Annotated in this window: 58 protein-coding genes and 1 tRNA gene (1 of these 59 cut by a window edge); 45 read left to right on the plus strand and 14 right to left on the minus strand. The window is 64.9% G+C overall.

Annotated elements, in window-relative coordinates; translation table 11 throughout:
- The 3 genes from QF777_03575 to QF777_03585 all read left to right on the plus strand — a co-directional run.
- A partial coding sequence (locus QF777_03575) for a hypothetical protein (GenBank protein ID MDP6910630.1) occupies positions 1-406 on the plus strand: 406 nt, incomplete at its 5' end.
- A 50-nt stretch (positions 407-456) separates the two neighbouring features.
- On the plus strand, positions 457-876 hold the full coding sequence (gene lspA, locus QF777_03580) for a signal peptidase II (GenBank protein MDP6910631.1): 420 nt from the start codon (positions 457-459) through the stop codon (positions 874-876).
- Positions 869-1,879 carry an RluA family pseudouridine synthase gene (locus QF777_03585; GenBank protein MDP6910632.1) on the plus strand — a complete coding sequence of 337 codons (1,011 nt, stop codon included), beginning with the start codon at positions 869-871 and terminating at the stop codon, positions 1,877-1,879. Before lspA ends, QF777_03585 begins: the two co-directional genes overlap by 8 nt.
- A 32-nt stretch (positions 1,880-1,911) precedes the next feature.
- Here the strand turns inward: QF777_03585 and QF777_03590 are convergent, their stop codons facing one another.
- Positions 1,912-2,352 carry an Rrf2 family transcriptional regulator gene (locus tag QF777_03590; protein MDP6910633.1) on the minus strand — a complete coding sequence of 147 codons (441 nt, stop codon included), beginning with the start codon at positions 2,350-2,352 and terminating at the stop codon, positions 1,912-1,914.
- 81 nt (positions 2,353-2,433) lie between these two features.
- On the opposite strand from QF777_03590, the gene QF777_03595 reads away from it, so the two are divergent.
- The 7 genes from QF777_03595 (at position 2,434) to QF777_03625 (ending at position 10,980) form a co-directional block, all read left to right on the plus strand.
- Positions 2,434-3,579, plus strand: a complete 1,146-nt coding sequence (locus QF777_03595; GenBank protein MDP6910634.1) for an alkaline phosphatase family protein — start codon at positions 2,434-2,436, stop codon at positions 3,577-3,579.
- A gap of 61 nt (positions 3,580-3,640) precedes the next feature.
- Positions 3,641-4,183 (plus strand): DUF2587 domain-containing protein, encoded by a 543-nt coding sequence (locus QF777_03600; protein ID MDP6910635.1) that lies wholly within the window; start codon positions 3,641-3,643, stop codon positions 4,181-4,183.
- A gap of 36 nt (positions 4,184-4,219) precedes the next feature.
- Complete coding sequence (gene dnaE, locus QF777_03605; protein MDP6910636.1) at positions 4,220-7,819, plus strand: DNA polymerase III subunit alpha; 3,600 nt, start codon at positions 4,220-4,222, stop codon at positions 7,817-7,819.
- Between the two features lie 115 nt (positions 7,820-7,934).
- Positions 7,935-8,603, plus strand: a complete 669-nt coding sequence (locus tag QF777_03610; GenBank protein ID MDP6910637.1) for a hypothetical protein — start codon at positions 7,935-7,937, stop codon at positions 8,601-8,603.
- Between the two features lie 28 nt (positions 8,604-8,631).
- Entirely contained in the window at positions 8,632-9,234 is a 603-nt protein-coding gene (locus QF777_03615) for a nitroreductase family protein (GenBank protein MDP6910638.1), read from the plus strand.
- Between the two features lie 73 nt (positions 9,235-9,307).
- Positions 9,308-9,733, plus strand: coding sequence for an OB-fold domain-containing protein (locus QF777_03620; protein MDP6910639.1), 426 nt, complete (start codon positions 9,308-9,310; stop codon positions 9,731-9,733).
- Positions 9,734-9,783: 50 nt separating this feature from the next.
- The gene (locus QF777_03625) at positions 9,784-10,980 is read left to right on the plus strand and encodes a thiolase family protein (GenBank protein ID MDP6910640.1); all 1,197 of its coding nucleotides are present in this window, start codon (positions 9,784-9,786) and stop codon (positions 10,978-10,980) included.
- A gap of 36 nt (positions 10,981-11,016) precedes the next feature.
- On the opposite strand, the gene QF777_03630 is transcribed toward QF777_03625, so the two are convergent.
- Entirely contained in the window at positions 11,017-13,023 is a 2,007-nt protein-coding gene (locus QF777_03630; protein MDP6910641.1) for a thioredoxin domain-containing protein, read from the minus strand.
- Between the two features lie 65 nt (positions 13,024-13,088).
- Here QF777_03630 and QF777_03635 point away from each other — a divergent pair, with 65 nt between their 5' ends.
- A complete protein-coding gene (locus tag QF777_03635; protein ID MDP6910642.1) occupies positions 13,089-13,952 on the plus strand; it encodes a 1,4-dihydroxy-2-naphthoate polyprenyltransferase in 864 nt (287 codons plus the stop codon).
- Between the two features lie 42 nt (positions 13,953-13,994).
- On the opposite strand, the gene QF777_03640 is transcribed toward QF777_03635, so the two are convergent.
- Genes QF777_03640 through mshD form a run of 4 tightly spaced genes read right to left on the minus strand, consistent with a single transcriptional unit; the run spans position 13,995 to position 17,095 of the window.
- The gene (locus tag QF777_03640; GenBank protein MDP6910643.1) at positions 13,995-14,726 is read right to left on the minus strand and encodes a ubiquinone/menaquinone biosynthesis methyltransferase; all 732 of its coding nucleotides are present in this window, start codon (positions 14,724-14,726) and stop codon (positions 13,995-13,997) included.
- A 57-nt stretch (positions 14,727-14,783) separates the two neighbouring features.
- Positions 14,784-15,119 (minus strand): hypothetical protein, encoded by a 336-nt coding sequence (locus tag QF777_03645; GenBank protein MDP6910644.1) that lies wholly within the window; start codon positions 15,117-15,119, stop codon positions 14,784-14,786.
- A gap of 12 nt (positions 15,120-15,131) precedes the next feature.
- The gene (gene rlmN, locus QF777_03650; GenBank protein ID MDP6910645.1) at positions 15,132-16,325 is read right to left on the minus strand and encodes a 23S rRNA (adenine(2503)-C(2))-methyltransferase RlmN; all 1,194 of its coding nucleotides are present in this window, start codon (positions 16,323-16,325) and stop codon (positions 15,132-15,134) included.
- Entirely contained in the window at positions 16,322-17,095 is a 774-nt protein-coding gene (mshD, locus tag QF777_03655; protein ID MDP6910646.1) for a mycothiol synthase, read from the minus strand. Before mshD ends, rlmN begins: the two co-directional genes overlap by 4 nt.
- 25 nt (positions 17,096-17,120) lie before the next feature.
- Between mshD and nth the strand changes: the two genes are divergently transcribed.
- Positions 17,121-17,762, plus strand: a complete 642-nt coding sequence (gene nth, locus QF777_03660) for an endonuclease III (protein ID MDP6910647.1) — start codon at positions 17,121-17,123, stop codon at positions 17,760-17,762.
- Positions 17,763-17,960: 198 nt separating this feature from the next.
- Here nth and QF777_03665 read toward each other — a convergent pair whose 3' ends face one another.
- Positions 17,961-18,173 (minus strand): hypothetical protein, encoded by a 213-nt coding sequence (locus tag QF777_03665; GenBank protein MDP6910648.1) that lies wholly within the window; start codon positions 18,171-18,173, stop codon positions 17,961-17,963.
- A 72-nt stretch (positions 18,174-18,245) separates the two neighbouring features.
- On the opposite strand from QF777_03665, the gene hisD reads away from it, so the two are divergent.
- The 10 genes from hisD (at position 18,246) to QF777_03715 (ending at position 26,843) form a co-directional block, all read left to right on the plus strand.
- The gene (hisD, locus tag QF777_03670) at positions 18,246-19,577 is read left to right on the plus strand and encodes a histidinol dehydrogenase (protein ID MDP6910649.1); all 1,332 of its coding nucleotides are present in this window, start codon (positions 18,246-18,248) and stop codon (positions 19,575-19,577) included.
- Complete coding sequence (gene hisC, locus QF777_03675; protein ID MDP6910650.1) at positions 19,570-20,694, plus strand: histidinol-phosphate transaminase; 1,125 nt, start codon at positions 19,570-19,572, stop codon at positions 20,692-20,694. Before hisD ends, hisC begins: the two co-directional genes overlap by 8 nt.
- Before the next feature lies 1 nt (position 20,695).
- Positions 20,696-21,292, plus strand: coding sequence for an imidazoleglycerol-phosphate dehydratase HisB (hisB, locus tag QF777_03680; GenBank protein ID MDP6910651.1), 597 nt, complete (start codon positions 20,696-20,698; stop codon positions 21,290-21,292).
- Positions 21,289-21,957, plus strand: a complete 669-nt coding sequence (gene hisH / locus QF777_03685; GenBank protein ID MDP6910652.1) for an imidazole glycerol phosphate synthase subunit HisH — start codon at positions 21,289-21,291, stop codon at positions 21,955-21,957. The genes hisB and hisH overlap by 4 nt, the downstream gene beginning before the upstream one ends.
- Positions 21,954-22,721, plus strand: a complete 768-nt coding sequence (hisA, locus tag QF777_03690) for a 1-(5-phosphoribosyl)-5-[(5-phosphoribosylamino)methylideneamino]imidazole-4-carboxamide isomerase (protein MDP6910653.1) — start codon at positions 21,954-21,956, stop codon at positions 22,719-22,721. The genes hisH and hisA overlap by 4 nt, the downstream gene beginning before the upstream one ends.
- A gap of 11 nt (positions 22,722-22,732) precedes the next feature.
- Positions 22,733-23,509: an imidazole glycerol phosphate synthase subunit HisF gene (hisF, locus tag QF777_03695; GenBank protein MDP6910654.1), complete on the plus strand. Its 777-nt coding sequence runs from the start codon at positions 22,733-22,735 to the stop codon at positions 23,507-23,509.
- Positions 23,510-23,531: 22 nt separating this feature from the next.
- Complete coding sequence (locus QF777_03700; protein MDP6910655.1) at positions 23,532-23,933, plus strand: co-chaperone GroES; 402 nt, start codon at positions 23,532-23,534, stop codon at positions 23,931-23,933.
- A gap of 91 nt (positions 23,934-24,024) precedes the next feature.
- Positions 24,025-24,432 carry a phosphoribosyl-AMP cyclohydrolase gene (gene hisI, locus QF777_03705; GenBank protein MDP6910656.1) on the plus strand — a complete coding sequence of 136 codons (408 nt, stop codon included), beginning with the start codon at positions 24,025-24,027 and terminating at the stop codon, positions 24,430-24,432.
- A 16-nt stretch (positions 24,433-24,448) separates the two neighbouring features.
- Positions 24,449-25,987, plus strand: a complete 1,539-nt coding sequence (gene trpE, locus QF777_03710) for an anthranilate synthase component I (protein MDP6910657.1) — start codon at positions 24,449-24,451, stop codon at positions 25,985-25,987.
- Positions 25,988-26,009: 22 nt separating this feature from the next.
- Positions 26,010-26,843, plus strand: coding sequence for a hypothetical protein (locus QF777_03715; protein ID MDP6910658.1), 834 nt, complete (start codon positions 26,010-26,012; stop codon positions 26,841-26,843).
- Here QF777_03715 and QF777_03720 read toward each other — a convergent pair.
- Positions 26,826-28,256 carry a HAMP domain-containing sensor histidine kinase gene (locus QF777_03720; GenBank protein ID MDP6910659.1) on the minus strand — a complete coding sequence of 477 codons (1,431 nt, stop codon included), beginning with the start codon at positions 28,254-28,256 and terminating at the stop codon, positions 26,826-26,828. The genes QF777_03715 and QF777_03720 overlap by 18 nt on opposite strands.
- A 13-nt stretch (positions 28,257-28,269) precedes the next feature.
- Positions 28,270-28,974, minus strand: a complete 705-nt coding sequence (locus QF777_03725) for a response regulator transcription factor (protein ID MDP6910660.1) — start codon at positions 28,972-28,974, stop codon at positions 28,270-28,272.
- A 105-nt stretch (positions 28,975-29,079) separates the two neighbouring features.
- On the opposite strand from QF777_03725, the gene QF777_03730 reads away from it, so the two are divergent.
- From QF777_03730 to fabZ, 7 genes are all read left to right on the plus strand, one after another.
- Entirely contained in the window at positions 29,080-29,886 is an 807-nt protein-coding gene (locus QF777_03730; GenBank protein MDP6910661.1) for an indole-3-glycerol phosphate synthase TrpC, read from the plus strand.
- Positions 29,876-30,604, plus strand: a complete 729-nt coding sequence (locus tag QF777_03735; protein MDP6910662.1) for a phosphoribosylanthranilate isomerase — start codon at positions 29,876-29,878, stop codon at positions 30,602-30,604. Before QF777_03730 ends, QF777_03735 begins: the two co-directional genes overlap by 11 nt.
- Positions 30,601-31,755: a tryptophan synthase subunit beta gene (gene trpB / locus QF777_03740; GenBank protein ID MDP6910663.1), complete on the plus strand. Its 1,155-nt coding sequence runs from the start codon at positions 30,601-30,603 to the stop codon at positions 31,753-31,755. Before QF777_03735 ends, trpB begins: the two co-directional genes overlap by 4 nt.
- Positions 31,752-32,564 carry a tryptophan synthase subunit alpha gene (gene trpA, locus QF777_03745; GenBank protein ID MDP6910664.1) on the plus strand — a complete coding sequence of 271 codons (813 nt, stop codon included), beginning with the start codon at positions 31,752-31,754 and terminating at the stop codon, positions 32,562-32,564. The genes trpB and trpA overlap by 4 nt, the downstream gene beginning before the upstream one ends.
- Positions 32,565-32,588: 24 nt before the next feature.
- Positions 32,589-33,032 carry a globin gene (locus QF777_03750; protein ID MDP6910665.1) on the plus strand — a complete coding sequence of 148 codons (444 nt, stop codon included), beginning with the start codon at positions 32,589-32,591 and terminating at the stop codon, positions 33,030-33,032.
- 201 nt (positions 33,033-33,233) lie between these two features.
- Positions 33,234-33,554, plus strand: a complete 321-nt coding sequence (locus QF777_03755) for an HU family DNA-binding protein (GenBank protein MDP6910666.1) — start codon at positions 33,234-33,236, stop codon at positions 33,552-33,554.
- 130 nt (positions 33,555-33,684) lie between these two features.
- Positions 33,685-34,119, plus strand: a complete 435-nt coding sequence (gene fabZ, locus QF777_03760) for a 3-hydroxyacyl-ACP dehydratase FabZ (GenBank protein ID MDP6910667.1) — start codon at positions 33,685-33,687, stop codon at positions 34,117-34,119.
- A 39-nt stretch (positions 34,120-34,158) separates the two neighbouring features.
- Here the strand turns inward: fabZ and QF777_03765 are convergent, their stop codons facing one another.
- From QF777_03765 to fabD, 4 genes are all read right to left on the minus strand, one after another.
- Positions 34,159-35,331 carry a beta-ketoacyl-ACP synthase II gene (locus QF777_03765; GenBank protein MDP6910668.1) on the minus strand — a complete coding sequence of 391 codons (1,173 nt, stop codon included), beginning with the start codon at positions 35,329-35,331 and terminating at the stop codon, positions 34,159-34,161.
- Positions 35,331-35,573: an acyl carrier protein gene (gene acpP, locus QF777_03770; protein ID MDP6910669.1), complete on the minus strand. Its 243-nt coding sequence runs from the start codon at positions 35,571-35,573 to the stop codon at positions 35,331-35,333. The genes QF777_03765 and acpP overlap by 1 nt, the downstream gene beginning before the upstream one ends.
- 124 nt (positions 35,574-35,697) lie before the next feature.
- Positions 35,698-36,423, minus strand: coding sequence for a 3-oxoacyl-ACP reductase FabG (gene fabG / locus QF777_03775; GenBank protein MDP6910670.1), 726 nt, complete (start codon positions 36,421-36,423; stop codon positions 35,698-35,700).
- A gap of 65 nt (positions 36,424-36,488) precedes the next feature.
- Positions 36,489-37,670: an ACP S-malonyltransferase gene (gene fabD / locus QF777_03780; protein ID MDP6910671.1), complete on the minus strand. Its 1,182-nt coding sequence runs from the start codon at positions 37,668-37,670 to the stop codon at positions 36,489-36,491.
- Between the two features lie 167 nt (positions 37,671-37,837).
- Between fabD and QF777_03785 the strand changes: the two genes are divergently transcribed.
- The 10 genes from QF777_03785 to uvrC all read left to right on the plus strand — a co-directional run bounded on the left by QF777_03785 (position 37,838) and on the right by uvrC (position 51,676).
- Positions 37,838-37,924, plus strand: a tRNA-Leu gene (locus QF777_03785).
- 27 nt (positions 37,925-37,951) lie between these two features.
- On the plus strand, positions 37,952-38,260 hold the full coding sequence (locus tag QF777_03790) for a hypothetical protein (protein MDP6910672.1): 309 nt from the start codon (positions 37,952-37,954) through the stop codon (positions 38,258-38,260).
- Positions 38,253-38,870: a response regulator gene (locus tag QF777_03795; protein ID MDP6910673.1), complete on the plus strand. Its 618-nt coding sequence runs from the start codon at positions 38,253-38,255 to the stop codon at positions 38,868-38,870. The genes QF777_03790 and QF777_03795 overlap by 8 nt, the downstream gene beginning before the upstream one ends.
- 52 nt (positions 38,871-38,922) lie before the next feature.
- Entirely contained in the window at positions 38,923-41,631 is a 2,709-nt protein-coding gene (polA, locus tag QF777_03800; protein ID MDP6910674.1) for a DNA polymerase I, read from the plus strand.
- Positions 41,632-41,650: 19 nt separating this feature from the next.
- Entirely contained in the window at positions 41,651-42,382 is a 732-nt protein-coding gene (locus tag QF777_03805) for a class I SAM-dependent methyltransferase (GenBank protein ID MDP6910675.1), read from the plus strand.
- Positions 42,383-42,531: 149 nt separating this feature from the next.
- On the plus strand, positions 42,532-44,016 hold the full coding sequence (gene rpsA, locus QF777_03810) for a 30S ribosomal protein S1 (GenBank protein ID MDP6910676.1): 1,485 nt from the start codon (positions 42,532-42,534) through the stop codon (positions 44,014-44,016).
- A gap of 57 nt (positions 44,017-44,073) precedes the next feature.
- Positions 44,074-44,721: a dephospho-CoA kinase gene (gene coaE, locus QF777_03815; GenBank protein MDP6910677.1), complete on the plus strand. Its 648-nt coding sequence runs from the start codon at positions 44,074-44,076 to the stop codon at positions 44,719-44,721.
- Between the two features lie 31 nt (positions 44,722-44,752).
- Positions 44,753-46,840: an excinuclease ABC subunit UvrB gene (uvrB, locus tag QF777_03820; GenBank protein MDP6910678.1), complete on the plus strand. Its 2,088-nt coding sequence runs from the start codon at positions 44,753-44,755 to the stop codon at positions 46,838-46,840.
- A 58-nt stretch (positions 46,841-46,898) separates the two neighbouring features.
- The gene (gene uvrA / locus QF777_03825) at positions 46,899-49,769 is read left to right on the plus strand and encodes an excinuclease ABC subunit UvrA (GenBank protein MDP6910679.1); all 2,871 of its coding nucleotides are present in this window, start codon (positions 46,899-46,901) and stop codon (positions 49,767-49,769) included.
- A gap of 44 nt (positions 49,770-49,813) precedes the next feature.
- Positions 49,814-51,676 carry an excinuclease ABC subunit UvrC gene (gene uvrC, locus QF777_03830; GenBank protein MDP6910680.1) on the plus strand — a complete coding sequence of 621 codons (1,863 nt, stop codon included), beginning with the start codon at positions 49,814-49,816 and terminating at the stop codon, positions 51,674-51,676.
- Positions 51,677-51,687: 11 nt separating this feature from the next.
- Here the strand turns inward: uvrC and QF777_03835 are convergent, their stop codons facing one another.
- Positions 51,688-52,530 carry a DMT family transporter gene (locus QF777_03835; GenBank protein MDP6910681.1) on the minus strand — a complete coding sequence of 281 codons (843 nt, stop codon included), beginning with the start codon at positions 52,528-52,530 and terminating at the stop codon, positions 51,688-51,690.
- 39 nt (positions 52,531-52,569) lie between these two features.
- Between QF777_03835 and QF777_03840 the strand changes: the two genes are divergently transcribed.
- The 6 genes from QF777_03840 to tpiA all read left to right on the plus strand — a co-directional run.
- A complete protein-coding gene (locus QF777_03840) occupies positions 52,570-53,328 on the plus strand; it encodes a class I SAM-dependent methyltransferase (protein ID MDP6910682.1) in 759 nt (252 codons plus the stop codon).
- Between the two features lie 70 nt (positions 53,329-53,398).
- Entirely contained in the window at positions 53,399-54,244 is an 846-nt protein-coding gene (gene rapZ, locus QF777_03845) for an RNase adapter RapZ (protein ID MDP6910683.1), read from the plus strand.
- On the plus strand, positions 54,241-55,110 hold the full coding sequence (locus QF777_03850; protein MDP6910684.1) for a YvcK family protein: 870 nt from the start codon (positions 54,241-54,243) through the stop codon (positions 55,108-55,110). The genes rapZ and QF777_03850 overlap by 4 nt, the downstream gene beginning before the upstream one ends.
- Positions 55,111-55,300: 190 nt before the next feature.
- On the plus strand, positions 55,301-56,359 hold the full coding sequence (gene gap, locus QF777_03855; protein MDP6910685.1) for a type I glyceraldehyde-3-phosphate dehydrogenase: 1,059 nt from the start codon (positions 55,301-55,303) through the stop codon (positions 56,357-56,359).
- Positions 56,360-56,395: 36 nt separating this feature from the next.
- Positions 56,396-57,511 carry a phosphoglycerate kinase gene (locus QF777_03860; GenBank protein ID MDP6910686.1) on the plus strand — a complete coding sequence of 372 codons (1,116 nt, stop codon included), beginning with the start codon at positions 56,396-56,398 and terminating at the stop codon, positions 57,509-57,511.
- A gap of 51 nt (positions 57,512-57,562) precedes the next feature.
- Positions 57,563-57,671 carry the start of a triose-phosphate isomerase gene (tpiA, locus tag QF777_03865; protein MDP6910687.1) on the plus strand. 671 nt of this gene lie beyond the right edge of the window, so only the first 109 of its 780 coding nucleotides appear in the window; it begins with the start codon at positions 57,563-57,565; the stop codon falls past the right edge of the window.

Consider the following 57,671-nt stretch of genomic DNA (forward strand, 5'->3'; position numbering starts at 1 on the left):
GAAGGCTGCGGCCGCGAATAGGCCGAAGACCCCGTTTGGTAAGAAGTTCCTGGACGAGCAAAAGGCCGCACTTATTGCGGAGCGGGCCCGGTACGTCCTGAGCGCTGACAACCTCCAAGCCGAGGCGGATGCGCTTCTCGAGGACCGTGACCCGGGCGACGTCCAGTTCGATGGTGAGTCTGGCGAGGGCGACACACTGGCTGTAGAGCGTGACCTCGATCTGGCCCTTAGTGCCCAGGCCCGAGAGGCTGTCGATGAGATCGACGCCGCTCTGGACCGGATCCGCAAGGGCGTCTACGGCGTCTGCGTGAAGTCCGGGAAGAACATTCCAAGAGAACGCCTCGAGATCATCCCGTGGGCATCCCAGCGGGTCGAGTTCAAGGCCGGGGGACTGGGCCGCCGGTGATTTCCGGCGCCGGCCTTCCTGGCCGGTGGACGGCGCCCGCATGTGTCGGGTTGGCTGTCGTCGGCCTCGATCAGCTCACCAAGTGGTGGGCGCTCCATGCGCTCGACGATCGGTCCATTGATCTCGTCTGGACGCTGCGGCTGCATCTAGTCCACAACACCGGCGCGGCGTTCAGCCGAGGAGAGGGCTTCGGGCCGCTTCTGGCAGGTCTGGTCGTCGTCGTAATGCTCTTGCTGGTCCGATATGCGGTGAGGACCGACGATCCAGTCATCCACATCACGGTGGGCGCTATCGCAGGCGGAGCGTTGGCCAACCTGCTCGACCGCGTGTTCCGTGCCCATGACGGCCTGTTGTCCGGGGCCGTCGTCGACTTCGTTGACCTGCAGTGGTGGCCAGTGTTCAACTTGGCTGACGCGGTGATCGTGGTCGGTGGAATCCTGATGGTCTTGCGAGGATGGATCCGTGGCTGATGTGCCGAGTGAATCGATAGATGACGGGGAAGATGAACCGCTCCTAAACGAGACCATCCCAGTAGCACTGGACGGGGAACGGATTGATCGGGTGGTCGCACTGCTGGCTGACGTCAGTCGCAACCGGGCCGGCATCGCCATCGCCGCCGGCTCGGTTCGTCTGGACGGCGCGGTAGTCACCCAGCGCTCCCGGAAGGTCCGTGCCGACGAGGAACTAGTGGTCGACGGCCTGGAGCGTGAGGCGGTGCACGTACCCGAGGGTGATGCCACGGTGGTCGTGTCGGTGCTGTACGACGACGACGACGTCATCGTGGTCGACAAGCCGTCCGGTCTGGTGGTCCATCCGGGCGCCGGCAATATGGAAGGGACGCTCGTCAACGGCCTGCTGGCCCGTTATCCGGAGATGGCCGGGGTGGGCTCTACTGTCCGACCGGGCATCGTCCACCGGCTGGACCTCGGTACGTCCGGCGCACTCGCCGTAGCCCGGACCCAGGTGGCCTACGACTCCTTGGTGGGCCAGTTGGCCGAACGCACCGTAGGGCGTCGCTACCTTGCCCTGGTCTGGGGTCGACCCGAAGCCCCTACCGGCGTGGTCGACGCCCCGATTGGCCGTTCCACCAAGGACAGGACTCGCATGGCCGTAATCGGTTCCGGTCGTCCTGCCCGCACCCACTACGACGTGGAGGAGACAAGGGTTGAACCGGTGACCAGTCTTCTGAGGTGCCGACTGGAGACCGGCCGGACCCACCAGATACGGGTCCATCTGTCGGCCATTGGCCATCCACTGGTCGGTGACCGGGCCTACGGTGGCGAACGGGAGGGCCTCCCCGAGGGGTCGCCGCTGGATCGACCGTTCTTGCACGCCGCACATCTGGCATTCGACCACCCGGTAACTGGAGAGCGGATGGCCTTCGATGCACCGTTGCCTGTCGATTTGCTCGGGCTTCTCGAGCGTCTGGGCCCGCCTGAACCTAATGAAGCGGATCCTGAAGCCAGAGACTGAACTCGGCTTCAGGGCCAGTTTCTGAAGCCGATTTAGCCGTCCGGCCAGGAAGATTCACCCCGAGACATTCCGGCGATGTCCTCCAAAGTGAACGAGTCCAGATACTGCTGCATGTGGCTTCCGGCGCTAGCCCAGATGGATAGCAGAACACACTGACCCTCGTGGTCGCATGCCCCGCCAGTATGCGGGTCGGCGAAGTCGCCAACCACGATCGGACCGTCCACGGCTGCCACGATCTGGGACAGGAGGATCGTTTTGGGCTCTCGGGCTAGCACGTAGCCACCACCCACCCCGCGCTTTGAGCGGACTAGTCCGGCCCCTTTGAGGGCCAGGAGGATCTGTTCCAAGTACGGCTGGGGGAGGCTGGTGATGTCGGCCACCTCGCGCACCGACCGGGGCGTCTGGCCGTCGCCGTGGAGGGCGAGCGACAGGAGGGCGCGGCTGGCGTAGTCGCCACGCGTCGAGACCTTCACGGCGGCTGATCCTAGGCGGCTTCCATGTACACGGGCCCCGTCGACCGGTGTGGGTCGCCCCCCGGTTTAGGTTGCAGGACCATGGCCGAAGAGCACCCCACCCCCGATCCCGTGGTGCCCGATTACGGCGACGCCTGTGTGACCCGTCTGGTGCCCGCCCTGTCGGAGGGTCCCGAGGGTCCGGACGGCTGGCCGGACTGGTTGCCCCCCGAAGTGGGCGAAGCGTCGCGGGTGCTCCTGCTCGTCCTCGACGGCCTGGGTTGGCGGCAACTACAGGCCCGCTCCGACCGGGCGCCCGTTATGACGTCGCTGCTCGGCGGTCCGATCACGACGGTGGCGCCGTCCACCACGGCCGCCGCCCTGACGTCGATCTCCACCGGGGTACCGCCTGGTGAACACGGCATCGTTGGCTACCGGATGGCCGTCGGTGACGCCGAGGTGGGCACCCACGACGAGGTTCTCAACTCTCTCCGCTGGACGACAGCCCGTGGCGACGCCCGTCGCCGACACGACCCGAGGGCCTTCCAGCCGTGCGCCCTATTCGGCAACCAGTGGCCTCTGGTGGTGACCCGCGGGGCCTTCCTCGAATCGGGCTTCACTGCCGCGCACCTCTCCGATACTCGGCTGGTGGGCTACGGCGACCGTTTGGGCCTCGTCGACTCGGTGCTGGATGCCTTCGCTGGGGGAGAGGCCTTCGTCTACGCCTACTGGGATGACATTGACCGCACGGCCCACGAGTTCGGACTTGTCGAGCACTACGACGACGAACTCATGGCCTGTGACGCCATGGTTGCCGAACTGTTGGATCGTCTCCCGGCCGATACCGCTGTGGTGGTGACCGCCGATCACGGTCAAATCCACGTTGGTGACCGGATCTTGGAGTTGCCGGTGGAGGTGAGCGGCCTCATCGATGGTCAGAGCGGGGAGCCCCGCTTCCGGTGGTTGCATGCCCGGGCAGGCGCGGCCGCTGATCTGGCGGCCGCGGCTGCCGAGGCGTTCGGAGAGGTGGCGTGGGTTCGCAGCGTGGACCAGGTGGTGGCCGACGGTTGGTTAGGGCCGGTGGTTACCAACCCGGCGCGTCGACGTCTGGGCGACGTCGCCGTAGTTCCCCACGAGCCGGTGGCCATTATGGATCCGGCCGAGCACACCTCTATCCATCTCATTGGCCGCCACGGCTCGTTGACCTCTGATGAGGTGTTCGTCCCCGCGCTCTGCGCGGTCACCTAAGGCATTTCGCCCGTTGACGGCCACTGTCAGTAGTGGGCGATGCGGCCTAGAGTCCGGAGCGATGGACGGCGGCCACGAGGAGATGAGCGAGAGAGACGGCGAAGATTCGCTGGGGTCCGTCGAGCCCGAGGTCATGAGCGACCCGTCCGATGGTTCGGCTGCCGAGGGTGCGCTCGACGACGAGATCGACGAGTCGATCGAGCATCCGGCCAAGGTGATGCGAGTGGGCACGATGATGCGCCAGCTGCTCGAAGAGGTCCGCCTAGCCACGCTCGACGAGCCCAGCCGGGATCGTCTCCGGGAGATCTACGCCACGTCGGTGGCCGAGTTGGGAACCGCCCTGTCGCCAGACTTGCGTGAGGAACTGGGCCGTCTAGCTCTGCCGTTTGCCGAGGATGCAGCCCCCAGCGTCGACGAGCTTCGGATCGCGCAGGCCCAGTTGGTGGGTTGGCTCGAAGGCCTCATTCAGGGCATTCAAGCCACGCTGTTCGCCCAGCAGATGGCCGCCCAGCAGCAGTTGGCTGGGATGCGCCGCGGCGAGTTGGAACCCGGTGCGCCGGACGAGAAACCGGGCCCCGACGTGCGTCCGGGGACCTACCTGTGAGCCTCATGGGGGAGCCACGCGCGGAGTGCGCGCCCAGTGGGTAGCGGCTTTACCCATCTCCATGTCCACACCGAGTTTTCGATGTTGGACGGGGCGGCTCGGGTCGGCGACCTGGTTGACGCCGCGGTGGCTGACGGTCAGACGGCCCTCGGGATCACTGACCACGGCAACATGTACGGGATCCTGGACTTCTATCGGGCCTGTCGCGACCGCGGGGTCAAACCGATCCTGGGTACCGAGGCCTACATGGCCCACGACACACGGTTCGAGCGCCCGTCCCGTCGTGGTCGGGTCGACGACTCCGGTGGTCAGACGGATGGCGGGCGCAAGCTCATGTACCACCTCACGCTCCTGGCTGAGAGCGACACCGGGTACCGCAACCTGATCCAAGTGGCCAGCCGGGCGTTTCTGGAGGGCTACTACTACAAGCCCCGGGTCGACTGGGACGTCCTCTCGGATCATGCCGAGGGCCTGATCGCCACGACCGGCTGCCTTGGTGGGCACGTACTCCAGGCCCTCATGCGCGATGACTACGACGACGCACGGGTCAAGGCCGCCCGCCTCCAGGAGATCTTCGGGAAGGACAACCTGTTCGTTGAACTTCAGGACCAGGGCATCCCCGAGCAGCACCGGACCAACCCACTTCTCGAGAAGTTGGCCACCGACCTGGGAGCCCCGCTGCTGGCCACCAACGACAGCCACTACACCCATCGTGACGACGCCCGGGCCCATGACGCGCTGCTGTGTGTGCAGACCGGCTCGTTGATGAGCGACCCGGACCGCTTCCGATTCTCTGGCGAGGAGCACTACCTGAAGTCGGCCGTCGAGATGCGCGACCTATTCCGTGATGTGCCCTCGGCGTGCGACAACACACTGTGGATCGCTGAGCGGTGCGAGGTAGAGATCGAGTTCGGAAACCCGCAACTACCCGACTTTCCTATCCCCGAGGGGTTCGACGGGGCCGACTCCTACCTCGAGCACCTGACCTTCGAGGGTGCACGCAAGCGGTGGGGTGACCAGTTGGAGGACAAGGTCGTCGAGCGTTTGGCCTACGAACTCACCACGATTCGCGAAATGGGCTTCTCGTCGTACTTCCTGATCACGTGGGACCTCATCAGCCACGCCCGTGGCCGGGACATCCGGGTCGGCCCGGGCCGGGGGAGCGCGGCGGGCTGTGCGGTGGCCTACTGCCTTTGGATTACTGACATGGATCCCATTGAGTACGACTTGCTGTTTGAGCGGTTCCTGAATCCAAGCCGTATCTCCATGCCCGATATCGACATGGACTTCGACTCGCGATACCGCGACGAGATGATCCGCTACGCATCCGAAAAGTACGGCCGTGATCACGTTGCCCAGATCGTAACGTTTTCCCAGATCAAGGCCCGGGCCGCCGTACGCGACGCGGCCCGCGTGCTTGGCTACCCGTACGGAATGGGCGACCGGATCGCCAAGGCCATACCGCCGCTCATTATGGGCCGCGATACCCCGCTGGCGGCCTGCCTGGAGGAAACCGAGAAGCACGCCGACGGGTTCAAGATGGCGTCCGACCTCCGGGACATGTACACCGTCGACGACGACGTGAAGGCCGTGGTCGATGTGGCCAAAGGTCTTGAGGGCCTGCGCCGCCAGGACGGGATCCACGCGGCGGCCGTGGTCATCACCCGTGAACCGCTGACCGACTACCTGCCCATCCAGCGAAAGCCCGAGTCCGGACAGGACCCCGAGGACGCCCCGGTGGTCACCCAGTACGAGATGCATGGCGTGGAGGACCTTGGGCTACTCAAGATGGACTTCCTGGGCCTTCGCAATCTGGATGTCATCACTGACACTCTGGCCCTCATCGAACGCACCACCGGTCAGGTGGTCGACATCGATGAGGTGGACTTGGAGGACGCCCCCACCTACGAGATGCTGACTCGGGGCGACTCCATTGGGGTATTCCAGTTGGAGTCGGGCCCCATGCGATCCCTCATGCGGTCGCTGGCGCCGACGGCATTCGAGGACGTGGCCGCCCTTGTGGCGTTGTACCGGCCGGGTCCGATGGCAGCGAACATGCACAACGACTACGCCGATCGGAAGAACGGCCGTAAGGAGGTCGAGTTCTTCCACGCCGATGCTGAGGAACTACTGGCGGACACTTATGGGCTCATGATCTATCAGGAGTCGGTAATGCGGGTGGCCCAGAAGTTTGCCGGTTACTCGTTGGCCGACGCCGACAACCTTCGCAAGGCGTGCGGCAAGAAGGACCGCGAACTCATGGCAAAGGAGCGGACCTCCTTCGTGGAGGGCTGTACGGCCACGGGGTACGGCAGGCAGCTGGGCGACGAACTCTTCGACACCGTGGAGCAGTTTGCCGATTACGCCTTCAACAAGAGCCACTCCTACGGGTACGGCTACATCGCCTACCAGATCGCCTACCTGAAAGCGCACTTCCCGGTCCAATACCTTGCGGCCCTGCTGACGAGCGTGAAATCGAATCTAGACAAGGCGGCTGTCTACCTGAACGAGTGTCGGGTGCTGGGCATCGAGGTGACGGTGCCAGATGTGAACGTGGCGCGATCCGACTTCGAGCCGGTGCCCGTGCTCGAAGTCGGTGACAATGCAAAGAACGGTGCTGCGAACGGGGTCGCAACCGGGTCCGCGTCGAAGGGGTCGGCTGGCCGCATTGTGTTCGGTCTCTCAGCGGTCCGAAACGTGGGTGAGGGTTTGGTTGAGCGTTTGGTGGCCGAGAGGGACGCCAATGGTCCGTTCATGGATTTCAACGACTTCTGCGAGCGGTGTGACACCACGGTGCTCAACAAGCGCACGATCGAGTCGCTTATCAAGGCCGGGGCGTTCGACGCCATGGGCCACACTCGGCAGGGCCTCCTGCACGCCCACGAGCAGATCATCGACCACACAGTGGCCCGCCGGAAGGAGCACGACATGGGCGTCATGTCGCTCTTCGGTGAGGTCGAGGGTGATGGGCCGACCTTCGATGAGCGGATCGCCATTGCCGACGTCGAGTTCGACAAGATGACCCGTCTGGCCTTTGAGAAGGAAATGCTGGGCCTGTACGTTTCGGACCATCCCCTCCTGGGCTACGAGGCTGCCCTGAGGCGTCGGTGTGACGCCTCGATCACCGAACTGGAGGATGCCGAGGAGGGCGTGTTCCGAACTGTCGGCGGCGTGGTCACCAACCTGGATAAGAAGTGGACGCGCAAGGGCGACCTTATGGCCGTATTCGCGCTGGAGGACCTGGGCGCCTCCATGGAGGTGATGGTCTTCCCCAAGACCATGGCCGACCACGGACACAAGTTGGCCGACGACGTGATCGTGCTGGTCAAGGGACGGATCGACCGGCGAGACGATCTCTCCAAGATCATCTGTCATGAGATCGAGGTGTTCCGTACATCTGACTTGGAGGAGGTCAGGCCGGTGCATGTGCACCTGCCGATCGAGCGGGTGCGACCGGAAACTGTCGCTGAACTGAAGGGCCTCTTGGCGTCCCATCCCGGCGATTCTGAAGTGTTTCTCCATCTGGGGGACCGGCAGGTTCTCCGTCTGCCGCCTGACTATTGCGTCGACCCGGCCAGTGGTCTGGTGGCCGAGATCCGGGTACTCCTGGGGGCCGACGCGGTTCTCGCCGGCTGAGCGCTTTTCGACCGGGTTGGGAAACCGCCCGAGCACCGGGCAAAATGGAGGAGCCCATAGGCGGGATTCTCGGGGGGATCTCGGAACCACACGGGCCCAACCGGAGGTATCGAGCATGGCGATCGAGGTCGAGACCAAGGACTGCACGATGCTCGGTGATGCCGAGATCGAGGAGATGGCAGATCTGTGCGCTGACGGGCCGAACCCATTCGGCATCGGACTGATCTCCAAGCAGACCGAGGAGTGGGTCCTTATCAGCACCGCCCGAGAGGGTGGTCGGCTGAAGGGCTTTGCCTTCTTCACCCTTGAACGGATCGGCGGCACCCCGGCGGTCATTGTCGGTTTGGCTTCCATCCATCGGACCTCTAAGCGCGACACGGTGCTGCGGGCGCTCACCACCGAACAGCTCCGTCGGGCCGTGATGGCTTTCCCCGATGAGGACGTGGTGGTTGGCACCCGCTTCAACGAGGTCTCAGGCTTCGAGGCCCTTAAGGGCCTAACCGGCATCGTTCCTCGTCCCGGCCACAAGGCCTCAGGCGAGGAGCGTGCATGGGGTCGACGCTTCGTTAAGCGCTTCGGCCTGTCGACGTTGGCCTACCAGGAGAAGCGGTTCACCTCGCCCGGTAAGAGCTTTCCGGCGTGCGTGTTCGATCACACCAGTCTCAAGGCCGACAAGGTCGATGCCAGTGTGGTGGCCTTCTTCGACGACCTGGATCCAACGGCTGGTGACGTGCTCATCGGCACCGGTTGGGCGCTGGCCGAGGACCTCGAGAAATACGCCTGAGCCGGGACGGTCTGAGCCGGGTTGCCCCATGACCGTCGCCGACGCACTTCGCGACCGGCGGTCCTGTCGATCGTTTGCCGACCGGCCGTTGGCGCCAGGCCGGGTGGACGGTCTCGTCGACCGGGCCCGACGAACCCCGACGGCCGGAAACTGTCAGGGCGTCGAGTTCCTGGTGCTCGAGAGTGGTGAGGTCGCGGCCTATTGGGACACCACGCTGTCTGCCGATCGTCGAGCTGACTTCCCGTGGCCCGGGCTGCTGGTCGCTCCGGCCCTCGTGGTGCCCTGGGGCATTCCTGATCGCTATGTGGCCCGCTATGCCGAAGCCGACAAGGCCCGGACCGGACTCGGGGACTCGGCCGGAGACTGGTCAGTGCCCTATTGGTTGACTGATGCTGCCTTTGCCGCCATGGCTCTCCAGATGCTCGCTGTTGAAGAGGGGTTGGGGTGCTGCTTCTTCGGCCTGTTCGACCACGAGGCAGCGGTGGCCGCACGATTCGGAGTGCCCGATGGGGCACGGGCCGTAGGCACTATCGCCATCGGGCATCCGGATCCGTTGGCTGACCGGCAAAGTGGCTCGGTCGACCGTCGGCGTCGGCCCCTGGGCGAGGTGCTGCATCGCGGCACGTGGTGACTCTTGATTCCCCTGAACGGCTCCCGAGGAGCCCGGTAGCGACCGCTGATGGGCTGACCGGTACCGTCCGGTTATGAGCGATGACACCGCCGGGGAGACCCCGGTCATTCCTGAGCGTCTACCCATAGTCGACTACCTCCAGTTGGGTAACGACCCTCACCTTCTGGCCAACGAGTGCACCAACTGCGGTGCCCGATTCTTTGACAGGCGAAACGCTTGCGCGAAGTGCGGCAAGGCCGAGTTTGCCTCCGCCCGAGTGGCTGATGACGCTGTTCTGAAGTCCTTCAGCATCGTGCACCGAGCGGCGCCGGGCATTCCGGTGCCCTACGTCTCGGCGATCGTCGAGACTCGTGACGGCACGTCCGTGCGGGCGAACGTGGTTGGTCTCGACGACCCGATGACCGCCGAACTGGGGATGAGCCTGGTGTTCACCACCTACGGGTGTGGAACCGACGACAACGGGACCGAGTGCGTGGCCTTCGGCTACGCAGCGGTCTGACCGGCCTTCGGGCCACACGAACGAGCCATACGAGCGAGCAGGAGTACACGATGAACGATGCAGTTTGGGTGCTGGGAACAAGCATGACCCGATTCGGGCGGTATCCCGAACTCGATGCAGTGGATCTAGCGTCAAGAGCGTGTCTAGACGCGCTGGCTGATGGCGGGGTGACCATCCACGACATGGACGTGATGGGCGCTGGCACGCTGTTTCAGGCCCAGGCGGGTATGGGGCAACGGATCCAGAAGCAGATTGGACAGACCGGGATTCCCGTGTTCAACGTGACTAACGCGTGCGCCACCGGTGCTACGGCTATTCGGACCGTCTATCTGGCCATCAAGGCCGGAGAGGCCCAGATGGGCCTGGCTGTTGGCGTGGAGCAGATGGGGAAGATGGGCCTGTTGCGGGGCGGCGCTAAGGACGAAGCCAAGGTCTACGAGCCTGCGGGTCGCTACGGCGCTGTGGCGCCTATCGACGGCATTCTCGGCACCGAGACCATGCCGGGCGTGTTCGCTCAGGCTGGCATGGGGTACGCCTATGAGAACGACGGGGTGGGCTTCGAGCAGTTCGCCAAGGTGGCCTACAAGAACCACCTGCACTCCACGCTGAACCCGCTAGCTCAGTACCGCAAGGAGTTCTCCATGGAGGAGATTATGGGCTCCCCGGTACAGAGTTACCCCAACACCCTGCTCATGTGCTGCCCGACCGGCGATGGTGCAGCCGCCGCCGTACTGGTATCCGAGGAGCGGCTGCGTTCCCTGCCGACCGAGGTCCAGAAGCGGGCCGTGAAGATCTCAGCTTCGGTGCTGACCAGCGATCCGTGGGTGGAGAGCGGCCAAGTGCAGCCCGACGTCAACACGCTGACCCGTAACGCTGCCGCTCAGGCCTACGAGGCGGCCGGCATTGGCCCAGAGGATCTCGACCTGGTCGAGCTCCACGACTGCTTCGCCACCGCCGAGCTCATTCACTACGACAACCTGGGCCTATGCGAGCGGGGCGGGGCTGGCGACTTCATCGACTCCGGTGCGCCGTTTCGCGACGGTCGGATTCCAGTGAACGTGTCGGGGGGCTTGATCTCCAAGGGGCACCCCATTGGGGCAACCGGGGTGGCCAACGTCTATGAGGTCACTACACACCTGCGCGGAGAGGCCGGCGACCGTCAGGTCGAAGGAGCGACGGTGGGTCTGGCCCATGTCATCGGGCTTGGCTCAGCGTGCGGCATCCACATCCTCGAGAAGGCCGCCTGACCAGTCGGTCGAGTTCGAGGGTCCGACCCGCCCCGGTCAGGACTGCTCGGCCAACGCAGCCCGTAAAGCGTCGGGAGTATCGACGGGGGCCTTGCAGGTGAAGTTTCGGCACACCCAGGCCCGGTCGCCATTTCGCCCCGCCCACAACGGTCCACCGAACGGCTCGCCCCATGCAAGGACGACATTGGGTCGCCACGTATTGGCCGCCGCGACCACCAGGTCGGGTCGGTCACCGGTCACCACGATCTCGGTGATCCCGGCGTGGAACAGGTCGGCGGCTCCCAGGAGGTGGCCGAACGCCGTGGGGTGCGCGCCCGTTTGCTCGCCCAGCAGTCTCAGTACGCCTTCAGCAGCCTCGGTGTAGCGGGCGTCGCCCACCAGGGCCCCGAGGCGCAGGAGGGCCACAGCGGCGAGGCTGTTGGCTGATGGTTGGGCGTTATCCATCAGGTCCTTGGGACGCCGAACCAGAGCCTCGGCGTCGTGTCCGGTGGAGTGGAACCCACCGTGGTCGACGTCCAGAAAACGGTCCAACAGCACGTCTGCAGTTGACACGGCTGTTTCGGTCCAGCGCGCTTCTCCCGAGGCCTCGCCGAGACGGGTCAGGCCGTCGACCATGGCAGCGTGGTCCGCCGCGTAACCGAGCGTGTGAGCGCCAGCGTTCGCTTGCCACGATCGCAGCCAGCGTCCGTCGTCACGACGTAGCGTCCGACACAGGAAGTCGGCATTGGACCGTGCGGCATCGAGCCAGTCCTCTTGGCCCACAGTCATGGCCGCCTCTGAGAGCGTGGCCAGCATCAGACCGTTCCATTCGGTGAGGACCTTGTCGTCCAGCCCGGGACGGATCCGCTGCTCCCGGCGGTCCAGCAGTGCCCGGCGGGCTCGTTCGACAGGTTCGGGTCGAATCAGGTCACCCCTGACGGGACGGTGGAGAATGTTCGCCCCCTCAAAGTTTCCATTCCCGGTGACGCCGTACCACTCGATGGCCGACTTGGCCACACCTTGCCCCAGGTTCTCGCAAACCTCTCGTATCTCGTCCTCAGACCAGACGTAGAAGGTCCCTTCGGCGCCCTCTGAATCGGCATCCTCAGCTGAGAAGAACCCACCGTCCGGATGGCGCAGATCAGCCAACACGTAGTCGATGGTCTCGGTGGCTACCTGCAGCCACCGTTGGTGACCCAGAACCCGCCACCCGTGGAGGTAGGTCCGGGCCAGTAGGGCGTTGTCGTACAGCATCTTCTCGAAGTGGGGAACGAGCCACCACGGGTCAACCGAGTAGCGGGCAAAACCGCCGGCCAACTGGTCATACATGCCGCCTGAGGCCATGGCATCCAGCGTGGTGGTGGCTACCTCGACGGCCCGTCGATCCGCCTTCCCGGCGGCATGACGGGCCGACAAGTGTCGAAGCAGGGCTTCGAGGCTCATGGCCTGCGGGAACTTAGGAGCGCCCCCGAACCCTCCCCATTCATCGTCGTGCTGGTCGCTCAGGTGGCCGACAGCGGTGGTCATGACGTCGGGTGGGGGGGGAGCCTCAGCTGCGGGAAGATCGCCGTGACGGGCCATCGAGGCGGTGAGCCGGTCACCTAGACCGTCCAGATCGTCGCGCCGGGTCGTCCATGCCGTAGTCACAGCATCCAGAACTTGGGGGAAGGACGGCATGCCGCCCCGGGGCTGGTCCGGCCAGTAGGTGCCACCGTGGAACGGGCGGCCGTCAGGATGGCAGAACACCGTCATAGGCCAGCCACCCCGTCCGGTTAGAGCGGTTACGGCATCCATGTAGATCGAATCGATGTCCGGACGTTCCTCGCGGTCAACTTTCACGTTCACGAAGCCGGCGTTCATCGTCGCAGCGATCTCGGCGTTCTCGAAGCACTCGTGGGCCATGACATGGCACCAGTGGCAGGCCGAGTACCCCACGCTCAACAGGATGGGGACGTCACGTTCGACGGCTGCAGCTATGGCCTCCGGACCCCACGGATACCAATCCACCGGATTGTCGGCGTGCTGGCGGAGGTAGGGACTGGACTGGCTGGCCAGGAGGTTCACCCGGACGACGCTACCCACGGGGTGGGGTGGAGGTTGCCGGAGTCCGGTCCCGGCAGACTGGTCCCATGAACCGGTGGATCCTCGGGGCGCGACCTCGCACCCTGCCTGCAGCGGTAGTGCCCGTGTTGGTTGGAACCGCCGTGGCCGCCGGGTCGGGGATCATCTGGTGGAGAGCTGCTGCCGCACTGGTGGTAGCCCTCGCCCTGCAGGTGGCCACGAACTACGCCAACGACCTGTCCGACGGCGTACGAGGTACCGACGGACCCCAACGCGTCGGTCCGACTCGGCTGGTCGGTTCAGGTCTCGCCGACGCCGCTGAGGTACGTCTGGCCATGCTGATCGCCTTCGGGGTGGCTGCGGTGGCCGGTCTGGCCCTGGCCGTTGCCGTGACGCCGTGGTTGCTGTTAGTCGGTGCAGCATCTATTGCCGCCGGCTGGCTCTACACCGGTGGCCCCCAGCCGTACGGCTACCTCGGATTGGGAGAGGTGTTCGTCTTCGTGTTCTTCGGACTGGTGGCCACCGTGGGCAGCGTCTACGTCCACCAGCAGGAGGTTCCGGTCCTGGTCTGGCCAGCAGCGGTATCCGTGGGCTTTTTGGCCTGTTCGCTGCTGGTAGTCAACAACCTGCGCGATCGACCGACTGACGCCGAATCCGGGAAGCGGACCCTCGCCGTCCGGATGGGGGACCGGCCGACCCGGATCCTCTATGTGGTGTTGATCGACGGGGCGCTCATCGCGGGTTCGCTGTGCGCCATCTCGAGGCCGTGGGCCGTACTGGTGCTCGGGGCCGGCGTGGTGGCCGGTCCGGCGGTGCGGCGGGTGCTGGCCGATGCCGAAGGGTCCGACCTGATAGACGTGCTGGGTCGTACGGGCCGCACCCAGCTGGTGGCCGGTGCACTCCTGACCTTGGGACTCGTTCTGTCGGTCTGACTAGATCAATCGCTTCCGGTCGGCGACGAACGGACTTACCGGTCAGGTTCGCGTGGCGGTTAGTAGCTGGGCGATACCGCCACTGCACCGGTCTTTGGCTAACTCGGTAAATCCCGCCGCCTCGATGGTGGCCAGAAGCGTGCCTTCGGAAGGCAGGTAGGCCACGGATCGAGGCAGGTAGCGGTAGGCATCCCGATTGGAAAACACCCCGCCCACCAATGGCACGACCCGGCCGAAGTACACGCCGTGGCCGATTCGCAGCACGGGGTTTCGGGGTCGGTCAACCTCGAGCAGGGCGATCCGGCCGCCCGGGCGCAGCACTCTGGCCAGTTCGGCCAGGAACGGTTCGAGGCTGGTGAAGTTCCGCAGAGCGAATCCGCATGTCACCCCATCAATAGATCCGTCGGCGGCCGGTAGGCGCAGCGCGTCGGCGTGGACGAGGGGCGCCTCGGTCCGGGCGGCGGCCAGCATCCCCCACGACAAGTCCATTCCAATGGGGCGATGGCCTGCGTTGGACAGGTCACGGCATAGGTCGCCGGTCCCGCAGGCCAGGTCGAGGACGGTCGAGCAGTCCGGGAGAGAGAGGCGTCGTACTGTCCGTTTCCGCCAACGGACGTCCAGGCGAAACGTCATGATCCGGTTAACCAGGTCGTACCGAGGGGCAATGGCGTCGAACATGGAGCGCACCGCGGCGGCCTTCTCCTCCCCGGTGGGGAGGGGTGCGCCGGGGTTTGGAATGCGCCTGGTCTCAGGGAAGCGGCTTGGGTCGCTCATGTCGGTTGGGGGAGGGGTCCTTGGTGGCGAGCTCGACGCGGAACCGGTCAGCTGTGCTCAGTTGAACCAGATCTTCTGGTGCTCCCGGCTCTGCGGATGGATTAGGAGAGCCAGAAGTACAACAGGAAACAGCAGGGCGAAGGCCAGGGCCATCGGATTGCCGAACCCGTACCAGGTGAGGCGAATAAACACGGCCACTCCGGCAGTACCCACACCGAGGCGCCAACCCCAGCGCCTGTCATTGGCGATGGCCCATGCCGCTGGGAACATGGCGATACCGACCAGGAAGAGCGTCTGCCCTCGGACGAGGTTGAAGATTCCCTCGATGTACAGAAGCATTGTTGCTGACGCCAGCGTTTGCGGGTGCATGCGGTTGATCCAGCGACGTTCCACGTAGCCAGTCTGTCAGCGGCTCGACCCGTTACCTCCAGGGGTCGGGTTGCCTCGGCGTCCGGGTGCTGCGACTGGTACCGACCGGTCGGCGTTCACGCTGTCGGCGTTAGCCCGCTCGGCACGTAACTGGCCGCAGGCAGCGTCGATCTCGGTGCCGCGGGTTCGGCGGATGGTGGCGTTGCCGCCCCGGGCGTTCACCTCGTCGGCGAACTCGCGAACACGGGAAGGTGGGGATCCGCGTGTCGGCCATCCGGGCGTGGGATTCAGTGGGATGAGGTTCACATGGGCGCCCAGTGGACGGGCGTAGTCGGCCAGTCGGGCAGCGTCCTCCAGCCGGTCGTTGACGTTGTGAATGAGGGCCCACTCGAAGGAGAGGCGCCGACCGGTGGCGGTGACGTGTGCTTGGCAGGCATCGGCCAGTTCGGCCAACGGGTAGCGCCGGTTTAACGGGACCAACTCGTCGCGAAGGCCGTCGTCCGCCGCATGCAACGACACTGCCAGGTTCACCGGCAGCCCCTCGGTGGCCATCCGACGGATGCCGGGCACCACGCCGACCGTCGAGATTGTGAGGTGGCGCGCTGACAGCCCGAGGTCCCCGTGGAGGCGTCGGACGGCGGCCCACGTCCGGTCGTAGTTGGCCAGCGGTTCACCCATGCCCATGAAGACCACGTTGGAGACCCGGCGGTCGCCGGCCTCGACTTGGGCTCGCACAACCTGTTCCACGATCTCGCCGGTCGAGAGGTGGCGGTCGAAGCCCATCTGGCCGGTCGCGCAGAAGCCGCACGCCATGGCGCATCCGGCCTGAGTGCTGACACACACGGTGGAACGGTCCTTGTAGTGCATGAGCACCGTCTCGATGAGTGATCCGTCGGCCAGACGCCACAGCCACTTGATGGTGTCGCCGCCGTCGCCCACCGACCGGGTGGCCTCGGTGAGAGCGGGGGGAAGGAGATTGGCCAGGGGGCCGCGTAGAGCCTTGGGGAGGGTGGAGACGTCCTCGGGGCCGATGAGATCGCGATACAGGCCCTGCCAGAGTTGGTCGACGCGGTAGGCGGGGAGCGCGGTCCCGGCGGTTTCGCCTACTTCGGCGACGAGTCGGCCAAGCTCGGCACGGTCGGGGTCGTAGCGGCTAGGGGAGAGCCCTCTCGGGGGGCCGACTGCTGAAGAACCGGTTTCTACGTCGTCGGCTGCCGGGGAATGGTTCACCGGACGATGCGTTGGTAGGCCCGACTGGTGAATTCGCGATCGAAGCCGAGAGCCCCGTACATCTTGCGGGCCGGCTTGTTGTCGGACTCCACGTAGAGGATGGCCTGACGTAGGCCTTGATTCGTCAGGTAGGCCAGACCGGCCAACGAGAGTTCGCGACCAAGACCCCGACCGTGATGCTCTGGGTCCACGGCAATGGCGTAGATCTCTCCGAGCGCCGGTTTCTCGTCGGTGTGGATCTTGGTCCAGCAGAATCCGATAACTGAATCGTTCCCGTCGGCATCTGCTTCCTCGAGGATCAGGAAGCCCTCGGGGTCATACCAGGGCTCAGCCTGTTTGGCGGCGAGGTCTTCGGGGGTCATCTCGCCCTGTTCGGGGTGCCAGTCAAAGGCCTTGTTGTTGCACTCGATGAATGCCTCGGCGTCCTCGGGGCGAAAGGCCCGCACGATTAGGTCGGTGGGCAGCGCCGGTAGCTGTCTTCGCAGGCGCAGGAGGTCGCGGTAGGGCACGAAGCCGGCTCGAGTGGGGACCTCGTCGCTGCGCTCGTCGACTCGTTCGATCCAGTATTCGAGTCGTCCGCCACCCTCGATCACCACGGCCTGGGTGGCGGCTTCCAGCAGGCGACGCCCACGGTCGTCGTTGGTGCCCCGCTCGTCGGACGGGTCGCCGGGAGCGGCGGGTTCGGAGATGTTCAGTTCGACGAGCCAGCGTTCCGGATCACCGGAGAGGCTGGCGGTATCGGTTCCGTCCGTGACGGTCCACCGGTCCATGGCGCTGAGGCTACCGTCGCCCTTCGTGGGACGACCAAGGTCAATCAAGGGGCGGGCCGCCGAGGCACATCGACGGCTGGGTGATGAGTACCCGGGTGCCGAATGTGAGCTCGATCATGAGAATCCGTTCCAGCTTCTGGCCGCCACCATCCTTTCTGCCCAGTGCACCGACAAGAGGGTGAACATGGTGACGCCTGCCTTGTTCGCCGCATACCCAGAGCCGGTTGACCTAGCTGGGGCGGTGCCCCACGAACTGCAGGAGATCGTCCGCTCCACCGGCTTTTACGCCAACAAGGCGAAGAGCCTGCTGGGTATGGCCCAGCGCCTCGTAGAGGTATTCGATTCGGAGGTGCCGTCGTCGATGGCCGACCTGACGTCGCTGCCCGGGGTGGGGCGTAAGACGGCCAACGTGGTCCGCAGCGTGGCCCTCGACCTGCCGGGCCTGCCGGTGGATACTCATGTTGGACGACTCTCGCGGCGGCTGGGATTGACGACGGAGACGGATCCGGTGAAGGTCGAGATGGAGCTGAATCCGATGGTGCCCGCGGCTCAGCGGGGAGAGTTCAGCCTCCGTCTGATTCTGCATGGTCGCCGGGTCTGTCCGAGTCGCAAGCCCCGGTGCGGGGAGTGTGTGCTTCAGGACTTCTGTCCCGCCGCCCATCTCTGACTTCGCTCGAAACAGGCATGATAGACGTCACTCGAAAATAGGGATCAGAAGCCGTTCGAACCATCCTTGCGGTGGTGTACGTTCATTCCGCCGGGTCCCACCACCCGGCCCAGCGAGGAGAGGGTTCCCGCCACCCGCCTTGCCCGTTCGGCGCCCCTCGGGGCGTCGAACGACATTTTGGGGCCGGTTTCGAATTCCTCAGACTCGTCGAGCCCGGGCCAGTTCCCTTAGGGCGCCACGAAGGTGGCGTTCCACCTCGTGGAGGCCCGACCGGCCCCTGGCCTCTTCATCAGCTGAGGTGACGCTGAAGGCCGCCAGCTCCTCGATCCGTCGAGTGAGAGCTTCGAGCTGGCTGGCCAACGACGAGAGTTCCGCGTCCACCCGGGCTTCGTTCGATTCGGATCCGTCCATACACGCGAGTCTGGCCGACTCCGGTTTGAAACCCCAGCCGAGGCCCCGTGCGGTGGCCGGTAGCGTGACAGCGTGCTTCGACGACTCGATCTCCGAGGGGATCTGCCTAGTTCTCCAGCGGTCCTGCGGGCCGCCCTGCCTCGTCCTGATCTGGGAGGTCCGGGTTCCGAAGATGCCGTCCTGAACGCCGTACGGGCCATTCTGAACGATGTTCAGACCCGCGGTGACGAGGCCGTACGCGAGTTGACATCCCGGTTTGATGACGCTGAACCGCCGACCATCCAGGTCGACCCGGTCGAGGTAGCCGCCGCCCTGGACCGCATCGACCCTGTTGTTCGCACGGCGTTGGAGGTGGCCGCAGAAGCTATCCGGCGTCATCACGTGGGTCAGGTCCGTTCCGAGCACCGGACCGAGGATGCCGGTCTCGTGGTGCGCTCAGTTAGTCGCCCCGTGGAACGCGCGGGTTGCTATGTCCCTGGAGGACGGGCCGCGTACCCCTCGACCGTTCTCATGACCGCCGTTCCGGCCCGGGCGGCCGGTGTCGACGAGGTCGTGGTGTGCGTACCGCCGGATCCTGATGGCCGCGTCGCAGAGGTGACCCTCGCTGCAGCCGCGGTGGCTGGGGTGGATGCCGTCTACGCGGTGGGTGGCGCTCAAGCCGTGGCTGCCATGGCCTTTGGTACCGAGTCGATTCCCCCGGTCGATGTCATCGTTGGTCCGGGAAATGTCTACGTCGCCTTGGCTAAGCGCGAGGTTGCCGGTCTGGTCGGCGTGCCTTCGGCATTCGCCGGCCCGTCGGAGGTCGTGGTGGTGGCCGATGCGACCGTTCCTGCCGGCTTCGTAGCCATCGACATCGTCGTACAGGCCGAACATGGGCCAGACGGGCTGGCCTGGTTAATCACCTGGGACGAGGCGGTGGCCGATGCCGTGGATGTGGAGGTGTCTCGCATCGTCGAAGTCTCACCGCGATGCGACGACGTGACGGCCACGTTGACCTCGGCCGGCTGGGTGGTCCTGGTCGACGGCCCAGACGAGGCGCTGGCAGTGTCGGATGCCATTGCTCCCGAGCACCTTCAGTTGATGGTAGACGACGCCGAGTCGTTGGCCGACCGGGTCCGCCACGCTGGCGCGGTCTTCTGCGGTCCGTGGTCTCCGGCCTCGCTCGGCGACTATGTGGCTGGTCCTAGTCACGTCCTACCAACCGCCGGCACCGCACGCTTCTCGGGCGCCCTCAGAGTTGCCGACTTCACCAAAGAGGTTCACGTCGTGTCCGCCGATCGGGAAGCCCTCGAGCGACTGGCGCCTCACGTGGCGGCGCTGGCTGGCGCCGAGGGCCTCGATGCTCACGCCGCATCCGTCCGGACCCGGGTCTGTCACCCTCTCGACAGGAGCCACGATGCCTGAGTTCGTGCAGCCCCAGGCTCGCGTCGGTGTGGTGAGCATGGAGGGTTACCACTCGCCTCAGGTTGACGTTGCCGTCCGCCTGAACACCAACGAGTCGCCGGTACCTCCGCCCGCGGGATTCCGAGCGGCAGTAGCTGCAGCGGTCACTGAACTGTCCTGGAACCGCTACCCGGACCGTCACGCCACGGCGCTACGGTCCGCGCTGGCCGAAACCCATGGGGTAAACCCGATGCAGGTTTTCGCTGCCAACGGGTCCAACGAAGTCCTACAGAGCCTCCAGCTGGCCTACGGCGGCCCGGGTCGCTCTGTTGCGGTGTTCGAGCCGACGTACGCCATGTACGCCCAGATCGCACGCACTACAGGGACCGGGGTTCTTCGAGGTACCCGCGACGCCGATCACCGACTGGTCGCCGATGACGTCATGGCGCTGGTAGCCGACAAACAACCGGCGCTGGTCTTCCTGTGTTCCCCCAACAACCCGACGGGGACCGTGGACCCGGTTGGGCTGGTGGCCGACCTGGTGGACGTAGCAGCGGGCTATGGGGGTCTGGTGGTTGTCGACGAGGCCTACGGACAGTTCGCCTCGACGAGCGCCGTGGATCTGTTGGCCGAGGACCGTCCCCTGGTTGTGAGCCGGACCTTCTCTAAGACATGGGCCATGGCCGGGGCGAGGCTGGGCTATCTCCTGGCCCCGACCTGGTGTGTGGCTGAACTCGACAAGGTGGTGCTCCCGTACCACCTAGATGCCTTTAAGCAGGCCGTCGGGATCCTGGCTCTCCAGTACCGGACGGCTATGGACGATCGGATTGCCCAACTGGTGGCTGAACGGAACAGGATGACCGCCGCCCTCGACGTCCTGCCCGTGACTGCCTGGCCATCGGAGGCAAACTTCATCCTGTTCCGACCGGACACCCGCTCGGGCCGTGACGTCTGGCAAGCCCTGGTCGAGTGCTCAGTGCTCGTCCGGGATTTCACGACCATGGCTGGAATCGAGGGGTGCCTCCGGGTCACCATCGGGACGGCCGACGAAAACGACCGTTTCATCGAGGCCCTGGGGCAGATCCTGGGTGGGTCCCTCGCTGAAGCACCTCACGAACCAGACACCGAAGGGGCCTGACATGGCACGCACCGGAAGCCGCCAACGTACGACGAAGGAGACGGCCATCGCCGTGGAAATCGATTTGGACCGGACGGTGGTGGCCGACGTGTCGGCGTCGACTGGCATCCCTTTCTTTGATCACATGCTCGACCAGCTGGGCCGTCACGGGGGCTTTGGCCTGCAGGTCTCCTGTGACGGCGATCTGAACATCGACGCCCACCACACCGTGGAAGACGTTGGCATCGCCCTTGGTGAAGCCTTTGCTGATGCGTTGGGCGACAAGGCGGGTGTGAGGCGCTTCGCCTCGATCCGGGTGCCGCTCGATGAGGCGTTGGTCGACGTGGCCCTCGACCTGTCGGGGCGTCCGTACCTACACCACGATGTCGAGTTTCCCGGTGAGAAGATCCTCGGCGACCCGCCGTTCGACCCACAGCTCATGGAGGAGTTCTGGCGGGCATTCACGGTGGCGGCCCGCATCACTCTGCACCTCACGGTGGTGCGCGGAAAGAACACCCACCACATCGTGGAGGCCTCCTTTAAGGGCGTGGCCCGAGCCCTGCGCGATGCCGTGCGGATCGATGGTGGCGACGTGCCGTCCACCAAGGGCAGCCTGTGACCCGACCCGACGGGGACGGCTCCCCGGCACGGACGGGCCCGCTACTGGCCGTCCTGGACTACGGAATCGGCAACCTGCGGTCAGCCCAGAAGGCTCTCCAAAAGGTGGGTGCCGACGCCCGCCTGACCAGCGACCCCGACGAGGTCGCGGCGGCTGACGGACTAGTTCTTCCTGGCGTAGGGGCGTTTGGACGTTGCATTGAGGCACTGCGGACTGCGGGTCTCTGGGAGACGGCGATGCAAGCGGCCAGCGAGGCAGCGACAGGGGACGGACGACCATTCCTAGGAGTCTGTGTGGGGCTCCAGATGCTCCACGAGGCGAGTGTCGAGTCACCCGGCGTGGCCGGTCTCGGCGTGCTGCCCGGCGAGGTGACACTGCTATCCGATGCCGTCAAGCGGCCGCAGATGCAGTGGAACCGTCTGGACCAGAAGGGTATCGACAAGCATCCGATGCTGGCCGGCCTGGGTGACGACCCGTGGACCTACTTTGTACACAGTTATGCCGCACCGGTCGGACCCGACACGGTGGCCACGTGCACCTACGGCGATCAGGTCTGTGCGGCCGAAGCTCGGAACCTGCTCTGGGCGTGCCAGTTCCACCCGGAGAAGTCCTCGGTCACAGGCCTGCGAGTACTGGAGAACTTTGTGAGCCTGGTTGCCAGATGAGGACACCCGCGCTGTTCCCAGCCATCGACCTACGTGCTGGTCGCTGTGTGCGCCTCATGCAGGGCGACTACGACCGGGAGACCGTGTACGGCGATGATCCCGTCGCCCAGGCCCTGGCCTTCCAGGAGGCGGGCGCCGACTGGGTCCACGTGGTGGACCTCGACGCCGCCCGGACCGGCGACCCGGTGAACCGTCCGGCAGTCGCCGCGGTGGCCGCCGCTCTTGACGTGCCCGTACAGGCCGGCGGGGGAGTCCGTTCGGTCGCTGACGCTCGGGAGCTGTTCGATGCGGGGGTGTCTCGGGTGGTCCTGGGCACCGCCGCGGTCGAGAACCCGGACCTTGTGACAGCGGTGGCTGATCGCGGCCCGGTGGCCGTGGGGCTCGACGTGTGGGGCGACGAGGTGGCCGTCCGGGGCTGGACCGAGAGCAGTGGTGTGAAGCTCAGCGACGCGTTGATCCGATATTCCGACTTGGGCACCGCCGCCTTCGTCATCACCCGGATCGAACGTGACGGGACGCTGGAAGGCCCTGATGTCGACGGACTGGCCGGCGCATTAGCTGCCACGAGCGTCGATGTGGTGGCCTCCGGTGGTGTGGGCCGCCCTCGCGATCTAACTGACCTGGCGGCTCTGGACGTGGACGGCCGCCGCATTGCGGGGATCATCCTCGGACGGGCGCTCTACGAGGGCACTGTCGACCTCGCCGAGGCCATCCGACAACTTTCGGAGGACCCGTCGGACGGGCCGGTAGGGAATCGGGCCTAATCGTGGAGACCGTGCGGATCGTCCCCTGTCTGGACGTCGACAACGGCCGGGTGGTCAAGGGCGTGAACTTCGTGGGTCTCCGCGATGCCGGCGACCCAGTAGAGCTGGCTGCCCGCTACGACAGCGAAGGTGCCGACGAACTCGTGTTCCTAGACATCACAGCGTCGTCCGATGCCCGGGAGATCACCTTGGACATGGTTCGCCACGTGGCCGAGGAGGTGTTTATCCCGTTCACCGTCGGTGGGGGTATCCGGACGGTCGAGGACGCCCGGGGGATCCTGCGGGCCGGCGCTGACAAGGTCTCGGTCAACACGGCTGCTGTGGACCGCCCTGAGCTCATCGGCGAGTTGGCCGCGGAGTTCGGAAGCCAGTGCGTGGTGGTGGCGGTGGATGCCCGACGCTCCGAAGCGGACGTTGGACCTCCGTCCAGCGGCTTCGAGGTCTTTACCCATGGCGGTCGGATGCCGACCGGACGGGACCTCGTGGCCTGGATTGACGAGGTCGTCGAGCGGGGAGCCGGCGAGATCCTGCTGACGTCCATGGACCGTGACGGCACCCGTGACGGCTTCGATGTCGAAATGCTCCGAACCGTGGGCGACGTGGCCAGCGTGCCACTGATCGCTAGCGGTGGCGTCGGAAACCTCGATCATCTGGTGGCCGGAGCGGTGGACGGTGGCGCCGATGCTGTGCTGGCCGCCTCGATCTTCCACTTCGGGGAATACACGGTGGCCGAGGCAAAGGCCCACCTGGCAGCGGCCGGTGTGACCGTTCGGCCCGTGACCCGCTGACCGCGCCGTTACCGTGCACCTTGTGAACACGCAGAAGAGCTCGTCAGGCCAGTCTCTGGAGAGCGGCTCCTTAGACGGCAACGGTGTAATGCCCGGCCCATCGGATCACGAGGGCCTTCCTATCAAGATGCTCAACGACCGGATCCTCGTGCGAACCGACTCTGAGGAAGGTGAGCGTCGCTCCACCGGCGGCATCCTCATCCCGGCCACTGCCCAGGTGGGAAAGCGTTTAGCCTGGGCCCAGGTGGTGGCCGCCGGTCCCAACGTGCGCGCGATGGAAGTCGGCGACCAGGTGCTGTTTAACCCGGAAGACCGTTACGAAGTTGAGGTCCGGGGACACGACTACATCATTCTCCGGGAGCGCGATGTCCACGCGGTGGCAGCCCAGCGCCTCGAAGAGGGAAGCACGGGTCTGTATCTGTAGTGGGGATGGGCAACCGGGTCCGGCGGTTGGCCCCGGCTGCGAATCGAAACACTGACCGTCAGCGCAAGGGGGTGACCGTAGGCTGACCTCCATGTCTCCCGCCCCCTCCACCATCGAGTCCACCCCCATCGCCGCGACGGCTGAGCAGTTGGAAGGCGTGACCTTCAACGAGGACGGCCTGGTGCCGGCCATTATTCAGGAGGAGCACACTGGGCGGATCCTGATGATGGCGTGGATGAACGCCGACTCCCTACGCGAGACCATGGCTACTGGGAGGACCTGGTTCTGGAGCCGTAGCCGCCGGGAATACTGGTGCAAGGGCGAGACCTCAGGCGATCGCCAGTACGTGCGTGAGGCGTATTACGACTGCGATGCCGACACCCTGCTCTTCGTGGTCGAACAGGAGGGGAAGGGCGCCTGCCACACGGGCGAGTACAGCTGTTTCTTCCGTCCGTTCGGACCGGGGGCCGCGTCCGACGCGGTAGTCGACGCTGGCTGATCCAGCGACTCTTCCTGTGGTCAGCCCTGATCGCGAGGAGTTCCGAGCGCTGGCGCGCGGCCACGCCGTCGTGCCGGTCTGGCGCGAGTTGCTTGCCGATCTCACCACCCCGGTCTCTCTGTACGCCCGTTGCGTGGGTGACGGAGAGGGCTTTCTGCTCGAAAGCGTCGACCGGGGCGAGACCTGGGGCCGGTGGTCGTTCATCGGTCGTAACCCGTCGCTCACCCTTACCTCCCACGGCGCCGGTGGCGACCTTGACGTCAGCGGTGACCTTCCGGCGGGGATCCGTACCGACGCCGGGATGCTGGCCGCTCTCGAAGACCTCCTGGAACACTTCCGGTCGCCGACCATCGAAGATCTTCCTCCGTTACACGGGGGCCTCATGGGCTACCTGGGCTATGACGTCGTGCGCGAAGTGGAACATCTCCCAGATGTGCCGCCCGACGACCGGGGTTTTCCCGACGGGATCATGTCGGTCATCGGCGAGATGGTGGCTATCGACCATTGGCGCCAACGGGCCGTTTTGTTGGTCAACGTGGTGGTGCCCGAGCTCACCGGCGACGAGGTGGCCGACAACGCAGTACTGGATGCCGCCTACGACGAGGCGGCATCCAGGCTCGACCAGTTGGCATCAGACGGAGCCCGACCACTCGACGAACCCTTGATGGCGCCGCCTGATCCCACTGATGAGCCGCCTGAGGTGACCTCCACCATGGGCGCTGACCTGTACAAGGTCGCCGTGGAGGTCGCACGGGAGCACATCTTGGCTGGCGACGTGTTCCAGGTTGTCTTGTCACAACGTTTCGACGTGGAGCTCGATGCCGAGCCCTACGATGTGTACCGGGTGCTCCGACAGGTCAATCCGAGTCCCTATATGTACTTTCTGCGTTACGAGGACCTCACCGTGGTGGGAGCCTCGCCCGAGCCCATGGTTCAGTTGCTCGACGGTCGGGTCGTATCACGGCCCATTGCCGGCACCCGTCGTCGGGGCCGTAATGACGTCGACGATCGCCGGATGGCCGCCGAATTGGCCGAGGACCCCAAGGAGGTGGCCGAGCATGTGATGCTCGTCGACTTGGCCCGAAACGACGTGGGTCGGGTCGTGGCGTTCGGCTCCGAAGAGGTCGAGGAGATGATGACGCTGGAGCGTTACAGCCACGTCATGCACCTCACCAGTCAGGTTGCCGGCGAGTTGGCCGAAGGCTGCACCCCCATCGACGTCCTTCGGGCAACCTTGCCTGCCGGTACGGTTTCCGGTGCCCCCAAGGTGAGGGCCATGGAGATCATCGACGCCCTCGAGCCGGTCAAGCGTGGCCCATATGCGGGCGTCGTTGGTTACTTCGATTTCACCGGCAACATCGACACGGCCATTGCCATTCGCACCATGTTCGTCCGTGACGGAATCGCCTCAGTCCAGGCCGGAGCGGGCATCGTGGCTGACAGTGTTCCGGAGCTAGAGCACCTGGAATGCCAGAACAAGGCTCGGGCGCTGCTATCGACCATTCCGGCTGCCCGCCGGATGACAGCGGCCCGTCGGACTGCTAGCAGCGATTGACCTTTCTTATGAAGCCACCGTTATGACCATCGTTCGTCGGCAGCGCGATGTCCTACGGGTTACCGGGCCCGATGCCCAGACATACCTCCAGGGCCAGCTCAGTCAGGACGTTGACGCTCTGGGCGTCGGCGACGCAGCGGAGACCTTCGTGTTGCAGCCCACTGGCAAGGTCGAGGCGTGGATGCGGGTTTCGAGGATGGCCGACGACGTGTTCATGTTGGATGTGGACGCTGGTTGGGGAATGGTCGTAGTGGCCCGTCTGACCCGCTTCCTGCTGCGGACCGACTGCACGGTGGAACCCGTCGACTGGGGTCTGGTCACGGTGCTAGATGCTGAGATGGGGTCGGTGGATGCCCCGCCAGGCGGGTTGGCGTTGCCTGTGACCTGGCCCGGCCTGCAAGCCGTCGACCTGCTCGGTCCGTCGGTTGATCTGCCTAAAGGCCCCACCAATGGTGACGGTTCGATGTGGGAGCACCGTCGGATCGCTGCCGGCATCCCGATGATGGGCGCCGAGATGGATGAGACGACCATTCCTGGTGCCACCGGAGTGGTTGACCGGTCAGCCAGCTTCACCAAGGGGTGCTACACCGGTCAGGAGTTGGTGGCACGGGTCGACAGTCGGAGTGCCGGAACCCCGACACGAATCGTGCGGGCGACCGGACAGGGTCCGTTGCCGTCGGCCGAGACGGAAATCACCCTTGATGGTGTTGTGGCCGGTCGGCTGACCAGCGTGGCCGCCCGACCCGGGGCTGGACCCAACGACGGGTTTGTGGCCCTTGCTGAGGTAAAGCGGGCCATTGTGGTGCCGGTGACGGTCGATGCCGACGGCACGTCGGTCTCACTCCTCGCTGACTGAGGGGATCCGTACCAACATTTCGGTGCCGCCGTCGGGAGGTGCCACGGCTTCCACCTCGCCATCCATGGCTTCCACCAGTTCACGGACGATGGCCAAACCCAGGCCGGAACCCGACTCCCGGCCGGTCGGGTGGTGCTGGGCCACGTAGAGACGTTCGAATACGTGGGGGAGATCGTCGGCTGCGATTCCCGGACCATCGTCGATGATCCGGACCTGAATCGACGGTCCTGTCGACTGAATCTCCACTGTCAGAGTGGTTGCCGCGTACCGCAGACCGTTTTCAATCAGATTGCCGACTATCTGAGCCCACCGGTCGTGGTCGACCATTGCCACGACGTCGTCTCCAATCCCGGCAGCGTTTGTTGCCGAGGTTTTGACGGTGACCTGGATGCCGGATTCAGCGGCCGCCGGGCCGAACGCCTCGACCACCTCGGCGGTCGACGCGGCAATGTCCACTGGGTGCAGGTGTAGGGCGAACTGTCGGGCATCCAGATGGGCCAACTCGAGCAGGTCACGAACGAGGCGTTCCAGACGGGCGGCCTCGGCCAGGATCACCCTGCCGGCCTGGATCGGTTCGGAGATGGTCCCGTCGACCAGAGCCTCGGCGTAGCCGCGGATGGAGGTCATTGGTGTCCGAAGATCGTGAGAGACCGAAAGCAGGAACTGGCGTTCCAGACCCCGGGATCGCTCCAGTCCCTCAGCCATGGTGTTTACCGCCGCCACCAGTTCGGAGACCTCATCTGGCCGCCGGGACTTTGAACCGGCCGGATCCGAATCCAGTCGGGTATCCAGGTGGCCGTCCGCGATTTTGTGGGCGGCTGCGGCCATCTCGATCACCGGGTGGGCCAGAGAGCGGCTAAGGCGGAGGGCTACGAGCACGGAGACGACGATGGACACCAACGCGCCCAGCAGCATCCACTGGTAGGTGCCGGCCAGCGGGTCTACGGATCGACGGCTGGCTACCACGACGATGGCCGGACCGGTGGCGGTGGACCGTAACGGAACCACGGCGGCCGCCCAGGCCACAGCGTCTCGGACCCCCGATGTGTGGGCCGCTTCGTCGGGCCTAGCAGCATCCTCGGCCAATGGACGCAGGTCGTCGTAGGTGACAACGCGTGGAAGTTCGTTGAGGACGACTAGGGGACTGCCATCACGTGGGACCACGGCAAGGCCAATCTGCTCGAGGTCCATTGACTGTCGGAGTCGTTCGCGGACACCCTGTCCGAGTCTGGGGCGGTTCAGAACCGTCATGCCATCTTCTAACGCCGCGGCCAGGGCGAGGGTCTGGCCGACCACATGGCGCTCGGTGGTCGACGCCGAGCGGGTCGAAGCGACCACCGTGGTTCCTGCGCCGACCAGGACGAGGGCCAGGACGACCAGTCCGACCATGGTGGTGAGCAGTCGGGTCCTCATGGAGTGTGCCCCATCAGTCCAGCCGGTAACCGACACCGCGGACCGTGGCTAGGGGGAGGTCGTCACCTAACTTCCGACGGACCTGCCTCACATGAACGTCGACCGTCCGCTCGTCACCGATCCAACCGGCGCCCCATGCGCCGTCCAGAATTTGGCGCCGGGTCAGGGCTCGACCGGTGTGTTCGACGAGGAACCACAGCAGAGCGAACTCGCGGGTGGCCAGTAAAGCCACGACACCATCCACCGTGGCCTCGAGGCGTTCGCCGTCGATGCGGACACCACCGAATTCGACCACCGGTCCGGTCGTCGTCTGGGTGTTCGCTGAGCGGCGGAGCACTGCGCGGACGCGGCCCATGAGTTCGCGGGGGCTGAACGGCTTGACCACGTAGTCGTCGGCGCCTAACTCGAAGCCGACTATCCGGTCGACTTCGTCATCGCGGGCCGTGATCATGATGATGGGAACGTCCGATGTGGCACGGATGCGTCGGCAGACCTCCAGGCCGTCGATGTCGCCCGGCAGGCCGAGGTCAAGGAGTACCAGTGCCGGCGATCGTTCGGCGAACAGGACCAACGCCCGCTCGCCGCTGTCCGCCAAGTAGGGGCGATGGCCGTCTTGACGGAGGTAGAGGTCCAGCAGGTCAGCGATGTGGGGCTCGTCCTCGATGACCAGGATCACGGCACCGTCGGTACGCGTCGGGTGACCCGGGTCTCCAGTCATGACCCCATCGTCGCACGATGGGTCCACCAAACCGCATCGTGGAGATGAGGGTTGTGTGAGGGAATCGGCTCTGGGGCACCACGGGGGTGTCGGTAGCCTCCGGTCGTGGCTACCTATCTTGATCGGATTCTCGACGTTCATCGCACGGTCGCCGCCGCCGATCGCCGGCGGGTTGGTGCACTGGTCGACGCGGCGCGCGGGTTGCCCGAAGCACGGCGCTTTACTGACGCTCTGATTGAAGTCCCTGCCGGAGAGCCGGCGGTAATCGCTGAGGTGAAGCGCCGTTCGCCCTCACGGGGAGATCTGGCCGTCGATCTAGACCCGGCGGGCACCGCCACGGAATACGTTGCCGGTGGAGCGGCTTGCCTTTCGGTTCTGACCGACGTCGACCACTTCGGAGGATCACCAGACGACCTAGCCGCTGCCCGAGGCGCCGTGGGGGTCCCAGTACTCCGAAAGGATTTCACCGTCGACACCCGCGACATCTGCGACGCCCGTCTCATGGGGGCCGATGCGGTGCTCCTGATTGCTGCGGCGCTTGACGATGCCGAGTTGACCGACTTCCACGCCCTGGCCGTCGAAGTGGGCCTCGACGCCCTCGTGGAGATCCACGACGAGGTCGAACTGGAGCGAGCCCTGACGGTGGGTGCGCGACTCATAGGGGTCAATCAACGGGATCTGGTCACCTTTGAGGTCGACACGAACAGGGCCATCCGGATGGCCCCACTCATGCCCGACTGGGTCGTTCGGGTAGCCGAGTCGGGCATCCGGGGGCCCGCTGACGCCCGGACACTGGTGGATGCCGGCTACCACGCACTCTTGGTGGGCGAGTCGCTGGTGACCTCGGGCGACCGGACGGGCGCCGTGCGAGCCCTCCGGGGAGCGCCCGAGGGACCCCAAAATGAGGGATGATTCAACCGTGTTCATAAAGATCTGTGGCATCACCTGCGCTGAGGACGCGTTGCTTGCCACGGCACTGGGCGCCGATGCCCTTGGCTTCATCTTCGCCCCGTCGCGGCGTCAGGTGAGCGAACGGGTGGTGCGCGACATCGTGGGACAGCTCCCACCCGATGTGATGACAGTAGGGGTGTTTCGCAACACCGGGAAGGCCCGGGTGGTCGAGATGGTGAACCGGATCGGTCTGCGGGCCGCCCAGCTCCATGGCGATGAGTCACCTACGACCACCCGCTGGGTAGCTGATCGGGTGCCGGTGACCATCCGGGCACTGCCAGCCGGTTCGCCCGACCTGGACCGCTTCGACGAGTTCGGTGCTGACCTGCTCCTGCTGGATGCTCCGACGCCTGGTTCGGGTCAGGTGTTCGACTGGGCCATGGCCGACGGCCCATCGGCGGCCAGACCGATGCTGCTGGCTGGCGGTCTCACACCAGAGAATGTGGGCGAGGCCATCGAGCGAGTCGACCCTTACGGCGTCGACGTGGCGAGCGGCGTGGAAGCCGGGCCTGGGCGCAAGGATCCCCGCCTGTTGCGAGCGTTCATGATCAATGCGCGAGCGGCCCGACCGACCCGAATTGAGGGCTATCGGGGCGACATGGAGAATCGCCCGTTCGATTGGCAGCAGGACGAAGTCGAATCTCCCGATGGAGCAGATCGAGGAATGGACCGACCATGACACTGCAGGAGCCCACACCGGACGGGAGGTTCGGTGAGTTCGGTGGCCGATTCGTGCCCGAGACGCTGATTCCGGCCGTCCTCGAGCTCGAAGTGGAGTTTCGTAAGGCCTGGGCCGACCCGACCTTCCGGACTGAACTGGATGCCCTATTGGCTGACTACGCCGGTCGGCCGTCCCCAATGACCGAGTGTCACAACCTGTCCTCGGAACTGGGCTGCCGCTTGTTCCTGAAGCGGGAAGACCTGAATCACACGGGTTCCCACAAGATCAATAACGTGCTGGGTCAGGCCCTGCTGGCCAAGAGAATGGGCAAGACCCGCCTGCTGGCCGAGACCGGGGCTGGCCAGCACGGTGTCGCCTCGGCCACCGCAGCCGCCCTCCTGGGCATGGAGTGCTGCGTTTACATGGGCGAGGTCGACGTTAAGCGACAGGAACTCAATGTTTTCCGGATGCACCTTCTGGGCGCTGAGGTCCGGACGGCCATGTCGGGTAGCCGTACTCTCAAGGACGCGGTGAACGAGGCCATGAGGGATTGGGTGGCCACGGTGGAAGAGTCGCACTACTGCCTCGGATCGGTCATGGGCCCCCACCCGTACCCGTGGATGGTCCGGACGTTCCATGAGGTACTGGGTCGTGAGGCCCGCGAGCAGAGTGAGGCCCTGTTGGGTGGTCCGCCCGACATGGTTGTGGCCTGTGTGGGTGGTGGGTCCAATGCAATTGGCATCTTCTCGGGCTTTTCCGACGCGGCAACCGAACTAGTCGGTGTGGAGCCGGCGGGTGGAGCCGCGGTGGGGCGTGGAGTACCAGGGGTGGTCCACGGGATGGACTCCTACCTGATGCAGGACGAGTTCGGTCAGGTGCTGGAGGCCGAGTCGATTAGTGCCGGCCTGGATTACCCAGGGGTCGGCCCCGAGCACAGCCATCTAGCCTCCGTCGGCCGGGCCCGGTACGAGGCGGTCACCGATGACGAGGTGGTCGAGGCCTTCCAACTGCTAAGCCGGTCCGAGGGGATCATTCCGGCACTGGAGCCGGCCCATGCCCTGGCCTGGGTATCGCGGGAACGGGCTGCTCTGGCCGGAAAATCAGTGGTGGTGAATCTGTCGGGACGTGGCGACAAAGACGTGGCCCAGATGATGGGCATCCTGGCGTGAGTGTCCGAAACGAAGATGGGGGCTCAAGGGTGACCGGTCCGGTCGAAGCGGCACTGCGTGCTCGACGTGATGGTGGCGGAAAATGCCTCGTCGTGTACGTCACCGGCGGCCTTGGCGACGACTGGCTAGACACGGCACGGGCGGTGGCCGCCGCTGGTGCCGACGTGATCGAAATCGGGGTGCCGTTCTCGGATCCGGTAATGGATGGTCCGACGATCCAGGCCGCCAATGATGTGGCTCTGGCTGGTGGTGCTACGCCGGTGAGCATTCTCGACGCCCTTCGGGATGCCGATGTGGGCGTACCGCTGGCTGTGATGACCTACTACAACATCGCCTTTCGCATGGGTCTGGAACGGTTTGCCAAATCGCTGATCGTTTCGGGGGTGTCGGGCTGCATCCTGCCCGACCTTCCTTTGGAGGAGGCTGGTCCGTGGTTGGAGGTGGCGGATGGCGCTGGCGTCGAACCGATCCTGCTTGCTGCCCCCACGGCCCCTGACGATCGCCTGCCCCGCATCTGCGAGAGGACCCGCGGTTTCGTATATGGCGTCGGGCTTGTGGGGGTGACCGGGGTGCGGTCCGAGTTGGCGGCTAGCGCCGTCGAGATCGCCTCGCGTCTCAAACCCATCACCGATGTGCCGGTACTGGTCGGCGTGGGCATCGGCACCCCAGCACAGGCGGTAGAGGCATCGTGTCACGGTGACGGGGTGGTAGTCGGTTCGGCCGTCGTACAACGCATGGTCGATCGGGCCGGCCCGGAGGGTGTCGCCGAGTTGGTGGCGGACTTCCGAGCCGCCCTCGACGCCGGTTGACTCCTTGTTAGCGACCAACTGAACATGACCAGTCAGAGCGTTCCCATGGGGCGACAAAAGCCTTGGGTGCGGATCGGAGCCGACAGCACAGAGATCGTGGCCGACACACTCTTCGAACTGGTGGGGCCAGCGTGGTTCGACGACCTAGCCGGCCGATTTTATGATGGAGTGGCGGCGGACCCCGTACTACGACCCCTGTATCCCGACGACCTGGCCGGCCCGGCTGCTCGGCTCGCCGGCTTCCTGCGCCAGTATTGGGGTGGCCCCGCCGACTACAGCGTCGAGCGGGGACACCCTCGACTGCGGATGCGTCACGCTCCCTTTGTCATCGCCTCGGTCCAACGGGACGCCTGGCTGGCCTGCATGTCGACCGCGGTCGCCGGCGGAGGTCTCACCCGGTCCGCTGAATCGGCAGTGATGGAGTACTTCCTGAACGCGGCCCAGCACTTGGTGAACGCTCCAGATTGACTTTGTCGCGTCTCTACAGAGGCCGGAGGACCGTCTGAAAAGGCTCGTTGTCATTCCCGACGGACCCACAGCTCGGAGGCAGATCCTTGGAACGAAAGGCCTTCAGGATCGGAAATGCTTGACATTGGGTGCTGAAAGTAGTCGGATGTCATTTGACCACGAGGTGGGCAGACCCATCCCGAGACCCAAAGGAGATGGTCGATGAATAAGAGCGATGTAATCGCAGCAATGGCGGACCGGGCTGGGACGTCCAACAAGGACGCAGGTGCGTGTCTGGATGCCTTCTTCGATGTGGTGGCTGATGCGGTGGCTGCCGGTGGTGACAAGGTGTCGATTCCCGGCTGGATTTCGTTTGAGCAGGTCCATCGGGCGGCTCGGATGGCCCGCAACCCGCAGACCGGCGAGCCTGTTCACGTGGCGGCCCGTAACGCCTGCAAGGTGTCTGTCGGCTCGAAGTTGAAGGCTGCTGCCAACAGCGGTGGTGGAGCGGCCGAGGCGGCGCCCGAACCTTCCTCCTGGTGAGCACTGCGGGTCGCCTAATGCGACTCGACATCATCTGAGAAGTTGGCCGAGGCCGGGGTGGCGACACCCCGGCCTCGTGCATTTCGGCCCACTGACAGATTCTCGACCATGTCCGGAAGGAACCTCCAACGTGTCCGACATCTTGCTGCCACCTGAGGCGGTCATCCCACACCGTGATCCGTTCCTCTTGTTGACCGAGGTCACCGAGGTGACCTCGGGGGAGCGGGCCGTCGGTTACTGGGACCTGACCGGTGATGAGCCTTTCTTTGCTGGACATTTCCCTGATCGGCCGACGCTTCCCGGCGTTTTGATGTGTGAATCGATCGCACAGTTGGGGGCTTATGCCCTACTAAGCCGCCCGGACTTTGTCGGTCGTCTGGCTCTTTTCGGTGGTCTTGACGGGGTTCGGTTCCGGCGGCAGGTGGTACCGGGAGAGCGATTGGACCTGGAGGTGGAGCTGGGTCGGGTGTCAGCCAGGGCCGGCAAGGGCACAGGACGGGCGTCTGTGGACGGTGAGGAGGCGTGCCGGTGTGAGCTGATGTTCGTCTTCGTGGGTACTGACTGACCAACGCATGGGTCTCTGGCTGGCTGACCGGGGCCGGGATTAAGCGGGGCCGATAACCAGACTGCCATTGTGGCCGCCGAACCCAAACGAGTTGGACATGGAGATGCCGGGTGTCCAAGGTGCGGGTTCACCGGCGACGATGTTGATCGCCGGCATTTCTGGATCGGGCGTGGCGTAGCCCGATGTTGGTGGGATCAGGCCCTTCTGCAGGGCCAGGATCACCGCAACGGCCTCAATGGCGCCGGCGGCCCCTAGAGCGTGACCGGTGATCCCCTTGGTGGAGGTGATCTGCGGGCCGTTATCGCCGAACACCTCTTGCATGGCGAAGGCCTCGGCCATGTCGTTCAGCGGGGTCGACGTGCCGTGGGCATTGATGTGGACCACATCGGCGGCATCCACTCCGGCCTCTTCGAGGGCCAGACGCATGCAGTTGATGGCTCCCACACCGCCAGGTGACGGGGCGGTGATGTGGTGGGCGTCGGCCGTGCTAGCGCCGCCCAGGATCTCGGCCAGAATGGTCGCCCCGCGAGCCTCGGCGGTCTCCCAGTCTTCCAGCACGACCACGCCAGCGCCTTCGCCCATGACGAAGCCGTCGCGCTCCGCGTCGAACGGTCGGGAAATCCCGACCGACGAGAAGGCCGTCATATTGGTGAAGCCGGCCACGGCTGCATCCACGAATGGGGCCTCGCTTCCACCGGCTAGGACCACGTCACAACGTCCGTAGGCGATTAGACGGGCGGCATTGGCCAAGGCGTGTGTACCGGCGGCGCACGCCGTGCAGGTGTTCTCGGCGGGGCCCTGAAAGCCGTGCTTCATCGACACGGCGGCCGGGGCGGCATTGGGCATCATCATGGGGATGAGGAACGGAGATACCCGTCGAGAGCCCTTTTCGTTCATCACGAGGATCTGGTCCTCGAGGGTTTGGATGCCACCGATGCCGGTACCGATGAACACACCACGACGGGTCGGATCGGCGGTCAGTTCACCGGCTTGCTCTAGGGCCATGTCAGACGCAGCGATGGCGAACTGCGTACAGCGGTCACTGCGACGGACCTCCTTAGGGTTCTCGAACCACGGGGAGGGATCGAAGTCGGGGACCAGGCGGTCGCCTTCCGGGGCCGGACCACACAGGCCGTTCCAGAACGCGTCTGTGCCGACGCCGCACGTGGAGACCACGCCCAGGCCGGTGACGGCCACCCGACGACGGGTCATCAGAGCTTGCCGGTGATGAGCTGGTAGGCGCCCCCGATGGTGGTGATGTCCTCCAGTTCCTCCTCCTCGACGTTGACGCCAAACTCCTCCTCAAGGGCCATGACCAACTCGACGAGGTCGAGGCTGTCGGCATCGAGGTCCTCGGCGAACGAAGCCTCCATGGTGACCTGGTCGGCTTCTACCGACAGGACCTCGACCGCACACTTCCGGAACTTCTCGAAGTTTTCTTCGCTCACCGTCATTCTCCGTTCTGATTGGTGATCGTGAACTGCCTCACCCTAGAGCGGAGCGATCCGCAGGGGAATGGATTGTGGCCTACGACACTCTGGGCCGTTTCGCTTGTCGCCATTTACAGGCCAGGGGTACTCACCCCATGAACAGGCCGCCATCCACGGGGAGGACGGCCCCGGTCACGTAGCCGGCATCCTCCGACGTCAGAAAGGTCACTGCCGCGGCGATCTCAGAGGCTTCGCCCAGACGACCCAGCGGCACGGCTTCGGCGTAGGCAGCCTGCTGGTCGTCGGGGAGGGCAGCCAGCATCTCGGTCAGAATGGGCCCCGGTGCCACCACGTTGACGGTCACGTTTCGGCTGGCGAACTCCTTGGCCAGGGAGCGTCCCAGACCGACTAGGCCGGCCTTGGACGCCGAGTAGTTGGCCTGACCGGTCTGTCCGACTCGACCGACGACCGACGAGACCAGGACGATTCGACCCCAACGCCCCTTTATCATCCGTTTGACAGCCCGACGGCAGACCCGGAATGCACCGATCAGATTGGCGTCCAGCACGTCGATGAAGTCGTCATCGGACATCCGCAGCACGAGGCCGTCCCGGGTGATGCCGGCGTTGGCCACCAGGATCTCGACGGGTCCCAACTGTTCCTCGATAGCGGTAAACGCCGCGTCGACCTGTTCGGTGTCGGTCACGTCACACTGCACGGCGAGGATGCCCGCCTCGGAAACCTCGGCCGGTGCCTCTCCCCGGCAGGTCACGGCTACTCGGTGTCCGGCAGCGACGAACGCCTTGGCGCAGGCAAGGCCGATGCCGCGGTTTCCACCGGTGACCAGTACGACTCGACTGATTGGGTCACTCATGATTGCTCTTGGTTCCTGACTGGGTTTCTTGGGCGGACTTGGCTCGGGCGTTCGCGCGGTGGAAATTACTGAGCGCGAAGCCACGCAATGGGCTTGGATGCGGTGACCCGTTCAGTGTCGACAGCGAGCCAACCCATGAACTCGCCGGCGAACGACGAATAAACCTCGGTCGTACCGATGTGACCCAGTAGGGCCCCGGCGGCTACCACCTGGCCGGGACCGATGTCGGCCACCGGAGTGAAGATGCCGGTAGCTGGACTCACCACCATGCGGTCGGTGGCGAAGAGGTGTTCGCCCTCAGCGTCCTCACCAGCAGCCTCCGCCATAGCGGGGGCGGCTAGCGCGTCGAGGAGCGAGTCGAGGTGGTCCGGGGTGTTAACGGTTAGTCGGGTCGCCCCCTTGATGGTCCGCTTAACCAGTCCGGTCAGGACACTGCCCGGACCCAGTTCGACGAACGTGGTGAAGCCGGCGAGGCTCAGCGTCTCAAGGCTCTGCGCCCACCGGACGGGGCTGCAGAGTTGAGCGTTCATCAGAGCCCGCCACGTTGCCGGGTTCTGGTGGGCGGTGGCATCCACGTTGGCCACCACGATTCCCTCCGGCATTCGGATGTCGGTGCTGTTGATGGCTTCGCTGAGTCGATCCCGGGCCGAAGACATGAACGGGGTATGGAAGGCACCGGAGACTTCCAGGGTGGTGACTCGTTTGGCGCCTTGATCTTTGGCCTCCTGGCCGGCTGCGGCCACCGCTTCGGGATCACCGGCAATGACTACCTGTCCGGGGGCGTTGTAGTTGGCGACCCAGACGTCACCGTCGACCGCTGAACACGCTTCTTCCACACTTGAGTCATCGAGTCCCAGCACGGCGGCCATGGTGCCCTCGGGTTTCTGGATCGCCACCTGCATGGCTTCACCTCGTTCGACCACCAGGGGCACTGCGTCTTCGAAGGCCAGGGCGCCCGACGCGGTCAGCGCGCTGTACTCGCCGAGGCTGTGTCCCGCGTGGCCGGCAGCGTCGATGCCGAGCCGCTCCACGGCATCGAGGATCACCATGCTGGTCACGAAGGTGGCCAGCTGGGCGTTGCGGGTCTCGCGGAGTTCGTCGGCGTCGGCAGTGAGTAGCAGGTGGGTCACGTCGCGTCCCGCTGCTTCGGAGGCTTCGTCAACCAGTTCCCAGGATGGGTGGTCAGACCAAGATGCTCCCATGCCGGGTTGCTGGGAGCCCTGGCCGGAGTAGGTGAAGGCGATCATCGGTCTCCTCGAAGGGACGCGGAAGGGTGGCGGTTCCGTCGGTGACGGGGCATTGAACCCGCTGCGTCGGCCCATCGTAGGGGCCCGTCGACGGTTGGGTCACGGGTTACCGCGAGGTGGCGGAGCGGGTCTCCAGTCAGGGGCCCACCGGTAGGCTCAGAAAGTTCGCCCGGGTGGCGGAATTGGCAGACGCGGAGGACTCAAAATCCTCTGGCTGAAAGGTCGTGCGGGTTCAAGTCCCGCCCCGGGCACCAGATGTTTTTCTTACAATGGCCGGTCCCATGGCACGCTCGGTGATTGAACGACGCCTAATCGAGGTTGGCGAGCGCCTTCAGCGGCTCTGGTCCGACCTAGCGGTGGCCGAGGAACAGTTGGCCCACTTGTCGGCTGACGCGACTGATGCCCGGGTTCGGGCCCTGGTTTCGGAAACCGCTCAGTCAGGAAGCGTTCATCGCGACGCCGAGCGCCACGCCCGGGCCATGGAACGCCACCGTGATGACGTGGTGGCCAACATCGCCCGGCTGGAGGCCATCCAGGACGACTTACTGGATCGGATGGGCTCCGACGGCCGAGGAGTCCGAGATGACTGATTCGCGCGGGGCCTCTCCCGCTCCCGGCATGCCACCAGTACGGGTGGTCCTGGCCGAAGACGAGGCCATCATTCGTCTCGACCTCAAGGAGACCCTCATCGACGAGGGGTACGACGTGGTAGGCGACACCGGGCGCGGTGATCATGCCGTCGAGCTGGTGGCCGAACTGGACCCCGACGTGGTGATCCTCGACATCAAGATGCCCGGACTCGACGGGATCGAGGCGGCATCGCGTATCGCCGATTCCCACGACACCGCGGTGGTCATCCTCACCGCGTTCAGTCAGCGGGACCTGATCGACCGGGCCGTCGAGGCCGGTGCGCTGGCCTACTTGGTCAAGCCGTTCCAGCGATCCGAATTGGTGCCGGCAGTCGAGGTGGCCCGTGCCCGCCACCGAGAGATGCGTGCCCTGACCGACCAGGCCCAGACATTGACCGATCGACTCGAGGCCCGCAAGGTGATCGACCGGGCAAAGGGTGTCCTCCTCGATGAGGTCGGCCTATCTGAGAACGAAGCGTTTCGGTTCCTGCAGACCTCGTCAATGTCAGGGCGTCAGACCATGGCCGACGTGGCCCGGGCTGTCATCGACGAGGGCCTCCGACCTTCCTGACGGGCCGGGCCGCCAGTCGGGTTGGTGACCATTGGGGATTAGGGTCGCCGCGGTGCCCGGACTCCTCCTCCTCGACGGAAATTCACTGACTTACCGGGCGTTCTTCGCCATTCCCAGAGACATGGTGACCCGCACCGGGCAGGAGACGAACGCCGTCTTCGGTTTCACCCAGATGCTCCTGTCCCTGCTACGCGATCACGAGCCCGAAGGGGTGGCCGTGGCCTTCGATCGGCCGGGGGAGACCTTTCGCCACGAGCGCCTACCGTCGTATAAGGCGAACCGTGAGAAGCAGGAGGATTCCCTCTACCAGCAGCTCGATCTGGTTCGCGAGCTGGTCGACTCCCTGGGATTGCGGGTGGTGGATGCCGAGGGGTTCGAGGCCGACGATGTCTTGGCGACCCTCGCCACCGTGGCCCGCGATGCCGGTCGGGACGTGACCATCGTGACCGGGGACCGGGACAGTTACCAGTTGGTGGAGGATCCACATGTCCGGGTGCTCTACAACAAGCGGGGGGTGTCGGACTACGCCCTGTACGACGAGGCGGGCATCTTCGAACGCACCGGAGTCCGACCCGCGGACTATGTGGCCTACGCCGCTTTGCGGGGCGACTCCTCTGACAACCTGCCTGGAGTTCCCGGGGTTGGGGAGAAGACGGCCGCCAAGCTGATCAACTCCTATGGGGGGCTCGACGGGATCTTCGCCGCAGCCGACGATCAGACCCCCAAGCTCCGGGAGAACCTGAACGCCAGCGAAGACCTTGCCCGTCTGAACGAGGAGATGATGCTGCTAGTGCGCGATGTGCCGCTCGGGTTGACCGCCGACGACCTAGACCAGGGCCCCGTCGACGTGGAGAGGGCCGGTGGGCTACTCGACGTGTTGGAGCTGAGCCGGGCCCGCGAACGTTTGGCTGCCCTGCTGGGCGTGGACTTCGGTGGCGATGGGGCGGATTCACGGGAGAGCCGAGACGGATCTACGGGGGCCTCGGGAGAGTTGGAGGTTTCCGTCAGCGTCGTCACAGATGCGGCAGGCATCGAGGCCATCAGAGTGGCAGCTGCGTCCACCGGCCCGATTGGCCTGGCAGCGGTGGCCGAGCCGCCATCAGGTCCCGCCGGCCCTGATCTTGGCCCGGGCCTCGCAGTTTCCGATGGTGAGGAGGCCTGGTGGATTCCCGCCGCCCTGGTGGCTGATCCAGCGGTCACCGGTGCGTTGGCGGGGCTTCTGGGTACTGACGGCCCGGGTGTAGCGGCCCATGACGTCAAGCCGATGTTGCGGGCCTTACAGCGGCAGGGCATCGGAGAGGTCCACCTAGTGCTGGACACAGCGCTTGCCGGGTACCTGCTGGACCCGGCTGACGCCACCTACGACCTCGGGGTGCTTCTGGAGCGTCATGCCAGACGGATGCTTCCGGTGACCGGAGCGCCCGATGGACAGTTGGACCTCAGTGGCGAGGCAGCCGATCCGTCGGTGGAGGCCGGACACCGGGCGGCCGCGGTCTGGACCCTTCGGGACCCGCTGATTTCGGCCATGGAGGCCCAAGGGCTCCTTTCCCTGAACGCTGACATCGAAGTTCCCCTCGTCGCCGTGTTGGCTCGCATGGAGGAGTTAGGCATCGGCGTGGACGTCGCCGAGTTGACCCGCCTCCGTGACGAGCTGACCGCCAGTTGCGAACGCCTGCGAGGCCTTGTCCACGAGGCGGCCGGGGAGGAGTTCAACGTCAACTCCACCAAGCAGCTCAGGGAGATCCTTTTCGAGAAGCTGGGTCTCACTCCCGGCAAGAAGACCAAGACCGGGTTCTCCACGGACGCGGCCACCCTGGAGCGCCTCAGGGGTGATCATCCTGTGGTTGCTCACCTGCTCGCCTACCGCGAGGTCGAGAAACTCCGGTCCACGTACGGCGAAGGCCTGTTGGCTGAGGCTGGTCCGGGCGACCGAATCCGCGCCACGTTCAACCAGACGGTCGCCCGAACGGGTCGACTCAGCTCGGATGCACCGAACCTCCACAACATCCCGGTCCGCACCGAGTCCGGGCGGGCCTTTCGCAGGGCCTTCGTACCGATCGACGGCTGTACGTTGCTGGTAGCCGACTACAACCAGATCGAGTTACGGGTCATCGCCCACCTGGCCGACGACCCGGGTTTGATCGCAGCGTTTGAGGCTGGTGACGACATCCACACCGCGGTGGCCGCCCGGACGTGGGGAATCGACCCGACCGACGTGACCTCCGAGGTGCGGAACCGGGCCAAAATGGTGGCCTACGGACTGGCTTACGGCATGGAGGCCTACGGGCTGTCCCAACGGCTGGGCTCATCGGTTGACGAGGCCAACGAGATCCTCGAGTCGTACTTCGCCGCCTTTCCGTCGGTCCGCGACTACATGGAGCGGACGGTCGACGAGGCCCGCCAGAAGGGCTACACGGAGACCCTGTTCGGGCGCCGTCGACGCATACCGGAACTCTCGTCGCCCAACTTCAACGTGCGTCAGGCCGGCGAACGCCAGGCCATGAACGCGGGTATCCAGGGTCTGGCTGCCGACATCTTCAAGGTGGCCCTCATTCGGATCGACGACCGGCTCCGAGCTGACGGGTCGGCATCCCGTCTAGTGCTCCAGGTCCACGACGAGGTGATCCTTGAAGTGCCGATCGATGAGGTTGTCGACGTGGAGGCCATGGTCCGTTCCGAGATGACCGGGGCCTACGACCTGCGGGTGGAGTTGGCCGTCGAGGTCGCCACCGGCGCCACCTGGGCTGACGCCAAGGGCTGAGGGATCGGATCTCTGATAGATGGATCACTGGTTCGAGGGTGTCGCTGACTACCTGGGAGATGCCTACCGTCGCTACTCATTCACCTACGGGACCGTCCAGGAGGTCGACTTTCTTATCGACGTGTTGGGTCTCGGTGAAGGATCCCGCCTACTGGACGTCGGTTGCGGCCCGGGACGCCACAGCCATGAACTGGCCCGACGTGGCATTGAGGTAGTGGGCATCGACGTGTCGGAGACCTTCGTGGACCTGGCCCGTCGAGACGCCCCAGAAGGAGCCACGTTCATCCATGGCGATGCTCGGACCATGACTTTCGACAGCGAGTTCAACGCGGCTATCTCGCTCTGCCAGGGAGCGTTCGGCCTGGCTGGAGGGCCGGGAGCCGATACGGCCGTGCTGGACCCCGACGGAGCGATCCTTGACCGCATCGTGGCCGCCGTCCGGCCGGGAGGGGGCGTGGCCCTGAGCGCCTTTTCGGCCTACTTCCAGATTCGCTTTCTGGCTGAGGCCGACCACTTCGACGCCGATACCGGCGTCAACCGGGAGCACACGGCGCTAAGGAACGGCGATGGCGTCGAGAAGCCAGCTGAACTCTGGACCACCTGTTTCACTCCGCGGGAACTCCGCCTGCTGGCCGACCGCGCCGGACTGGTGGTCGACGAGATCCGTTCAGTGACTCCCGGCGATTACGCCTCTCGTCCGCCGGATCTAGAACATCCCGAGTTCCTGCTGATTGGACGACGAGGCGACTGACGGACCTGCCCTGAATTTGGTTGAGTTCCGTCCGATGGGGTCGCGATGGGGGTCCGGTAGGATCTCCGGGTCCGTTTCGCGTGTGCACATGCCGTGTTTATGCGTCCGGAATGACCTGTCCACCTACTCCCATCCGACGAGAAGAACACGTGTCCGAACTGACTCTTATTCCCTCCGCCCTCGACTCCCCGCCCATGGGAAGTTTCGACGAGAGCGGGGAGTACATCCCCCGTCCCATCACCGAGGATGATCTCGGTTCCCTGACGCTTGACGAGGCCTACTCGGCCACCATGGTCGACGTTGAGAACGGCCAACTGGTCGAGGGCACCGTCGTCCGGGTCGACAAGGACGAGGTCCTGCTGGATATTGGTTACAAGTCCGAAGGTGTCATTCCGCCTCGCGAGCTTTCGATCCGCAACGGTGTGGATCCGAACGAGATCGTGGCCGTTGGCGAGAAGATCGAAGCCGTGGTTCTCCAGCGTGAGGACAAGGACGGCCGTCTGGTCCTGTCCAAAAAGCGGGCCCAATACGAGCGGGCCTGGGGTCGGATCGAGGAGATCAAGGAAGGCGACGGAATGGTTTCCGGCGCCGTGATCGAGGTCGTCAAGGGCGGGCTGATCGTCGACATCGGTCTCCGTGGCTTCCTTCCCGCTTCACTCGTGGAGCTACGCCGGGTCCGTGACCTACAACCCTTCATAGGGACCACGATCGACGCCAAGATCATCGAACTGGACAAGAACCGCAACAACGTGGTCCTGTCTCGCCGTGCTTGGCTTGAAGAGACACAGAAGGAACAGCGCGAAGATTTCCTGCACAACCTTCGCTCCGGAGAGATCCGTAATGGCACCGTGTCCAGCGTCGTCAACTTCGGTGCGTTTGTCGACCTCGGCGGCATGGACGGCCTCGTGCATGTGTCGGAGTTGTCGTGGAAGCACATTGACCACCCCGGTTCGGTAGTCGCAGTCGGCGACGAGATCGAGGTGCAGGTTCTCGAGGTTGACCTCGGCCGTGAGCGCATCAGCCTCTCGTTGAAGGCCACTCAGCAGGATCCGTGGCAGGAGTTCGCCGGGGCCCACCAGGTGGGTGAACTGGTATATGGCCGGGTCACCAAGTTGGTGCCGTTTGGCTCGTTCGTCCAGGTGGGTGACGGGATCGAGGGTCTGGTCCACATCTCAGAGATGTCGGCCCACCACGTGGACCTTCCCGAGCAAGTCGTGACGCCCGGCGAGGAACTATGGGTCAAAATCATCGACCTCGACCTTCAGCGTCGCCGGATAAGCCTGTCGATCAAGCAGGCCGCCGAGGGTGGGGTCGTGGCCGCCGAGTATCAGGAACACTTCGGCGAGCACGCCTACGACGATGAGGGCAACTTCATCGGAGAGGCGAACTCTGAGGGCCAGGAAGCCTGGGCCGACATGTTCGATGCCTCGGCTTCTGTTGACGGAGAAGCGGTGGCAGAGGACGACCCTGCCGCTGAAGCCACCGTTGAGGAGGCGGCCACAGAAGACGCCCCGGTCGACGAATCTGTCGACGAGGAGGCCTCTACCGAGGAAGCGGCGGCCGAGGTCGAAGTGGTTCCCGAGGCTGAGCCCGAGCCCGAGCCTGAGGCTGAGGCTGAGTCCACCGAAGTCTGACCCGAAGGCCTGGTTTTCTTCGGTGGATTTGACCTTCGCTACCAGGGGACAAACTCGATGCTCGAGATCGGCCTGACCGGCGGCATCGGCTCGGGCAAGTCCACCGTCGCCTCGCTCCTAGTGGAGCGAGGCGCTGTCCTTCTGGACGCAGACGCGATCGTTCGCGAGCTTCAGGAGCCAGGCACGCCGGTGTTCGTGGCCATGGTGGAACGCTGGGGCGACGACATCGTGGCCGTCGACGGGAGACTGGACCGTCAAGCGGTGGCCGACAGGGTCTTTGGTGATGTCGACGAATTGGTGGCACTGAACGCCATCGTGCATCCCGCGGTGGCCGATGAAATGACCCGGCGACGTGAGAGGCTGGCCGGCACCGATGCCACGGTGATTCTCGACATCCCCCTGCTCGTCGAATCGGGCCACGAGGGACTGGGCGGCATCATCGTGGTCGACGTGGATCCCGATGTGGCCGTGGATCGCCTCGTGGCCCATCGGGGGTTCACCGAGGACGATGCACGGGGCCGAATCGCTCGTCAGGCCTCCCGAGAGGACCGTCTATCCCGGGCTCACGTCGTGATCGACAACTCCGGGACGGTGGCCGACCTGTCCGCCGAAGTGGACCTGGCATGGGCTTGGATCGAGGGTCTGGAGCGGCCCGTTCCCGGTGAGGCCGTGACCCGCATTGGGAGCCGCACCGAACGCTCCTAGGCCCGTCACGGCTGCTGGTTACGCTCCACGAATGGACGACCTGGCCACTCCGGATATGTCTACCGATTCAGTGCCTACCGGGACCGTCGGACCAGCCCGGGGTCAGCCCTTCAAGGTTCATGCACCCTTTTCGCCTGCTGGCGACCAGCCAAAGGCCATCGACGAATTGACCGACGGCATAGAGGGTGGCGAGCGATTCCAGACGTTGCTGGGCATCACCGGCAGTGGCAAGAGCGCCACCATTGCGTGGACCATCGAGAAGGTTCAGCGGCCCACGTTGGTCATCGCTCCCAACAAGGCCCTAGCCGCCCAACTGGCCAACGAGCTCCGGGAGTTCTTCCCCGATAACCGGGTCGAGTACTTCGTCTCGTATTACGACTACTACCAACCCGAGGCCTACCTTCCGACGTCGGACACCTTCATCGAGAAAGACTCGTCGGTGAACGACGAGATCGACCGCCTCCGACATTCGGCCACATCGTCACTGCTGACCCGTCGCGACACCATCGTGGTGGCGTCAGTTTCGTGCATCTACGGGCTCGGATCACCCGAGCACTACGAGGGCCAACTCCTGGTGTTGGAGGTCGGCCAGACCATTGAGCACCGGGCCACTTTGAGTCGCCTCGTCGACCTTCGCTACGAACGAAATGACATGGTGCTGGGCCGGGGCGGGTTCCGGGTGAAGGGCGACACGCTGGAGATTCATCCCGCCTATGAGGAGACGGCATTTCGGGTTTCGTTGTTTGGCGACGAGGTCGAGGCCATTACCGAGGTGGATCCACTTACCGGTGAACAACTCCGCCAGCTCGAGGACCTGGTGATCTTCCCGGCAACCCACTACATGGCCGATGCAGAGAACATCCGGCGGGCCATCGGCGGCATCGAAGCCGAGCTGGTCGAACAGCTCCAAGTCTTCGAAGTCGAACAGAAGCTCCTCGAAGCCCAGCGGTTGCGGATGCGCACCGAACACGACCTCGAGATGCTTGGCGAGCTGGGCTACTGCAACGGGGTCGAAAACTACTCCATGCACCTCGACGGTCGCTCGTACGGTGATCGTCCCTACACCCTGCTCGACTACTTTCCCGATGACTTCTTGGTGGTCCTCGACGAGTCCCACGTGGCCGTGCCCCAGCTGCACGGCCAGTACGCCGGCGACCGAAGCCGTAAGGCCACGCTCATCGAGCATGGTTTCCGGTTGCCGTCAGCGGCTGACAACCGGCCACTGACCTTTGACGAGTTCACCAGTCGGGTCGGACAGGTGGTGTTTCTGTCGGCCACGCCCGGCAACTGGGAGATCGAGGCCAGTAGTCGGGTGGTCGAACAGATAGTGCGCCCCACCGGTCTGATCGATCCCGAGGTGGTAGTTCGCCCCACCAAAGGTCAGATTGATGACCTGTTGGAGATGATCGCTGGGCGGGTGGCAGCCGAACAGCGAGTGCTAGTCACCACGCTGACTAAGAAGATGGCCGAGGACCTCACCGACTACCTGCTCGAGCAAGGGGTACGGGTCCGTTACCTGCATTCCGACATCGACACGGTGCAGCGCATCGAGATCCTGCGTGACCTACGACTGGGGGAGTTCGACGTGCTCGTCGGGATCAACCTGCTGCGTGAAGGCCTCGATCTCCCTGAGGTGTCGCTAGTGGCCATCCTGGACGCCGACAAGGAGGGTTTTCTGCGAAGCGAGACGTCGCTGGTGCAGACCATTGGCAGGGCGGCACGCAACGTTGATGGCCAGGTGGTGATGTACGCCGATGCCGTCACGCCGTCTATGCAACGGGCGATCTCCGAGACCCATCGCCGTCGAGGACTCCAACAGGCACACAACGAGGAACACGGGATCGACCCGCAGACGGTCCGTAAGGCGGTGAACGACATCCTCTCGATGATCCGGCCTGACCGCACAGCACCCACCCCGAAGGGAAGGAAACGTCAGGCCAAACGCCTCATCGAGGACTTTGCCGAGATGAGCGTCGACGACCTCCAACGGCTTTTGTACAGCCTCGAACAGGAGATGGGTGAGGCCGCGACAGACCTGCGTTTCGAGTATGCGGCCCGTCTTCGCGATGAGATCCGCGAGATCGAACGGGAGCTTCGGGACCTCGCCGAGGCCACTTGACGGGCTAACTGGTTGGGCTCCCGACTGGCCCTCATGACCGGCCCCTAGGCTCGCTCGGGTGTCTGAACGGCTGATCGTCAAGGGTGCGCGGGAACACAACCTCCGCGACGTCGATCTGGACCTCCCTCGGGACCGACTCATCTGTTTCACCGGCATTTCCGGTTCCGGCAAATCGTCGCTGGCCTTTGACACCATCTACGCCGAGGGGCAGCGCCGCTACGTCGAGTCACTGTCGGCCTACGCCCGTCAGTTCCTGGGCCAGATGGACAAGCCTGACGTGGACTTCATCGAAGGCCTATCGCCTGCCATATCGATTGACCAGAAGAGCGCTTCGCGAAATCCCCGGTCGACGGTTGGAACCATCACCGAGGTTTACGACTACCTGCGCCTGTTGTACGCCCGGATCGGCATTCCACACGATCCGGAGACTGGCGAGCGACTCGTCCGTCAGACTCCACAGCAGATCGTGGACCGGATTCTCGAAATGGACGCTGGTACACGCTTTCAGGTTCTGGCCCCGGTGGTTCGTGGCCGGAAGGGGACCTACGACACCCTGCTGGGCGACCTGGCCGGCCAGGGGTTCAGCCGTGCCATCGTTGACGGCGAGCCGTATGAACTTGCCGACCTCGAACGGGGCGACCTGGACCTGGCTCGTTACGAGATGCACACCATTCAGGTAGTCGTCGACCGTCTGGTACTCAAAGACGGGATCGAGCGACGCCTCACAGAGTCCATGGAGACGGCTCTGGCTCTCGCTGAGGGGATCGCCGAGGTTCAGGTGATGCCGCGCGACGGTGAAGTCGATACAGAGGGAAACTCGGTCGAGCCGCGCACCATCGTGTTCAGCCAGCATCTTTCGCGGCCCAGCGATGGCCGATCGTTCGAGGACCTGGCCCCCCGGAACTTCTCCTTCAATAGTCCCTACGGGGCGTGCGACCATTGCGACGGCCTTGGCACGGTCTTCCAGGTGGACGCCGACCTCGTAGTGCCAAACCCTGAGCTGGGCCTCGGTGAAGGAGCGATTGCCCCGTGGTCCGGCGGCAACAACCGCTACTTCGGACGCCTCGTCGAAGCGGTGACCGAGGAGTTGGGCGTGGATCCGACCACCCCGTGGTCGAAGCTCCCTAAGAAGGTTCGCTCGACGTTTCTCGACGGTGGGCTGAAGAATCGGGTGCAGGTCCGCTACAAGAACCGGTTTGGGCGCACCCGGGTCTACTCGGCCAACTTCGAGGGCGTCATGCCCTACCTTCGTCGCCGGCACCGTGACGCCGAGAGCGACTCGGGCCGGGAACACGTCGAGGGCTACATGCGCCAGGTGGCTTGCCCGGAATGTGCGGGAGCCCGTTTGAATCCGTTGTCTTTGGCCGTGACCATCGACGGCCACTCGCTCTCAGAGGTCTGTGCCCTGTCGATCGCAGATGCGGCCAGGGTGCTCCGTGAACTGGAGTTGACCGACCGTGAGGCAATGATTGCCGAACAGGTCCAGAAGGAGATCAACGCCCGGCTGGGTTTCCTGCTTGACGTGGGTCTCGACTATCTCTCGCTATCGAGATCGGCGGCCACCTTGGCCGGCGGCGAAGCCCAGCGCATCCGGCTGGCCTCACAGATCGGGAGCGGCCTGGTGGGCGTGCTCTACGTGCTCGACGAGCCGTCGATCGGTCTCCACCAACGCGACAACCAGCGTCTCATCGAGACCCTGATCCGACTACGCGACCTCGGAAATACGGTCATCGTGGTCGAACACGACGAGGAGACCATCCGAGCTTCGGACCACGTGGTCGACATCGGTCCGGGAGCCGGTGAACACGGGGGAGCGGTCGTCCATTCTGGGTCGGTCAAGGGCCTGTTGACCAAGAAGGGATCACTCACCGGGCAATACCTCTCAGGGACGAAGGCCATTGCCGTCCCTGGAGCGCGTCGGCCGGGAGACGGCGGCCATCTGGTCGTCCGGGGCGCCCGGGAGAACAACCTCCGGAACCTGGACGCTGCCTTCCCGACAGGATGCTTCGTTGCTGTTACAGGGGTGTCGGGCTCTGGTAAGTCGACACTGGTCAACGAGATCCTGCATAAGGGTCTGATGCAGAAGGTGTACCGCTCCAAGGTGCCACCTGGCTTGCATACCGCCCTAGACGGCGTTGAGGCGGTTGACAAGGTCATCAACATCGACCAGACGCCGATCGGACGGACCCCACGATCCAATGCCGCCACCTACACCGGCGTGTTTGATCACGTCCGAAAGCTGTTTGCCAAAACCGAGGAATCCCGGATCCGCGGCTATCAACCTGGGCGATTCAGTTTCAATGTGAAGGGTGGCCGATGTGAGGCGTGCGCCGGCGACGGGACGATCCGTATCGAAATGCACTTCCTGCCCGACGTGTACGTTCCGTGCGAGGTCTGCAAGGGGCAGCGTTACAACCGCGACACCCTTGACGTCCGGTTCAAGGGGCGAACCATTGCCGACGTGCTGGACATGTCGTGCAGCGAGGCGCTCACGTTCTTTGAGAACCAGCCGTCGATCACCCGACACATGCAGACGCTCGTCGACGTGGGGCTGGGGTACGTGCGACTCGGCCAGTCGGCGCCCACCCTGTCGGGCGGCGAGGCCCAGCGAGTCAAGTTGGCCAGTGAGTTGGCTAAGCGACCCACCGGCCACACCGTCTACATCCTCGATGAACCGACTACTGGTCTGCACTTCGAAGATGTGCGAAAGCTCCTCGGCGTACTAAACCGGCTCGTCGACCAGGGCAACTCAGTGATCGTGATCGAGCACAATCTGGATGTAGTCAAGACCGCCGACTGGTTGGTCGATCTGGGCCCGGAGGGCGGCAGCGGCGGGGGCGTCCTCGTGGCTGAAGGCACACCGGAGCACGTGGCTACTGTGACTGGGAGCCACACCGGTCGATTTCTTGCCGAAATGCTGAGCCGCTGACTGCCTCAGAGATGTCTGGCCTCTGGAGCCCCTAGCCTCGGAAGATGGTCGAGCGCCCGCCGGCGGGCACCATTCCCGATGCCCCCGGCTCCTACCAGTTCCGTGATGGGCAGGGTCGGGTGCTCTACGTGGGTAAGGCCAAGAGTCTTCGTAGTCGGCTGAACAGTTACTTCGGCCGCCGGGACCGGATGGTCTCTCGGACGGCTCAGATGCTCGACGAGGCCACCGACGTCGAGTGGATCCAGGTGGCCAACGAACTCGAGGCGTTGTTGCTCGAGCACACACTCATCCAGGAGCACAAGCCCCGATTCAACGTCGACCTGAAAGACGACAAGTCGTACCCGTTTCTGGCCATTACGACCAAAGAGGAATGGCCCCGCCCCATGGTCACCAGAGGCAAACGCCGCCGAGGGGTTCGGTACTTCGGCCCCTACGGCCACGCCGGAGCCATCCGTGAAACCCTCGACCTGCTGCTCCGAACCTTTCCAGCCCGCACCTGTTCGGACACCAAGTTCCGGGAGCATGAACGACAGGGTCGGCCATGCTTGTTGTTCCACATTGAGAAGTGCAGCGGTCCGTGCGTGGGGGAGGTGTCCCACGAGGACTACGACGGGATCGTGGCAGACCTGATCCGGTTCCTTGAGGGTGACACTGATGCGGTGGTCGACCAACTCCGGGCCGAGATGGAGGCGTCGTCGGCGGCGCTCGAGTACGAGGCGGCGGCCCGGCATCGGGATCGACTATCCAGCGTGCTGCGGGCCCTGGAGAAGCAGCAGATGGTCGCGGCCAGGAGCGAGGACCTAGACGTCTTCGGACTGGCCGGCGACGACTTGGAAGCGGCGGCCCAGGTGTTCTATGTGCGTAAGGGGCGCGTGGTGGGACGAAAGGGCTTCGTGGTGGAACGTGCCGAGGACCTCGACCGTGCCCACCTAGTCGGCGAAGTACTTTCGGCCCATTACCGGGACGATCCGCCCCGGGGGATACCCCGGCAGGTTCTCGTGCCTGACGAGCCCGCCGATGGGCCGTTACTGGAGCAGTGGTTGTCGGGCGAACGCGAGGGGCCGGTCACCATCCGGGTTCCGCGTCGAGGCGACAAGCAGGGGCTGTTGCAGACAGTGACTCGCAATGCCGACGAGGAGTTCGTTCGGCATCGTCTAAAGCGGGCATCGAACCACAACAGCCGGGCCCGGGCGTTGAACGAACTCCAAGTGGCTCTGTCGCTGCCTGAGGCACCACTACGGATCGAATGCTACGACATGAGTCACCTACAGGGAACGGACTATGTGGGCTCAATGGTGGTGCTGGAGGACGGTCTCCCACGTACCTCGGACTACCGGAGATTCCGGATACGCCACGTGGATGGCAACGACGATTACGCGGCGATGGCCGAGGTCCTGACTCGGCGTCTGACGGCATTCCTCGAGGAGCAGGCCATGGCGGTCGACGAACGACCGGGGCGTTTCGCCTACCCGCCCCAGCTCCTGTTAGTGGACGGAGGCAAGGGCCAGCTGGGCGTGGCTGAGCGGGTCGTGGCCGAGCTCGGCCTGGCCGATCGGATTCCGGTGGCGTCACTGGCTAAGCAGTTCGAAGAGGTCTTCCGGCCCGGGTCGTCCGATCCGGTCCGTCTTCCCCGTGGATCCGAAGCGTTGTACCTGCTGCAGCGGATTCGTGACGAGTCGCACCGGTTCGCCATTGCCTATCACCGGCAGTTGCGGTCCAAGAGGATGACGGGATCGGTGCTTGACGGCATCGCCGGTCTGGGACCGGCTCGGCGAAAGCGGCTGGTGTCGGCCTTCGGGGGCGTCCGGGCCGTGCAGCGAGCGTCACTGGACGAGTTGCAAGCGCTCACCTGGCTCCCTGACCAGGTCGCTAACGCCGTGTTCGCCAAGGCCCACAAGGTTGGGTGACGAGAAACGCTTCAGCCGCTGACAATGGCAGCAATGGCCGTCAGGGCGACCAGCAGTCCGAGGATCTGTGTTCGCGACATCCGCTCGTGCAGGACGTAGCGGGCTAGCACCACTGTCGATACCGGATAGAGAGAGCCGAGGACGACTACGAGGCTCAGCATCCCCCGGTGGATGGCGTAGAGGATGGTCAGGTTGGCGGCCATGTCCAGGATCCCGGCACCGACGATGGTCGCTCGTCCCTCGTCGCGGCGAGGGATGGGCGACCGTCTCATCCGGGCTAGGAGAAGGAGCGCCACGCCGGCGGACACGACCCGGGCACTCACCAGGGGCCACGGGGTGGTCGCCTCAGCCGTCTGGCCCATGAAGATGAAGAATCCGCCGAAGCCGACACCCGCCAGGAGGGCCTCACCCAGTAGCCCCGGGGTCAGGGATCTCGGATCTGAATCGTCCCCCTTCTGACGGGAGACCATGGTGATGGCCGCCATGCCCAGGAATACGCCGGCCACCTGAAGCGGATCGAGCCGGTCGCCGAAGCAGACGCCCCAAAGGGCAGGAATCGCGGCGTTACTTACTGCTGTGATCGGGGCGACCACGGCCATCGGGCCTCGACCGAGGCAGTGGTAGAGGCAGCCGATACCCACGACGCCCGAGAGGCCGGCCCCTAGACCGAAGAGAAGGTCGCGGGCGGTCACCGTTTCAGCGATGAATGGAGCGGCCATCAGGATTAGGAACAGGCCCACAACATGGGAAGCGGCGACCACCACCAAGACGTGGGTTCGGCGTGCCGCTGAACCGCCGAGGAAGTCACCGGCGCCGAAAAGGAGCGACGAGAGCAGGGCTAGGGCGGCGGCCATCCGTCGGATGGTACGACTCGCCGTGCGAGGCTCATCGCTGTGGACGAACCGGAACAGGAAGTGGTGCACTCCATGGACCCGTGGGAAGAACACGCCGTCTGGTGGCAGGAGGGGTTCACCGACGGTGCCGACGCCGAGTATGTCCAACAGATCCTGCCTCTGGCCAGTGCGTTACTGGACGGATACGACCGTGTGCTGGACGTGGGGGCTGGTGAGGGCCAGATCAGCCGGCTCGTAGCGGCGGGCGGTTCGTCCCTAGTGGTCGGCGTGGATCCGACCCGGGCCCAGACGGCGGAGGCGGCTCGCCGTGGGGGAGGGCCTGCCTACCTGCGATCGACGGCCGACGGTCTGCCGTTCAGTGAGGGGTCGTTCGATGCGGTGGTGGCCTGCTTGGTGTTCGAGCACATCGAGGCGGTTGACGAGGCGGTGGCCGAGGTGGCCCGAGTGCTGGCTGACGGAGGCCGCTTCGCCTTCTTCCTGAACCACCCGCTGATCCAGACGCCGGGGAGCGGCTGGGTGGACGATCAGATTATGGATCCGCCGGAGCAGTACTGGAGGATCGGCCCCTACCTCGTGGAGTCGATCGAGTCCGAGGAGGTGGCCAAGGACGTCTTCCTCCCGTTTGTCCACCGACCGGTTAGTCGGTACGTGAACGCCATGGCCGACCATGGCCTCGTCCTGCGGCGGATGCATGAACCTACGCCGCCCGAGGGATTTCTGGAGCGGGCTGCCGAGTACCGGGAGGCGGCAACCATTCCGCGCCTACTCGTCCTGGTGGCAGAACGCGAAAGACGCTGACCTGTTCGCCGGCCCATGGTTTGACTCGCCGGGCCGATAGCTCAGTGGGCGTCCCGTCTAGCATTGGCCCATGAGCGACCTCTTGGTCATCACTGGCCTGTCGGGCGCCGGACGTAGTGAGTTCGCCAAGGATCTCGAGGATCTCGGCTGGTTCGTTATCGATCGCCTTCCGCCCGATATCGCCACCAAGGTGGCTGATCTGGCCGTGGGACCGACCGCGCCGTGGGACCGTGTTGCCTTCGCCCTGAGGGCCGACGTGACTGGGGGTGAGACTTTGCGGGCCGTGTCCGAACTACGGGACAGTGGCGAACGGCTTCGGGTGGTGTTCCTTGATTGTTCGACGGAGACCCTGGTGCGCCGGTATGAGTCGAGTCGTCGACCGCACCCGTCGCCGGCCGCCGGTCTAGAAGAGGCCATCGAGGGCGAACGGGCACTTATGGAACCGGTCCGGGCCGCGGCGGACCTCGTCCTGGATACCTCGGACCTCAATGTTCACGAACTTCGGGATCGGGTCGCCCGCCTGTACGGCGAGTCCGACGATCGGCCCATGCGTACGACCATCACCTCGTTTGGCTACAAGCACGGCCTGCCTCGTGATGCCGATCTCATCCTGGATTGCCGGTTCCTCCCCAACCCTCACTGGATCCCGGAACTGCGACCTCTGACTGGACTGGATGGACCGGTGAGGGAGCACGTTCTGAGCCACGAAGTAACCCAGGAGTTTCTGGACCAGATGGGTGACCTCCTGGGCATGTTGATGCCGGCTTACGTCGCTGAGGGCAAGTCGTACCTCTCAATCGCCTTGGGATGCACCGGTGGCCGCCACCGATCGGTGGCTGTGGCCGAAACTGTTGCCGAGATGCTCCGGGGTCGGGAATTCGATCCGGTGGTGACCCATCGCGACATCGGACGGTGAGTGAACTGCAGTCTGCGTCGGTCGGGGTCTGTGCGTTGGGTGGCGGGCATGGACTGGCCACCAGTCTCCGGGCCGTGCGGAGCTACGCGGACCATGTCACGGCGGTGGTGTCCATTGCCGACGACGGTGGTTCTAGCGGTCGGATCCGTTCGGCCATGGGCGGGCCGGCGCCTGGTGACCTCCGGCGATGCTTTGAGGCTCTCGGGGATGCGTCAATGTTGACCGCTGAGATGGGATGGCGATTCGACGGCGGCGAGCTCGCAGGTCATGCGTTGGGCAACCTGGTCATCGCCGGTCTAGTTGCCGCATCCGATGACCTGGTGTCGGCGCTCGATGAGGTGGGCCGCCTGGTTGGCGCTGTTGGCCGGGTGCTACCCGCGACGTCGGTCCCCGTGGATCTGGTGGCCGATACCGGGGAGTGGGAGGTGGAGGGTCAGGTGGCCGTCCACCGGGCGGTTGGCGTGGTGGGCCTTCGACTATCGCCGATCGATGCCACTGCACCCCCGGAGACGGTGTCAGCCATTGAGGACGCTGACCAGATCGTGCTCGGCCCCGGATCGTTCTTCACCAGCGTTCTAGCCGCCACGTTGTCCGCCGACGTCCAGGGCGCCCTTGCCCGCCGATCGGGCCCGTTGGTGCTGGTGGCGAACCTCGCTCAGGACCGTGAGGGGCCCGTCGAACTAGCCGACCACCTTCGTCTACTGGATGAACACGGCGTTCGGCCCGACGTCCTCCTCGTGGACGACCACTCAGACCGGACGCTACCGATCGGTCCCGAGGTGGTCCGGGCGCCGTTGGCGGGTCGGAATGGACGGGTCCACGACCCGGTCCAGCTGGGATCCGCTCTCGCATCCTGTCTGGGTTGACGCGACAGCAGCGAATACGGGGGGGGTCGGTGCGAGTGGTGGGCGAACTTATGACGGTTTTCCTGGCCGGGACGCGTCGCGCGGCAGCCTGAATCGGCTATCAATACAGGGTCCGGAATTTCATCGAAAGATGGTGCCGGGTTCGATTCGTAGATCAGGCGAACTACCGCCCTAGGAGGCAGGACATTCCATGACCGTCCGTGTAGGCATCAACGGATTCGGCCGCATTGGCCGCAACTTCTTCCGGGCCGCCAGGGCCCAGGGGGCGGACATAGAGTTCGTCGCCGTCAATGACCTGGGGTCCATTGACACTATGGCGTTTTTGCTCGGCAATGATTCGGTCCACGGTCGACTCGACGCGAAGATCCGGACCACCCGGGACAGCATTGTGGTCGACGGCCAGAAGATCAGGGTCCTGTCGGAGCGTGACCCCGGGAACCTCCCGTGGGGCGAGCTGGGCGTCGACGTGGTGATCGAGTCGACTGGTTTCTTCACGGCCCGCGACAAAGCCGCGCTACACCTGGCCGGCGGGGCCAAGAAGGTCATCATCTCGGCGCCGTCAGGCGACTGTGACGCCACGTTCGTGGTTGGCGTGAACGATGACGACTACAACCCGGCCAAGCACCACGTCATCTCCAATGCCTCTTGCACCACCAACTGCTTCGTTCCCATGATCAAGGTTCTCGACGACGCCTTTGGCGTGGTGCAGGGCTTCATGACCACCACGCACGCCTATACCGGAGATCAGAGCCTTGTAGATGGCCCGCACAGCGACCTGCGGCGGGCCCGTGGAGCGGCGGTCAACATCGTGCCCACCTCGACTGGTGCGGCTCGGGCTACCAGTCTGGTGATGCCCAAGATGAAGGGAAAGTTGGACGGCATCTCCCTGCGGGTGCCGATCCCCGATGGTTCGGTCACCGACTTCGTGGGAACGCTCAAGAAATCTGCCACCGTCGAGCAGGTCAACGCGGCGTTTGCTGCAGCGGCGAGGAGTGGACCCCTGGCCAAGGTGCTGGACTACAGCGCCGACCCGCTGGTGTCGGCCGACATCGTGGGTCGCCCTGCTTCGTGCACTATCGATTCAGGCCTCACTATGGCCACCGGCACGATGGTCAAGGTCCTCGGTTGGTACGACAACGAAATGGGCTACTCGACCCGTCTGGTCGACCTCACCAAGATCGTAGGCACGCGCCGATCCAAGAAGGCCAAGTTGAAGGCGGCCCCCAAGAAGGCGGCCGCCCGGAAGTAGGGGCGATACGGCGAAACGGCCGGACGGCTCTCAAAGATGGATGTTCCACGGCTCGAGGACCTCGGTGACTTGAAGGGTCGTCGGGTCTTGGTCCGTTGCGACTTCAACGTTCCGTTGGCTGACGGAGCCATTACCGACGACCTGCGGATTCGGGCTGCCGTGCCCACGCTTCGGTACCTGACCGACGCCGGGGCGCATGTCACGGCGTGCTCCCACCTGGGACGTCCTGAGGGGTCACCAGATCCGGCGTATTCCATGGATCCGGTCCGGGCCCGGTTGGTTGACCTGGCGCCCGGTGTCGACCTACTGGAGAACCTCCGGTTTGATCCGGGAGAGACCGGCAACGATCCAACCTTCGTTCAACGGTTGATCGAAGGCCAGGATGCCTACGTCAACGACGCATTCGGTGCGTCTCACCGGCCCCACGCTTCGGTGGTCGGTCCGCCTCGGCATCTACCATCGGCGGCCGGCCGGCTATTGGCTCGCGAGGTCGAGGTGTTGGGTGGTCTCCGTTCTTCGGCCCGCCGACCATTCGTGGGGATCATGGGCGGGGCCAAGGTGAGCGACAAACTTGGCGTCATCGAGGCACTCCTCGATGTAGTTGACGAGCTCATCGTGGGTGGCGGCATGTGCTTCACTTTTCTGGCCGCCAAAGGCGCCAGCGTCGGCTCGTCGCTCCTAGAGGCGGACATGATCGAGACGTGTGCCCGACTATTGGATTCGGGCGCTCCGATCCGGTTGCCGCTGGATATCACAGCACTCGGCCCGGGCGGGAAAATCGGTGATCCGTCGGCCGGTGGCGAGGTTCGACAGGTCAAGACGTCTATGCCCGAAGGTTGGATGGGTCTCGACATCGGGCCCGGATCCGCTGTTGAGTTCTGCGATTTGATCGCTGAAGCCCGCACAGTGCTCTGGAACGGACCGATGGGCGTCTTCGAGGACCCACGGTTCGCTGCCGGGACTCGCACGGTGGCCGAAGGGGTCGCTGATTGCCGGGGGTTCACCGTGGTCGGCGGGGGAGACAGCGCAGCGGCAGCCCGTCAGTTCGGCGTGGACGACCGCATGGACCATGTGTCGACCGGTGGTGGTGCGGCACTGGAGTTAATCGAACAAGGCGACCTGCCCGGCCTGGCTGCACTTCGTGGCCAGTGATCGGGAGGCCAGCGATGGGCGGCAGGTAGTGACGAACGACAGGACGAAGACATGAGCGAGCGAAAGCCTCTGATCAGCGGCAACTGGAAGATGCACCACAACCACTTTGAGGCAATTCAGGCCGTACAGAAGTTGTCGTACGTGCTGTCGGCCAACGATT

The sequence above is a fragment of the Acidimicrobiales bacterium genome, from assembly GCA_030747595.1.
Lineage (GTDB): Bacteria > Actinomycetota > Acidimicrobiia > Acidimicrobiales > MedAcidi-G1 > UBA9410.

Excerpts from the sequence above, each read along its gene's own strand:
- QF777_03595 (MDP6910634.1), top strand. The coding sequence starts at position 2,434 with ATGGCCGAAGAGCACCCCACCCCCGATCCCGTGGTGCCCGATTACGGC.
- QF777_03600 (MDP6910635.1), top strand. The coding sequence starts at position 3,641 with ATGGACGGCGGCCACGAGGAGATGAGCGAGAGAGACGGCGAAGATTCG.
- QF777_03610 (MDP6910637.1), top strand. The coding sequence starts at position 7,935 with ATGGCGATCGAGGTCGAGACCAAGGACTGCACGATGCTCGGTGATGCC.
- QF777_03615 (MDP6910638.1), top strand. The coding sequence starts at position 8,632 with ATGACCGTCGCCGACGCACTTCGCGACCGGCGGTCCTGTCGATCGTTT.
- QF777_03620 (MDP6910639.1), top strand. The coding sequence starts at position 9,308 with ATGAGCGATGACACCGCCGGGGAGACCCCGGTCATTCCTGAGCGTCTA.
- QF777_03625 (MDP6910640.1), top strand. The coding sequence starts at position 9,784 with ATGAACGATGCAGTTTGGGTGCTGGGAACAAGCATGACCCGATTCGGG.
- QF777_03635 (MDP6910642.1), top strand. The coding sequence starts at position 13,089 with ATGAACCGGTGGATCCTCGGGGCGCGACCTCGCACCCTGCCTGCAGCG.
- QF777_03640 (MDP6910643.1), bottom strand. The coding sequence starts at position 14,726 with ATGAGCGACCCAAGCCGCTTCCCTGAGACCAGGCGCATTCCAAACCCC.
- mshD (MDP6910646.1), bottom strand. The coding sequence starts at position 17,095 with ATGGACCGGTGGACCGTCACGGACGGAACCGATACCGCCAGCCTCTCC.
- QF777_03665 (MDP6910648.1), bottom strand. The coding sequence starts at position 18,173 with ATGGACGGATCCGAATCGAACGAAGCCCGGGTGGACGCGGAACTCTCG.
- hisC (MDP6910650.1), top strand. The coding sequence starts at position 19,570 with ATGCCTGAGTTCGTGCAGCCCCAGGCTCGCGTCGGTGTGGTGAGCATG.
- hisB (MDP6910651.1), top strand. The coding sequence starts at position 20,696 with ATGGCACGCACCGGAAGCCGCCAACGTACGACGAAGGAGACGGCCATC.
- hisA (MDP6910653.1), top strand. The coding sequence starts at position 21,954 with ATGAGGACACCCGCGCTGTTCCCAGCCATCGACCTACGTGCTGGTCGC.
- hisI (MDP6910656.1), top strand. The coding sequence starts at position 24,025 with ATGTCTCCCGCCCCCTCCACCATCGAGTCCACCCCCATCGCCGCGACG.
- QF777_03715 (MDP6910658.1), top strand. The coding sequence starts at position 26,010 with ATGACCATCGTTCGTCGGCAGCGCGATGTCCTACGGGTTACCGGGCCC.
- QF777_03720 (MDP6910659.1), bottom strand. The coding sequence starts at position 28,256 with ATGAGGACCCGACTGCTCACCACCATGGTCGGACTGGTCGTCCTGGCC.
- QF777_03725 (MDP6910660.1), bottom strand. The coding sequence starts at position 28,974 with ATGACTGGAGACCCGGGTCACCCGACGCGTACCGACGGTGCCGTGATC.
- QF777_03735 (MDP6910662.1), top strand. The coding sequence starts at position 29,876 with ATGAGGGATGATTCAACCGTGTTCATAAAGATCTGTGGCATCACCTGC.
- trpB (MDP6910663.1), top strand. The coding sequence starts at position 30,601 with ATGACACTGCAGGAGCCCACACCGGACGGGAGGTTCGGTGAGTTCGGT.
- QF777_03750 (MDP6910665.1), top strand. The coding sequence starts at position 32,589 with ATGACCAGTCAGAGCGTTCCCATGGGGCGACAAAAGCCTTGGGTGCGG.
- QF777_03755 (MDP6910666.1), top strand. The coding sequence starts at position 33,234 with ATGAATAAGAGCGATGTAATCGCAGCAATGGCGGACCGGGCTGGGACG.
- QF777_03765 (MDP6910668.1), bottom strand. The coding sequence starts at position 35,331 with ATGACCCGTCGTCGGGTGGCCGTCACCGGCCTGGGCGTGGTCTCCACG.
- acpP (MDP6910669.1), bottom strand. The coding sequence starts at position 35,573 with ATGACGGTGAGCGAAGAAAACTTCGAGAAGTTCCGGAAGTGTGCGGTC.
- fabG (MDP6910670.1), bottom strand. The coding sequence starts at position 36,423 with ATGAGTGACCCAATCAGTCGAGTCGTACTGGTCACCGGTGGAAACCGC.
- fabD (MDP6910671.1), bottom strand. The coding sequence starts at position 37,670 with ATGATCGCCTTCACCTACTCCGGCCAGGGCTCCCAGCAACCCGGCATG.
- QF777_03790 (MDP6910672.1), top strand. The coding sequence starts at position 37,952 with ATGGCACGCTCGGTGATTGAACGACGCCTAATCGAGGTTGGCGAGCGC.
- QF777_03795 (MDP6910673.1), top strand. The coding sequence starts at position 38,253 with ATGACTGATTCGCGCGGGGCCTCTCCCGCTCCCGGCATGCCACCAGTA.
- QF777_03805 (MDP6910675.1), top strand. The coding sequence starts at position 41,651 with ATGGATCACTGGTTCGAGGGTGTCGCTGACTACCTGGGAGATGCCTAC.
- coaE (MDP6910677.1), top strand. The coding sequence starts at position 44,074 with ATGCTCGAGATCGGCCTGACCGGCGGCATCGGCTCGGGCAAGTCCACC.
- uvrB (MDP6910678.1), top strand. The coding sequence starts at position 44,753 with ATGGACGACCTGGCCACTCCGGATATGTCTACCGATTCAGTGCCTACC.
- uvrC (MDP6910680.1), top strand. The coding sequence starts at position 49,814 with ATGGTCGAGCGCCCGCCGGCGGGCACCATTCCCGATGCCCCCGGCTCC.
- QF777_03835 (MDP6910681.1), bottom strand. The coding sequence starts at position 52,530 with ATGGCCGCCGCCCTAGCCCTGCTCTCGTCGCTCCTTTTCGGCGCCGGT.
- rapZ (MDP6910683.1), top strand. The coding sequence starts at position 53,399 with ATGAGCGACCTCTTGGTCATCACTGGCCTGTCGGGCGCCGGACGTAGT.
- gap (MDP6910685.1), top strand. The coding sequence starts at position 55,301 with ATGACCGTCCGTGTAGGCATCAACGGATTCGGCCGCATTGGCCGCAAC.
- QF777_03860 (MDP6910686.1), top strand. The coding sequence starts at position 56,396 with ATGGATGTTCCACGGCTCGAGGACCTCGGTGACTTGAAGGGTCGTCGG.